Source organism: Streptomyces longisporoflavus (assembly GCF_014649775.1).
GTDB lineage: Bacteria > Actinomycetota > Actinomycetes > Streptomycetales > Streptomycetaceae > Streptomyces > Streptomyces longisporoflavus.
The window spans coordinates 115,344-173,014 of the sequence record NZ_BMTR01000012.1 but is presented as its reverse complement, the minus strand read 5'-3'; the positions used below and the strand labels follow the sequence as shown (position 1 = coordinate 173,014).

Below are 57,671 nucleotides of genomic sequence, written 5' to 3'. Positions count from 1 at the left end.
GCGCCCTTCCTCACGCCCGCTCCCTACCGCGGACGGCCTAACGCGCCGTATCTCATTCCGGTCACATTGCGGGCCATGGCCGAGGTGCGCGGCATCGACGAGGACGCCATGGCCGAGGCGATCTCGGTCAATACGGCGCGCGCCTTTGATTACTGACCGATAACGCCGGGGGCCCTGCGGTGCAGGGCCACGCCGCGACACTGCGTAATCGTGCTGCTTTGGAGAGTGACGGCCGCTCCGCTAGGTTCTGGTCGCCTCGCTCGATCCGGACCAGGCCGGACCAGAACAGTACGAGAACGCTGGAGCGCCGTCGTGAGTCATGCGCCGCAGTACGAGACGCCTTACGGGGTCGGCACGACCTGTGAGCCGGAACGGGTGCCGGAGCAGGTGCCGGTGTCGGAGGTGCCGGTGTCGGAGCGGGATACGCAGACGGCCTTTCGGCCCGACTTTCCCCGGCAGTCCGCCGGTCCTGCCCCCGAGGCGGGACGGGCCGGGGCGCGTCGGGCCGCCCGCCGCAAGAAGACGAAGCCGCGGTCGGGCGCGGGGTCGCGAGAGAGTGCTCAATCCGGATCCGAGCGGGGGTCCGGGCGGGGATCCGAGCGCCCGGACGGCCTGCGGCGGCTGTTGCCGCAGGCGCTGGTCGTCGCCTTCCTCGCGGGCGGCACCTCGGCGTTCGTCGCCGACGACAAGGCCGTACAGCTGACCGTCGACGGCGAGTCGCGCACCCTGCACACCTTCGCGGACGACGTGGGCGAGCTCCTTGAGGACGAGGGCGTGGACTTCGGCGCGCACGACATCGTGGCGCCCGGCGCGGGGGAGGCCCTCGTCAGCGGCGACGAGATCGCCGTCCGCTACGGGCGGCCGGTCAAGCTCACCCTCGACGGGGAGCGGCGCGAGGTGTGGACGACCGCGCGCACGGTGGACGGCGCGCTGCGGCAGCTCGGGGTGCGGGCCGAGGGCGCCTACCTGTCGGCCTCGCGGAGCAGGCGGATCGAGCGGACCGGCCTCGATCTGGACGTACGGACCGAGCGCACCGTGACGATCATGGCGGACGGGCGTGAGCGGAAGATCCGTACGAACGCGGCGACGGTGGCGGAGGCGGTCGCGGAGTCGGGGATCAGCCTGCACGGCCAGGACACCACCTCCGTACCGCCGCAGAGCTTCCCGCGGGACGGCCAGACGGTGACCGTCATGCGGATCTCCGGGCGCAAGGAGGTGCGGGACGAGCCGATTCCGTTCGCGGTGCGGCGGACCGAGGACGCGTCGCTGTTCGCCGGTACGGAGGTCGTGGAGCAGCAGGGCCAGCAGGGGACCCGGCGGGTCACGTACGCGCTGCGGACGGTCAACGGCGTCAGACAAAAACCGCGGCGGCTGCGTGCGGAGGTCGTGCGGGAGCCGCGGACGCAGATCGTGAAGGTGGGGACGAAGCAGCGGCCGAGTTCGGTCGCGGGCGCGGAGGGCCTGAACTGGGGCTCGCTGGCGCACTGCGAATCGGGCGGCCGCCCGAACGCGGTGGACGCGTCCGGGACGTACGGGGGCCTGTACCAGTTCGACACGCGCACATGGCAGGGCCTGGGCGGCTCGGGCCGCCCACAGGACGCATCGGCAGAAGAACAGACCTACCGGGCGAAGAAGCTGTACGTACAACGGGGGGCCAGCCCGTGGCCGCATTGCGGGGGCCGGTTGTGATTCACCCCCGGCCCGCATGCCCGGCAAGGAGGCAATACGGGGCAATCGGGCGGGTGGGCGGGAGAGCGTGTTCGTCCAGGGACGGACGCGGGGCAATCGGGCGGGTGGGTGGGGGAGCCTGTCCGGGCAGGGGCATCCGGGGCAACCGGCGTCACAGGCCCAGGGGCCCGTAATGTGGTGCCGTGAGCAACAGTGAGCCCGGTGCCCTGCTAGGCGCCGCCGACATCCGCGAACTGGCCGCTGCCCTGGGCGTACGCCCGACCAAGCAGCGCGGCCAGAACTTCGTCATCGACGCCAACACCGTCCGCCGCATCGTCCGCACCGCGGAAGTCGGCCCGGAGGACGTGGTCGTCGAGGTCGGTCCAGGGCTCGGCTCGCTGACCCTGGCCCTCCTGGACACCGCGGACAGCGTCATCGCCGTCGAGATCGACGACACCCTCGCGGCAGCGCTGCCGGCGACCATCGAGGCCCGGCTCCCCGCCAAGGCCGGCTCCTTCGCGCTGGTGCACAGCGACGCCATGCTCGTACGAGAGCTGCCCGGCCCCGCCCCGACCGCCCTGGTCGCCAACCTCCCGTACAACGTCGCCGTACCGGTCCTGCTGCACATGCTCGACACCTTCCCCACCATCGAGCGCACGCTCGTGATGGTGCAGGCCGAGGTAGCCGACCGCCTCGCCGCCGCTCCCGGCTCGAAGGTGTACGGCGTGCCGTCCGTGAAGGCGAACTGGTACGCCGACGTGAAGCGCGCCGGTTCCATCGGACGCAACGTCTTCTGGCCCGCCCCGAACGTCGACTCGGGCCTCGTCTCGCTCGTGCGCCGCGCCGAGCCGGTCAAGACCACCGCTTCGAAGAGGGAAGTCTTCGCCGTCGTCGACGCGGCCTTCGCCCAGCGCCGCAAGACCCTGCGCGCCGCGCTCGCCGGCTGGGCGGGCTCGGCGGCAGCCGCGGAGGCGGCGCTCGTCGCCGCCGGAGTCTCTCCGCAGGCGCGCGGCGAGGCGCTGACCGTGGAGGAGTTCGCGCGGATCGCCGAGCACAAGGGGGCCGGAGCGTGAGCCAGGACCGGAGTGTGACCGTACGGGTCCCCGCCAAGGTCAATGTCCAGCTCGCGGTGGGGGCCGCCCGCCCGGACGGCTTCCACGATCTGGCGAACGTGTTCCTCGCCGTGGGTCTTTACGACGAGGTCACCGTGACGCCCGCCGAGCAGCTCCGGGTGACCTGCTCGGGGCCCGATGCCGCGCAAGTCCCCCTCGACCGTACGAATCTGGCGGCGCGGGCCGCGGAACTCCTTGCCGCGCGCCACGGACGTACGGCCGATGTGCACATCCACATCGCCAAGGACATCCCCGTCGCGGGCGGCATGGCCGGCGGCAGCGCGGACGGCGCGGGCGCGCTCGTGGCGTGCGACGCGCTGTGGGGGACCGAGGCCTCGCGGGACGAACTCCTCGACATCTGCGCCGAGTTGGGCAGCGACGTGCCGTTCAGTCTGGTCGGCGGCGCGGCGCTCGGCACCGGGCGCGGCGAGAAGCTGGAGATCCTGGAGGTCGGCGGGGAATTCCACTGGGTGTTCGCGGTGGCCGACGGCGGCCTCTCCACGCCCGCCGTCTATCGCGAGTTCGACCGGCTGACCCCGGACGCCCCCGCTCCGGAGGCGTCCCCCGCGCTGCTCGACGCCCTGCGCGGGGGTGACGCCGAGGCCCTCGCCGGCGCTCTCGCCAATGATCTCCAGCCCGCCGCCCTCTCGCTCTTCCCGTCGCTCGCCGCGACCCTCGCCGCCGGCACGGACGCGGGCGCACTCGCCGCGCTCGTCTCCGGCTCCGGGCCCACGACGGCGTTCCTGGCCGCGGACGCGGAGTCCGCGCGACGGGTCGCCGAAGCGCTCTCGGCCTCCGGCACCTGCCGTACCGCCCGGGTGGCCGACTCCCCGGCGCCGGGCGCCACGATCCTCTAGAGGGGCACGTACTCAGGCGCCGATCTGAGTACGTGCGCGCTGACGCGGGACGTGCGGTGCGCGCGACCGTACGTGCATGGGATCAAGCGTTCGTGAACTGGCCGGGAGGACGCCCACCGGGCGCGACCGGTACATCGACCTGCTGCGGGTCGCCTCCCTCGGCACGGTCGTCGTGGGCCACTGGCTGATGGCGGCGGTGACCGTCGGGGACGACGGCCGCACCGAGGTCGGCAACCTCCTCGCCGTCGTGCCGGACCTGCAACCGCTCACCTGGGTGTTGCAGATCATGCCGGTGTTCTTCTTCGTCGGCGGCTTCTCGCACGCGCTGTCGTACCGCTCCCTGAGCCGCAAGGCACCCGGGACTTCCGTCTACTCGGCGTTCTTGCGGGCGCGGCTGCAACGGCTGCTGCGGCCGACGATGGTCTTCATCGGGGTGTGGGGCGTCGTCGCTCTGGCGGTCCAACTCGCGGGCGAGGGCGGTGCGTTGCTGGATGTGACGCTGCGTCTTGTCGCCCAGCCGCTGTGGTTCATCGGCATCTACCTGGCGATGGTGGCGTTCACACCGCCGCTCCTGAGGCTGCACGAGCGGTACGGCTGGGGCGCGTTCGGGGGTCTGGTGCTCGCCGCGGGGGCGGTGGACCTGGCGCGCTTCGCGTTCGGCGTCCCGTACGTGGAGTTCCTGAACTTCGCCTTCGTGTGGCTCGCCGTGCACCAGCTCGGGTTCCTGCGGGCGGACGGCAGGCTGCGGGTGCGGGTGCCCGCGGCCATGGCGGTGGCGGGTCTCACGGGAGCCGCGGCCCTGGTGGCCTTCGGCCCGTACCCCCTCTCCATGGTGGGCATGCCCGGCGAGCGCGTCTCGAACATGGCACCCCCGACCTTCGCCCTGCTCTGCCACGGCGTGTGGCTGGTGGGCGCGGTGGAGCTGCTGCGGGGACCCGCGACCCGGTGGCTCGCGCGGCCGCGGGTGTGGCGGGGCGTGGTGGCGGCGAACGGGGTCTCGATGACGGCGTTCCTGTGGCACCTGACGGCGATGCTCGGGGTGTACGGGGTGCTGATCGCGGCGGACGTGCGGCTGCCCGAGCCGGCCACCGCGCAGTGGTGGTCGCAGGTGCCGCTGCGGATGACGGCGGCCGCGGCGCTCACCGCTCTCCTTGTCGCGGCATTCCGCCGCTTCGAGAAGCCGGTCGCGGCAGGGGAGCTGACGAGAACGCCGGGCGCGGCCCCGGCAGCCGCCGTGGGCGTCACGCTCTGCCTCTTCGGGGTGCTCGGGCTGTCGATGGTCGGCTTCGGGGGCCTGCTCGAAGGGCGTACGGCGATGCTGGTCGCGGTGCGGGTGACGGCGCCGGTGGCGGTGGGCATGGCGCTGGCCGGGTGGCTGCTCGTGGAGCGGGCGCCTACAGCTCGTCGATGGCGGTGAGGTCGATGTCGATGTCGAACGGGACGTTGATCTTGAGGTGGTCGTGGTGGATTCCGGTCAGAGCGTACGTTCCGGATGCCTTGCCGAGTTCGTAGACCTGGACGACCGGGTCCCCGCCTGCCATCTCGACCAGCCAGAAGTGGGGGATGCCGGCGGCGGCGTACTTGTGGGGCTTGGTGTCGCGGTCGCGGGACTCCGAGTCAGGGGAGACGACTTCGACGGCCAGGAACACGTCGGCTACGGGGAAGAACGTCTGGGTGCGGCTCTTGATTGCTTCCTTGCGGACGACGGAGACATCCGGCTCGGGGCCGTTCCTGCGGTCGATGACCACCGTCATTTCCCGGCGCACTCTCAGTTCGGTGGGTGCCGTGCGGCGCAACCCGGTCATCAACAGGTCAATGACGATGCTGTGGAAGTCCCGTTGCGGGCTCACGAAGACCAAACTCCCGTCGATCAACTCGGTGTGCGGCGGGAGGCCGGGCAACGTGTGCAGGTCGTCCACGGTCCAGCCCTCCCGCGGCGGCACCGGCCACTGTGGCGTCGGCTCGGAGATCGGCTCGGCGGTCATGGTTCCTCCCATGGACGGGATTCTTCAGTCGGCGTCTCAACGGTAGCCGTCGGTTCGCGCGATCGTCATCACAAAGAGTGATCGCCCCCGCACTCCGGAGCGCGCGAAGGCCGCCCCCGGCGGGCGACTACGCTGGAGGTCGATCGATCCCCTTCCCTGGAGCGTTAATGGCCGTCAACCTGGTCAATGTCGAGGCAGTCAGCAAGGTGTACGGCACGCGTGCCCTGCTCGACGGTGTCTCCCTCGGCGTGTCCGAGGGGGACCGGATCGGCGTCGTGGGGCGCAACGGCGACGGCAAGACCACCCTCATCCGGATGCTCGCCAAGCTGGAGGAGGCCGACTCCGGGCGGGTCACGCACAACGGCGGTCTCGTGCTCGGCGTGCTGACCCAGCACGACTCCCTCGACCCCGCGGCCACCGTGCGGCACGAGGTCATCGGGGACCTCGCCGATCACGAGTGGGCGGGCAACGCCAAGATCCGCGACGTGCTCACCGGCCTCTTCGGCGGGCTCGACATGCCGGGCTTCCCGCAGGGGCTCGACACCGTCATCGGACCGCTCTCCGGTGGCGAGCGGCGCCGTATCGCGCTCGCGAAGCTGCTCATCGGCGAGCCCGACCTGATCGTGCTCGACGAGCCGACCAACCACCTCGACGTCGAGGGCATCGCCTGGCTCGCCGAGCACCTGCGCACCCGGCGCTCGGCGCTCGTCTGCGTCACGCACGACCGCTGGTTCCTCGACCAGGTCTGCACCCGCATGTGGGACGTACAGAGTGGTTCCGTCTTCGAGTACGAGGGCGGTTACTCCGACTACGTCTTCGCGCGTGCCGAGCGTGAGCGCATCGCGGCCACCGAGGAGACCAAGCGCAAGAACCTGATGCGCAAGGAACTCGCCTGGCTGCGGCGCGGCGCCCCCGCCCGCACCAGCAAGCCGCGGTACCGCATCGAGGCCGCCAACGAACTCATCGCCGACGTGCCGCCGCCCCGCGACACCAGTGAGCTGATGAAGTTCGCCACGACCCGGCTCGGCAAGACCGTCTTCGATCTCGAGGACGTGACCGTGCAGGCCGGGCCGAAGGTGCTCCTGAAGCATCTGACCTGGCAGCTCGGCCCCGGCGACCGCATCGGCCTGGTGGGTGTCAACGGCGCGGGCAAGACCTCTCTCCTGCGGGCCATGGCGCAGGCGCAGCGCACGGACGGCGACGTACAGCCCGAGGCGGGGCGCGTGGTGGTCGGCAAGACCGTCAAGCTCGCCTATCTGTCACAGGAAGTCGCCGAACTCTCCCCGACGCTGCGGGTGTTGCAGGCCGTGCAGCAGGTGCGCGAGCGCGTCGACCTCGGCAAGGGCCGGGAGATGACCGCGGGGCAGCTCTGCGAGACGTTCGGCTTCAACAAGGAGAAGCAGTGGACGCCCGTCGGCGACCTCTCCGGTGGTGAGCGGCGGCGGCTCCAGCTGCTTCGCCTTCTCATGGACGAGCCGAACGTCCTCTTCCTCGACGAGCCGACGAACGACCTCGACATCGAGACGCTGACCCAGCTCGAAGACGTCCTCGACGGCTGGCCGGGGTCGATGGTCGTGATCTCCCACGACCGGTTCTTCCTGGAGCGCACCACCGACAAGATCTTCGCGCTGCTCGGCGACGCCACGATGCGGATGCTGCCGCGCGGCATCGACGAGTATCTGGAGCGGCGCAAGCGGATGGCGGACGCGGGTGCCCCCGCGGCTCCTCTCGCCAAGTCGTCGGGGTCCCCGGGGTCCTCTGGATCCTCCGCACCGGCCGCCCCGCAGAAGACCGTCTCCTCCGCCGACGCCCGCGCCGCGAAGAAGGAACTCCAGAAGATCGAGCGGCAGCTGGACAAGATGTCCACGAAGGAAACATGGCTGCACGCCCAAATCGCCGATAACGCCACCGACTTCGAAAAGGTGGCCAAACTGGACGCCGAGTTGCGCGAACTCGTGAGCGAGCGCGACGAGTTGGAAATGCGCTGGCTGGAGCTTGCGGAGAGCGCGTAGAGGTCTCGTAACGGACGTATCACAGGCCGGTCCTCCCTTGGGAACAGGGGACGGACCGGTCAGTTGTGCTAGTGGGACAGGGTGATAGAAAGGTCCGCCTGAGCACCACTTGGCGTGCCGAAAAATCAGTGAAGGGGGAAGCGCTGATGTCTCAGCCGCCCAACCAGCCGCCGTCCGGCGGTTTCGGAGCTCCGCAGGATCCGCAGCAGGGAGCGCCGCAGCCACCCGCCCAGCCACCACAGCCGCCGCAGGCCCCGCAGACCCCGCCGTCCGGGGCTCCGCAGACGCCGCCGGCGCCGCAGCCCGGTTACGGCTACCCGCAGACTCCGCCCGCGCCCCAGCCGGGTTACGGCTACCCGCAGTCCGGACCGTACAACCAGCCCGGGCCCTACAACCAGCCCACGCAGCCCGGTCAGCCGGGCCCCTACGGCCAGCCCACGCAGCCGGGCCCTTACGCGGCCCAGCCCCAGTACGGCTACCCGCAGCAGCAGTTCCCCGGCGGCCCCGGAGCGCCGGGCACCCCGCCCGGCGGCGGCAGCAAGAACCCCTTCAAGGGCAAGCCCGGCCTGATCGTGGCGGCCGTGGCAGCCGCGGCGCTCGTCATCGGCGGTGTCGCCTGGGCGGTCGTCGGCGGTGACGACGACCCCGGCAAGAAGAAGCCCGTGGCCGGCAAGAGCGACGACCCTAAGGCCAGCGGCTCCGCCCCGGTCAATCCGGGCGACGGGAACGGCGACGGCGACAAGGGCGCGGAAGACCTCAACGCGGGCCGGCAGCCCGGCGAGTCGAAGGTGCTCTGGTACAAAGAGGCGCCCAAGGTGCCCGGTTCCGGCGCCGACGCCAAGGGCATGTGGGTCCACAAGGACATCGCGGTCAAGGCGGCCTTCAAGGAGATCACCGGCTACAAGGTCAAGACCGGCGACCAGGCCTGGCCGACGATCAAGTTCCCGCAGAAGATCTGCGGCACGACTCCGCAGATCTCGAAGGACAACGAGATCGTCGTCGCCTACAAGGACGGCCAGAAGGACGACGCCAAGTGCAACCAGATCCAGATCGTCGACCTCGATGACGGCAGCAAGGGCTGGGTCAAGCCGGTGAAGGAGGAGGGACTCTTCGACATGTCCCTCAGCACCGACCTGTCCCTCACCGGCGACACGCTGATGGTCGGCCGCTCCCAGTCCGGCACGGCGCTGCGCCTGAGCGACGGCAAGGAGCTCTTCGTCGCCGACAAGAAGGACCCGGGGACCTGCTTCCCCAGCGGCTTCGCCGGCGGCAAGAAGATGCTCGTCGCCTACTCGTGCGGGGCGAGCTCGCCCACGGAGCACGACGAGTTGCAGCAGCTCGACCCGAAGAGCGGCAAGGCCGTGTGGACGAAGAAGTTCCCCAAGGGCTGGAAGATCGGCCGGATCTACTCCGAGAGCCCGACGATCGTGTACCTCACCAATGAGGACAAGAAGCAGTGGAACATCACCACGCTGAAGCCCAACAGCAGCGCGACCCGCTCCGAGGTCGGCGTCGACGAGAAGTTCGCGCCCGAGTGTGACGGTTCGACGTTCCTCGGCGGCAGCCTCCAGGGCTGCCTGGGCGCCACGACCGACGACAAGAACCTCTACCTGCCGACCGATGCGACGTCAGGGCCCAACGAGGTCGTGGCGATCAACCTGAACACCGGCAAGGAAGCCTGGCGCACGAAGTCGCCGGCTGATGAATCGATGCTGCCGATCAAGGTCGAAGGCGACGCGGTCATCGGATACGTCAACCCCTCGTACGACTCCGGCGGCCAGGTCGTCTCCATCCCGCTCTCGGGTTCTCACAAGCCGAAGACGCTCCTGAAGAACCCCTCGGGGACCTCGGAGATCGAGAGCGGCTTCTACTCCAAGGCGATCGACTACGTGGACGGTCGCTTCTACATCTCGACCACGCGGCTCTCGGGCAGCGCAAAGGGCCAGGAGAAGCTGATGCTGGCCTACGGCAAGTGATCTTCTCCGGCGGGCAATCCGCCCTCTTTGTCGCTTAGTTCATCTCTCGTCCCCAAGGAATCGACGTCATGACCCAGCCGCCCCAGCCGCCCAACGAGCCCCCGCAGGGCGGGTTCGGCGCCCCTCAGGACCCGCCGCCGGGAGGGTTCGGCGCTCCCCAGGACCCGCCGCCGGGCGGTTTCGGCAAGGCTCCCGAGCCGAACAACCCGTCGTACGGCTACCCGCAGACCCCGCCGCCGGCCCAGCCGCCGACGCAGCCCGCGGGCCAGCCCCCGGTCGGTCCGCCGCCGCAGTCGCCGCCCCCGCCGCCGCCGGGCCAGCCGCAGGGCCAGCCGCAGGGCCAGCCCACCTACGGCTACCCGCAGGCGCCGCAGGCCCCCGGCACCCCGCCCCCCGGCCAGCCGCAGGGGTACGGCTACCCCGGCCAGCCGACGCAGCCGTACGGCCAGCAGACCCCGTACGGGCAGCAGCCGCCGTACGGCGCCTACCAGCAGCCGAGCACGATGCCGATGGCCCCGCAGGCCGGCGCTCCCGGATCGGGCGGCAAGAAGCTCAGCGGCCAGATGAAGATCATCATCGGTGCGGTCGTCGCGATCGCGCTGATCGTCGGCGGCGGTGTCTTCTACGCCTCGACCTCGGGCAAGGACGACACCGAGGCGAGCTCCGAGGGCTCGACCGGCGGCGGCAAGGGCGGCGAGGGGAAGAAGGGCGGCGGCGAGCAGGCCGCGGGCGGCCCCGGTACGGAGAAGGTCCCGGCCAACACGAGCGCCACCGTCTCCATGCAGATCCCGCAGCCCGAGGTGCCCAAGGACGACGTGTGGAGCGTCGCGGGCTCCTGGCTGACCGATGACGTGTACGCCAAGGCGGGCGTCAACGAGATCGTCGGCTACAACCCCACCGACGGCAAGGAGCTGTGGACGCTGCCCCTTGCGGGCCAGACCTGCGCCGGATCGCGCGAGGTCACCAAGGACGGCGTCGTCGCGGTCGCCTACGAAGAGGCCAAGCGGACCAAGAAGGGCGACCACCAGACCTGCTCGCAGATCTCCGCGGTCGACCTGAAGGAAGGCAAGAAGCTCTGGACGAAGTCCATCGAGGAGGGCAGCTCGAAGGCCCGGATCGAAGAGCTCACCATCAGCGGCAACACCGTCGCGGTCGGTTCCAGCGCGGGCGGCGCCGCCTTTGACATCGCCGACAAGGGCAAGCTCCTGTGGGAGCCCACCGTGGGCGACGAGTGCCAGGACGAGGGCTACGCCGGCGGCGAGCAGCTCGTCGCCGTCCAGAAGTGCGGTGACTACGGCGACGAGAAGCTCAAGATCCAGCTCCTCGACCCCGAGAGCGGCGACGCCAAGTGGACGTACCCGGTGACGCCGGGCGTCGACAACGCCAAGATCATCTCGACCCGCCCGGTCGTCTTCGGCCAGGACACCCAGGAGATCACCGCGAGCGGCGTCACGGACGCGTTCTCGCTCGACGACAAGGGCAACCTCCGCGCCAAGATCTCGCTGCCGGACGGGAAGTACGACCACGACTGCGAGGTCAACGTCGTCTACGCATGCAGCTCGCTGGCCGTCGGCAACGACAAGCTCTACGTCCCGACCCGTCAGCACAAGGGCGGCGGCGACGGCTACAGCCAGACGAACGAGATCATCTCGTTCTCGCTGGAGACCGGCAAGACCACGGGTGACCGCGCCGACGCGGGCGAGAACGGCGAGATGTTCCCGATCCGCATGGACGGCGGCAACATCCTGGCGTACAAGGACGCGGGATACGACAAGGGCGCCCAGGTCGTCTCGCTCAACGGCAAGACGATGAAGGAGACCAAGCTCCTGGAGACGCCCGCCGCCGAATCGGTCGGCAGCGCGATCAGCAGCATGGTGCCGAAATCGAACGAACTCCTCTACGGGAACGGCAAGCTGTATCTCGGCAAGAAGCTGATCAGCAAGCCGTACTCGAAGGACGAGAAGGAGTACACGGCTCTGGGATTTGTCGCCCAGTAAACCCCGTGACCTCCGCGTACGCGCCGGACGGCCCCGTTCCCCGAAGGGAGCGGGGCCGTTTCGTTCTCCCCGTACGACCTTTCGTACGCACGTTTTGACGCGCACGCGTCCATGGCCGGGATTTCGGCATTACCGGCCGCTTCTCACCGGTAGGGGGCGCGCGACGTCGAACAAGCGTGTAGCTTCCGGGGCATAAGTGGGTGCGGGGCCGGGGGGCCCTCGATCCGTGGGGGAACCGTGGGGAACACTGGGGGGTTGCTCGATGGGTGTGCGGCTGATGGTGGTCGACGACCACCGACTGCTCGCCGAGGCACTCGCCTCGGCCTTGAAACTGCGCGGGCACCGGGTGCTCGCCGCGGCCGCGCCCGCGGCCGGGGCGGCGGAGCTGGTCATCAGCCGGGCCCCCGAGGTCTGTCTGCTCGGCACGGCGACACCCGCGGAGCCCGGCATGTTCGATCCGGTCGTGAAGATCAAGCGGGAGCGCCCGCAGGTCGCCGTGGTGGTGCTCGGCCCGGTGCCGAGCCCGCGCGGCATCGCGGCGGCCTTCGCCTCCGGCGCCTCCGGCTACGTACGCCATGACGAGCGCATCGAGGGCGTCGAGCGCGCCATCATGAAGGCGAGAGCGGGCGAGGCGGCCGTCGCCCCGCAGCTGCTCCAGGGCGCGTTCAGCGAGCTGCTCAATCCGGCCGCGCAGCCCGACGACGAGGGGCAGCGGCTCCTCCAGATGCTGACGCCGCGCGAGGTCGAGGTCCTGGTGCGGGTCGCGGACGGCGAGGACACCCGGCTCATCGCCGCCGGAATGGGCATAGCGCCCAGCACGGCGCGCACACACGTGCAGCGCGTCCTGATGAAACTGGGCGTCGGCTCCCGCCTGGAAGCGGCGGCGCTCGCGGCACGGACGGGGCTCCTCGACCGCGCGGAGCGGCCCGTGGCGGCCTATGCGAACGACGTGGAGACGCCGACGGGGCCCGAGTCACCGCAGCAGTGAACACGGGCCCCGACGTGGGGTGTCGCGAGGGAGTTACTCGCCTTCCGGCGCCTCGGCGGGCGGCGGGGTGGGCCGCAGCCACAGCCAGCCGAGGAAGAAGAGGCCGAGCGCCAGCATGGCCAGGCCCGTCCACAGATTGATGTTGATGTCCTCGGCCTTGTTCAGGTCGGCGTCGGACGGGGAGATTCCGGCGATCGTGACGATGATTCCGTAGACGACGAACAGACCGCCGATGATCCGCCGGATGTCGAAGAGGCGGGCCGCCGTGGCGGACTTGCGTTCCAGCTCGGAGACTTCGTTGTGCAGTTCAGACATGTTCTTTCAGACCTCCGATCGGATTCAGAACGAGTAGGGGACGTAGCAGAGCGCGGCGAGCACGATGGCGCCCCAGCCGAGCAGCGCCGGCTTGCGGTACCAGGCGTCGTCGCCCTCGGCGGGCGGCTCCTCGAGACCCGGTGAGGCCGTCCCGTAGACCAGACCGGCCAGCTCGGCCTCCGGCTTGGGCGCGGTGAAAAGCGTGACCGCGACCATCACCACGGCACCGGCGACGAAGCCGACGATCGCCGAGACGAAGTTGGCGCCCTGGTCGGTCGGGATGTCGATGACGCCCTGCTTGTAGATGTAGAAGTAGTTGACCATCGCGGCGCCGGTGCCCGCGACCAGGCCCCACACGCCGGACTTCATCGAGGCCCGCTTCCAGAACATGCCGATGATGAAGACCACGAACATCGGGACGTTGAAGAAGGAGAACAGCGTCTGCAGGTACCCCATGATGTTCGAGAACGACGAGGCGATGAAGGCCGTCCCGATGGAGGCGAGGACACCGATCGCGGTGATCAGACGGCCGAACTTCAGGTAGTAGCCGTCCTCGCGGTCCTTGACCACGTACTTCGCCCAGATGTCGTACGTGAAGACGGTGTTGAAGGACGACACGTTCGCCGCCATGCCCGCCATGAACGCCGCGAGCAGACCGGTCACCGCGATGCCGAGCACGCCGTTGGGCAGCAGTTCCTGCATCAGGTACGGGATCGCGTCGTTGTAGGTGAGGTCCGAGCCCGCCGTGCCGATCTTCGGGACGAGGACGGCCGCGACCAGGCCGGGGATCATCACCAGGAAGACGATGAAGATCTTCGGGAAGGCGGCGATCAGCGGGGTGCGCTGGGCGGCGGAGAGGTTCTTCGCGGACAGGGCGCGCTGCACCTCGGCGAAGTTGGTCGTCCAGTAGCCGAAGGAGAGCACGAAGCCGAGGCCGAGGATGATCGTCAGCCAGTTCGCGCCCAGCGGGTTGGCGTCACCGATGCCGGTGCCGCCCCAGGCGGTCATGAAGTCACCGCCGTGCGACTTCTCCAGGGAGCCGGAGAGCCCGTCCCAGCCGCCGACCTTCTTCAGGCCGATGACGCAGATCGGGATGAGCGCGGCCAGGATCACGAAGAACTGGAGGACTTCGTTGTAGATCGCCGAGGAGAGCCCGCCGATGGTGATGTACGCCAGGACGAAGAAACCGGCGACCACGATCGCCACCCACTGCGGCCAGCCCAGGAGCGCCTCGACGACGATCGACAGGGCGTAGAGGTTCACGCCCGCGATGAGGATCGCGGCGAACGCGAAGAGCGCCGAGCTGAGCAGGTGCGCCGACTTGTCGAAGCGCTGGAGCAGGTACTCGGGGACCGAGCGGACCTTGCTGCGGTAGTAGAACGGCATCATCACGAGGCCGAGGAAGACCATCGCGGGGATGGCGCCGATCCAGTACCAGTGGACGACGGCGACACCGTACTGCGCGCCGGTCGCGGCCATGCCCAGGATCTCGGTGGCGCCGAGGTTGGCGGCGACGAACGCGAGACCGGTGACCCAGGCGGGCAGGGAGCGGCCCGAGAGGAAGAAGTCGAGGCTGGTCTTCACGGAGCGCCGGGCGGCGAAGCCGATGCCGAGCACGACGGCGAAGTAGATCGCGAGGATCGCGTAGTCGAGGCCGTTGGTGGGCAGCCGAAGTCCCTCGGCCAGGGTCTGTGTGGGGGACTGCATGGGGAACTCGCTTCGTTGCGCGAACTGATCAGACCGGAACCTACGCGTCCACCTTCAATAACTGAAGACTTCTTTTGGTGTTCTTTGTTGGATTGTGATCGGACGCATAGCCACACGCGCGGGCTGCGGCTCGCCTCGACGGGGGATTGACGACACTGTTGGCTTGTGATTTGTTATGTTCGGTTATGTTGGGTGTGGGTGTTGGTGAGGAGCCCCGGACGTGAAGAAGACCTCGACCCGTCTCGCGGACGGTCGTGAGCTCATCTACTACGACTCGCGCGACGACGCCGTGCGCGACGCCGTCGACCGAAGGCCCCTGGACCCCATCTCCACCACCTCGGAGATCCGCCGGGACCCCCTCCTGGGCGACGCGGTCGCCATCGCGTCGCACCGCCAGGGCCGCACCTACCACCCGCCCGCCGACGAGTGCCCCCTCTGCCCCTCGCAGGATGACCGGCTGAGCGAGGTCCCCGACTCCTCGTACGACGTGGTGGTCTTCGAGAACCGCTTCCCCTCGCTGGCCGGGGACGCCGGACGCTGCGAGGTCGTCTGCTTCACCTCCGACCACGACTCGTCCTTCGCCGACCTCACCGAGGAGCAGGCCGGCCTGGTCCTGGACGCGTGGACGGACCGCACCGCCGAGCTCTCGCACCTGCCCTCCGTCCAGCAGGTGTTCTGCTTCGAGAACCGCGGCGCCGAGATCGGCGTGACCCTGGGCCACCCGCACGGGCAGATCTACGCGTACCCCTTCGTCACCCCGCGTACGTCCCTGATGCTCGGGTCCCTCGCCGCGCACAAGGAGTCGACGGGCCGCAACCTCTTCGACGACGTCGTGGCCGAGGAGTCGGCGGGCGAACGCGTCGTCCTGGAGACCGAGCACTGGGTGGCGTTCGTCCCCCACGCCGCGCACTGGCCCTACGAGGTGCACCTCTACCCCAAGCGCCGCGTCGCGGACCTGCTCGGCCTTGACGAGGCGGCACGCACAGAATTCCCCAAGGTCTATCTGGAACTGTTGAGGCGCTTCGACCGGATCTTCGGTGAAGAGGGTCAGCTCACGCCGTACATCGCTGCCTGGCACCAGGCGCCTTTCGGTGCGCTCGACGAGCACGAAGGGGTCAATAGGGACGACTTCGCGCTCCACCTCGAGCTTTTCACCATTCGCCGCACTTCGGGCAAGCTGAAGTTCCTCGCGGGTTCCGAATCCGGCATGAGCGTGTTCATCAACGACGTGCCGCCGGAAGCCGCGGCCCAGCGACTGCGAGAGGTAGCGAGTTCATGAGCCGTAAGTACCTGGTCACCGGCGGGGCGGGCTATGTGGGAAGCGTGGTGGCCCAGCATCTGATCGAGGCCGGGCACGAGGTGACCGTCCTCGATAACCTCTCCACCGGCTTCCGCGAGGGCGTCCCGGCCGGCGCGAAGTTCATCGAGGGCGACATCCGCGATGCCGCCAAGTGGCTGGACTCCTCCTACGACGCCGTGTTGCACTTCGCCGCCTTCTCGCAGGTCGGCGAGTCCGTCGTGAAGCCCGAGAAGTACTGGGACAACAACGTCGGCGGCACGATGGCGCTGCTCGCCGCGATGCGCGAGGCGGACGTGCGCAAGCTTGTCTTCTCCTCCACGGCGGCGACGTACGGCGAGCCGGTCAGCAGCCCCATCACCGAGACGGACCCGACCGCACCGACGTCTCCGTACGGCGCGTCGAAGCTCGCCGTCGACCACATGATCACCGGGGAGGCCGCGGCCCACGGCCTGGGCGCGGTGTCCCTGCGCTACTTCAACGTGGCGGGGGCCTACGGCGAGCAGGGCGAGCGGCACGACCCCGAGTCGCACCTCATCCCGCTCGTCCTCCAGGTCGCGCAGGGCAAGCGCGAGGCGATCTCGATCTTCGGCGACGACTACCCGACCCCGGACGGCACCTGCGTCCGCGACTACATCCACGTCGCGGACCTGGCGCAGGCGCACCTCCTCGCCGTCGACGCCGCCACCCCCGGCGAGCACCTGATCTGCAACCTCGGCAACGGCAACGGCTTCTCCGTGCGCGAGGTCATCGAGACCGTCCGCCAGGTCACCGGGCACCCGATCCCCGAGGTCACGGCCCCGCGCCGCGGCGGCGACCCGGCGATCCTCGTCGCCTCCGCGGCCACCGCGCGGGAGCGGCTCGGCTGGAATCCGACCCGCGCGGACCTCGCGGGCATCGTCGCCGACGCGTGGGCGTTCGCCCAGCGATAATCCGCCCGGCGCCGGCAGGGCAGGGCTTGAAGGGGAAACTGATGGACGTAGCGGGCCAGTTCGCCGAGCTGTACGGGTACGAGCCGGACGGGGTCTGGTCGGCCCCCGGCCGGGTCAACCTCATCGGCGAGTACACGGACTTCAACGAGGGCTTCGTGATGCCGCTCGCCCTGCCGCACACCGCGGTGGCGGCGGTGGCGCGCCGCACGGACGGCGTCCTGCGCCTGCACTCGGCGGACATCGACGCCCCGGTCGCCGAACTGCGCGTCGACGACCTCACCCCCCTCTCGAAATACGGGCAGGGCGGCTGGGCCGCCTACCCGGCCGGGGTGGTGTGGGCGCTGCGGGACGCGGGCCACGAGGTCTCGGGCGGCGCGGACATCCACCTCGCGTCGACCGTGCCGACCGGGGCGGGCCTGTCCTCGTCGGCGGCCCTGGAGGTCGTCACCGCGCTCGCCCTGAACGACCTGTACGAACTCGGCCTCGACGCACCCCGGCTCGCGGTCATCGCCCAGCGCGCCGAGAACGCCTTCGTCGGCGTGCCGTGCGGCGTGATGGACCAGATGGCATCCGCGTGCGCCACCGAGGGCCACGCCCTGCACCTGGACTGCCGCGACCTCACGACACGGCAGGTCCCCTTCGACCTCGCCGCGCAGGGCCTGCAACTCCTCGTCGTCGACACCCGCGTCAAGCACGAACTGGGCGACGGGGCGTACGCCGAGCGGCGGGCAGGCTGCGAAGAGGGCGCGCGCATCCTCGGCGTCTCCCACCTGCGAGACGTGCCGTACGCCGAACTCCCCTCCTCCTTGCAGAAACTGACGGACGAAAAGATCCGCCGCTACGTCCGCCACGTCGTCTCCGACGACCACCGGGTGGAACAGGTCATCGGCCTGCTCGACGCGGGCGACGTCCGCGCGATCGGCCCCGTCCTGACCGAGGGCCACGCCTCGCTCCGCGACGATCTCCGCATCTCCTGCGAGGAGTTGGACCTGGTGGTGACCTCCGCGAACGCGGCAGGCGCGCTCGGCTCCCGCATGACGGGCGGCGGCTTCGGCGGCTCGGCGATCGTCCTGGTGGAGGAGGTCGACGCGGAGCCGGTGACGAAGTCCGTCCTGGAGGCCTTCACGGCGGCGGGCCACACAGCCCCACGAGTGTTCCCGGCGGTGCCTTCGGCGGGGGCGCGGCGGCTGGCGTGAGACCGGCTCCGGCCGGCTGCTGCCTCAGGCCAGCTTCTTCGTGAGCGTGAACTCCTTCGCGCCCTCGGGGTAGTCCGGGATGACCGACACCACCTCGTAGCCCTGGTTGCGGTAGAAACCCGGAGCCTGGAAATCCCATGTCTCCACGCGGGAGTTGAGGCAGTCCCGGTCGTCCCGGGCGATGCGTTCCGCCTCCGCGAGCAGCTGGGCGCCCAGGCCCGCGCCCTGGTGGGTCTCGCTGACCCAGAGGTGGTTCACGTGGAGCCAGCGGCCCCAGGTGTGACCGGCGAGACCGCCGACGAGACCCTCCGTGCGTTCCAACAGCCAGACGGCCAGCGGTGATTCACGATCCTGCGGCGTTCCGCGCAGCGAGCGGATCACCGGAGAGGCCGCGGTGTTGGACGCCTGGAGGCCGGCGAGGAGAAGAGCGAACCGCTCCTTGTCGACTCCTGTCTCAATACGAAACATACGGCTCACCCTAAACGCGCTGGCCAGTCAGTTCTGTAAATTACCTTCCGCTCCTGCCGTGCGGCCCTACTCTGAGTGGCAGTGCCGGTGGGGGCCGGCACTGATCAGGGGGCGAGACAGTCGGGTACGACGCCCGGCGATGGGGGTGGCAGTCACAGCTCGGCGGCGGCCGTGCGACTGCGGTGACTCCCGTTCCGAGTGTCGTACCCGCACCGTACGTACTCCGACGATGGGGCATCCCCTGCTCTCCGAGGAGAGCCTGGGGGAGGGGGTTTCAGTGGTTCGTATCCGAGTCCTGGTCGTCGACGACCATCGCATCTTCGCCGAGTCGCTCGCAGCGGCACTGGCGGCGGAGCCCGACGTCGACGTGTCCGCGGCGGGCAGCGGCCCGGCCGCACTGCGCTGCCTGGAGCGGGCGATAGCCGAGGGGCGCAGATACGACGTGCTGCTCGTCGACGCCGATCTGGGCGCGTCCGCGAGCGCCGTGCAGGGCGTCAGGCCCGCGCCTTCCGTGCAGGAGGGCAACGCCGACGGTCTGGTGGACGGCATCTCCCTGGTGGCCGGGGTCCGCTCGGGCCAGCCCATGGTCCGTACGGTCGTGCTCGCCGAGAAGGACGACCCGCGCAGGGCCGCCCTCGCGCTGCAGGCCGGCGCCTCGGGCTGGGTCGCCAAGGACTGCTCGCTGTCCCGGCTCCTCACGGTCATACGGGGTGTGCTGCGGGAGGAGACCCATCTGCCGCCCGCGCTGCTCACCGGCGTCCTGCGCGAACTCACCGCCGCGCGCAAGCACCGTACGGAATCCGAGCGCCTGGTGGAGTCCCTGACCCCGCGCGAGCGCGAGGTCCTTCGCTGCATGGTGGCGGGCCTGGGCAGGAAGGCCGTGGCCGAGCGTCTCTTCCTCTCCCCGCACACCGTCCGCACGCACATGCAGAACGTCCTCGGGAAGCTGGGCGTCCACTCCACGCTCGCGGCCGTCGCGCTGGCGCGCAGGGCCGGGGTCGGCCCCGTCGACCTAGCCGGGGATGTTGTCGAACGGGGCGGTCAACTGGCGTAGCAGCGCGGCGAGTTCGCCGCGCTGTGCGCGCGAGAGCTCCGCGAGGATCGCCCGCTCCTGCTTGAGGAGACCGGCGAGGGCCTGGTCGGCGCGGTCCTGCCCTTCGCCGGTCAGCCGCACGAGCACGCCCCGCCGGTCGCTCGGATCGGGCAGCCGCTCGACGAGGCCCTTCTTCGCGAGGCGGTCGATGCGGTTGGTCATCGTGCCGGACGTCACCAGGGTCTGGGTGAGGAGCTGTCCGGGCGAGAGCTGGTAGGGCGAGCCCGCGCGCCGCAGCGACGTCAGTACGTCGAACTCCCACGGCTCCAGATTGTGCTCCGAGAACGCGAGCCGACGGGCCCTGTCGAGATGCCGCGCGAGCCTGCTGACGCGGCTGAGCACCTCGAGTGGTTCCACGTCGAGGTCAGGGCGCTCCCGGCGCCATGCTGCGACCAGACGGTCGACCTCGTCCTCCATGACGATCAGTGTAGGGGGTCTGTCGACGTGAAGTCTCTTGACGTCAAGATACTTCGGGGTCGAGGATGGCGGTACGGCGATCGTACGGAGCTTTACGAAGTCGTACGGCGCGGAGTTCGCGATTCGTCCAGGAGGTCCCGCTCCATGCCCGCAGCCCCCGCTCCCACCTGGGATCCAGGCCAGTACCTGCGCCACTCCGGCCACCGGGCCCGCCCTTTCGTCGACCTGCTGGCCCGCGTCCCCAGGCTCCCCGCCGCCGGGGGACGCCCACCGCGCATCGCGGACCTGGGCTGCGGCCCCGGCAACGTCACCCGCCTCCTCGCCGAGCGCTGGCCCGCGGCGCACATCACCGGCTTCGACAACTCCGAGCAGATGCTGGAGCAGGCCGAGCGCCTCGCGGGACCCACGCCCGGCGGCGGACGCCTGGACTTCGCCGCGGCGGACGCCTCGGAATGGGCGCCGCCCGAGGAGACGTACGACCTGATCCTGTCCAACGCCACGCTCCAGTGGGTGCCGGGTCACGCGGACTCCTTCCCCGCCTGGGTGGCGGCGCTGGTCCCCGGCGGGACCTTCGCCTTCCAGGTGCCCGGCAACTTCGACGCCCCGAGCCATGTCCTCATGCGGGAACTGAGCGAGTCCGAGCGGTGGCGGGACCGGCTCGGCGGGCGGCTGCGGCACGCGGACGCGGTGCTCTCGCCCACGGCCTATCTGGAGCGGCTGGTTTCGGTGGGGTCGGGGACGGGGGTGGGGTGCGGGGTCGAGGTGGAGGTGGACGCGTGGGAGACGACGTACCTGCACCTCCTGGAGGGGGAGGACCCCGTTCTCGACTGGGTCAAGGGCACGGGGCTGCGGCCCGTGCTGACCGCCCTCGCGGATGACGCGGGGGCGCGGGAGGCGTTTCTCGCGGAGTACGGGGGGCTGCTTCGCGAGGCGTACCCCGCGAGCGCCGCCGGCACGGTCTTCCCCTTCCGCCGGGTGTTCGCCGTGGCACGCCGGACGGGCTGACCCATGCCTCTGACGTCCGTCGACCATGTCCAGCTGGCGGCTCCGCCGGGAGCGAGGCGCTGCTCCGGGCCTTCTACAGCGGGGTGCTCGGCATGACCGAGGTCCCCAAGCCGCCGGAGCTTGCCTCGCGGGGCGGGTGCTGGTTCGTCGCGGGGGCGGGCGCGGTGGAGCTGCATCTCGGCGTCGAGGCGGAGTTCCGCCCCGCGAGGAAGGCGCATCCGGGGCTGCGGGTGGACGACATCTCCGCGTACGCGGAACAACTGACCTCGCGGGGCGTCCCCGTCACCTGGGACCACGCCCTGCCGGGGCGCCGGCGCTTCTACGCGGAGGATCCGGTGGGCAACCGGCTGGAGTTTTTGGAGGCCGTTGGGCGGGGTGGGCCCGGGCGGGGCGGGTCCGGGCGGGGCCTTTAGCGGGGCCTGGGGCGGGGCACTGTGCGGGGGCCGTGGCCAGGCCGCCCCTTGGCGGGGCCGGAGCGGGGTCCTGTGCGGAGCCCGGAGCAGCCCCCTGGGCGGGGGCCGGGGCGGGAGTCGTAGCCGTCGTTGGGCGGGGCCGGCCGGTGCAGCCGCGGTTGTTGTCGCTGAGGTCGTCGTGGGTGCGCCCTGGCCGCCGCTTCGCGGCGGAGTCTCCCACCCACCCACCCGATTACCCGGAGTGCCGGGTGGGCGGGCGGGGGAAAACCCGCCGCGAAGCGGCGGACCTGCAAGCAGCGGCACCGCAAAGCACTCCGCCCAGGGTCAGCCCCGCAGGCAGCGGCACCAAAGCACTCCGCCCAGGCCAGGGGCCAGCCCCCGGCACTTCGCCCAAGGCCAGAGCCCACGTCAACTCTTGCGGTGGCCTATCAGGCGCGGCTTCGGTTCGAGGCCGTCCAGGCCGTGCCACGCCAGATTCACCAGATGCGCCGCCACCTCCGCCTTCTTCGGCTTGCGCGCGTCCAGCCACCACTGGCCCGTCAGCGCGACCATGCCGACCAGCGCCTGCGCGTACAGCGGGGCCAGTTTCTGGTCGAAGCCCCGCGTCTTGAACTCCTGACCCAGGATGTCCTCCACCTGCGTCGCGATGTCGGAGATCAACGAAGCGAACGTGCCCGTCGACTGCGCCACCGGCGAATCGCGGACCAGGATGCGGAAGCCGTCCGTATACGTCTCGATGTAGTCGAGGAGCGCGAACGCCGCCTGTTCGAGGAGTTCGCGCGGATGGCCCGCCGTAAGGGCCCCCGTCACACCGTCGAGCAGCGCCCGCATCTCGCGGTCCACCACCACCGCGTACAACCCCTCCTTGCCGCCGAAGTGCTCGTACACCACGGGCTTGGAGACGCCGGCCTTGGCCGCGATCTCCTCCACCGACGTGCCTTCGAAGCCCTTGGCGGCGAAAAGCGTGCGGCCGATGTCAAGGAGCTGCTCCCGGCGCTCGGCACCCGTCATCCGCGTCCGGCGCGCACGCCGGGGCTGCTTCTCTTTGCTGCCGGAAGGACTGGGATTACTGGAGTCGGTCGCCACGTCGTCAATCATGCCGAACCGACGGTCTTCGGCTTCCGGCGGGAGTCGATACGACGGCGGGAGTCGATACGAGACTCCGACGGCCAGCGCACGTCCGTCGCCCAGCCCAGCTGCTCGCACCAGCGGATGATCCGCGCCGACGAGTCGACCTGGCCCCGCAGCACACCGTGCCGCGCCGACGTCGGATCGGCGTGGTGGAGGTTGTGCCAGGACTCGCCGCAGGACAGGACCGCCAGCCACCACACGTTGCCCGAACGGTCACGCGACTTGAAGGGGCGCTTGCCCACCGCGTGGCAGATCGAGTTGATCGACCACGTGACGTGGTGCAGCAGGGCCACCCGGACCAGGGAACCCCAGAAGAACGCCGTGAAGGCGCCCCACCACGACATCGTCACCAGACCGCCCACCAGCGGAGGAATCGCGAGCGACACGATCGTCCAGAGCAGGAACTGGCGGGAGATCGCGCGCAGCGCCGGGTCCTTGATCAGATCCGGCGCGTACTTCTCCTGCGACGTCTGCTCCTCGTCGAACATCCAGCCGATGTGCGCCCACCACAGGCCCTTCATCAGCGCCGGAACCGTCTCGCCGAAGCGCCACGGCGAATGCGGGTCGCCCTCCGCGTCCGAGAACTTGTGATGCTTGCGGTGATCCGCCACCCAGCGGACCAGCGGCCCCTCCACGGCCATCGACCCCGCCACGGCGAGCGCGATCCGCAGCGGACGCTTCGCCTTGAAGGAACCGTGCGTGAAATAGCGGTGGAAGCCGATCGTGATGCCGTGACAGCCCAGGTAGTACATGAACACGAGCAGGCCGAGGTCAAGCCAGCTCACCCCCCACTCCCAGGCCAGCGGCACCGCCGCGACCAGAGCGAGGAACGGCACGGTGATGAACGCGAGCAGCGCGATCTGCTCCACCGACCGCTTCTGCTCACCGCCCAGCGTCGCGGAAGGGGCGGCGGACGAGGCGGCGGTGTCGGTGGTCGGTCGCGAAGCGTCTTCGATCACATCGGTGTCGGAATACGCATCGGAAGATGTCGGCATGGGCACGTCCCCTGTGGGGTCGAGGGTTGAGGGTCACGACGCGAGTGCGGCGGGCACATGGTCACGGGTCCCGCGTTGGCTACGGTCCCGTAACCTACGGCGTCGTAAGTATGGCAGCGCGGAACCCGGCGGCAAGAGGCTGCGAGTCCGTGCCGCGATGTGACACCTATCCTTGGAATCGGTCGGACAGCGCGGTCCGCTCTCTTTTTCCCCCGGAACGCGGATTCATATCCGGCCGGGGACCCCCTCCCAGACCTGACGTGCTTCAACACTGCAAGGAGCCGCACCTGTGAGCAGTGCCGACGACCAGACCACCACAGCCAGCACCGAGCTGCGCGCCGACATCCGCCGCCTCGGCGACCTGCTGGGCGAGACCCTCGTACGTCAGGAGGGCCCCGAGCTCCTCGAACTGGTCGAGAAGGTCCGCCGCCTGACGCGCGAGGACGGCGAGGCCGCCGCACGCCTCCTCGGTGGCACCGAACTGGAGACCGCGGCCAAGCTGGTCCGCGCCTTCTCCACGTACTTCCACCTGGCCAACGTGACCGAGCAGGTCCACCGCGGGCGCGAGCTGCGCGCCCGGCGTGCCGCCGAGGGCGGCCTCCTCACCCGTACCGCCGACCGGCTCAAGGACGCGGACCCCGAGCACCTGCGCCAGACCGTGGAGCACCTGAACGTGCGCCCCGTCTTCACCGCGCACCCCACCGAGGCCGCCCGCCGCTCCGTCCTCAACAAGCTGCGCCGCATCGCCGAGCTCCTGGAGACCCCGGTCATCGAGTCCGACCGGCGCCGCCACGACACCCGCCTGGCCGAGAGCATCGACCTCGTGTGGCAGACCGACGAGCTGCGCGTCGTCCGTCCGGAACCCGCGGACGAGGCCCGCAACGCCATCTACTACCTGGACGAGCTGCACGCCGGCGCCGTCGGCGACGTACTGGAGGACCTCACCGCCGAGCTGGAGCGGGTCGGCGTCCAGCTCCCCGAGGGCACCCGGCCGCTCACCTTCGGCACCTGGATCGGCGGTGACCGCGACGGCAACCCGAACGTGACGCCCGCCGTCACCTGGGACGTCCTGATCCTCCAGCACGAGCACGGCATCAACGACGCCCTGGCCCTCATCGACGAGCTGCGCGGCTTCCTCTCCAACTCCATCCGCTACACCGGAGCCACCGAGGAGCTCAAGGCCTCCCTCCAGCTCGACCTGGAGCGGCTGCCCGAGATCAGCCCCCGCTACAAGCGGCTGAACTCCGAGGAGCCCTACCGCCTCAAGGCCACCTGCATCCGGCAGAAGCTGGAGAACACCAAGGAGCGCCTGGCCCGCGGCACCGCCCACGAGGACGGCCGCGACTACCTCGGCACCGGCGAACTCCTGCACGACCTCACCCTCGTCCAGACCTCGCTGCGCGAGCACAAGGGCGCCCTGTTCGCCGACGGCCGGATGAACCGCACCATCCGTACGCTCGCCGCGTTCGGCCTCCAGCTCGCCACCATGGACGTACGGGAACACGCCGACGCCCACCACCACGCGCTCGGCCAGCTCTTCGACCGCCTGGGCGAGGAGTCCTGGCGCTACGTGGACATGCCGCGCGAGTACCGGCAGAAGCTCCTCGCCAAGGAGCTGCGTTCGCGCAGGCCGCTCGGGCCGCAGCCGGCGCCGCTCGACGCCGCGGGCGAGAAGACCCTCGGGGTTTTCCTCACCGTCAAGAAGGCCCTTGAGGTCTTCGGACCCGAGGTCATCGAGTCCTACATCATCTCCATGTGCCAGGGCGCCGACGACGTCTTCGCCGCGGCCGTCCTCGCCCGCGAGGCCGGACTCATCGACCTGCACGCCGGCTGGGCGAAGATCGGCATCGTGCCGCTCCTGGAGACCACCGACGAGCTGCGCGCCGCCGACGTCATCCTCGACGAGATGCTCGCCGACCCCTCGTACCGCCGCCTCGTGGCGCTGCGCGGCGACGTCCAGGAGGTCATGCTCGGCTACTCCGACTCCTCCAAGTTCGGCGGCATCACCACCTCGCAGTGGGAGATCCACCGCGCCCAGCGCAGGCTCCGTGACGTCGCGCACCGGTACGGGGTGCGCCTGCGCCTCTTCCACGGCCGCGGCGGCACCGTCGGCCGCGGCGGCGGCCCCTCGCACGACGCGATCCTCGCGCAGCCGTGGGGAACCCTTGAGGGCGAGATCAAGGTGACCGAGCAGGGCGAGGTCATCTCCGACAAGTACCTCGTGCCGTCGCTGGCCCGCGAGAACCTGGAACTGACCGTCGCGGCGACGCTGCAGGCCTCCGCCCTGCACACGGCGCCGCGCCAGTCCGACGAGGCCCTCGCCCGCTGGGACGCCGCCATGGACGTGGTGAGCGAAGCCGCTCACACCGCCTACCGCAAGCTCGTCGAGGACCCGGACCTGCCCTCGTACTTCCTCGCGTCGACGCCGGTGGACCAGCTCGCCGAGCTCCACCTGGGCTCGCGCCCCTCGCGCCGCCCCGGCTCGGGCGTCTCGCTCGACGGCCTGCGCGCCATCCCGTGGGTGTTCGGCTGGACCCAGTCACGGCAGATCGTGCCGGGCTGGTTCGGCGTCGGCTCGGGCCTCAAGGCGCTGCGCGAGGCCGGTCTGGACACCGTCCTCGGCGAGATGCAGGAGCACTGGCACTTCTTCCGCAACTTCCTGTCGAACGTCGAGATGACCCTCGCCAAGACGGACCTGCGGATCGCCCGCCACTACGTGGACACGCTCGTCCCCGACGAGCTCAAGCACGTGTTCGACGTCATCGAGGCGGAGCACGCCCTTACGGTGCAGGAAGTCCTGCGGATCACCGGCGGCACCGAGCTGCTCGGCAACAACCCCGAACTGCAGCAGACCTTCGGCATCCGCGACGCGTACCTGGACCCGATCTCGTACCTCCAGGTCGCCCTCCTCAAGCGCCAGCGTGACGCGGCGGCGGCGGGCGAGGAGCCGGACCCGCTCCTCGGCCGCGCGCTGCTCCTCACCGTCAACGGTGTGGCGGCGGGGCTGCGCAACACCGGCTGATTTTTTCTGGCGGGGGCGCCTTGCTCTGGCGGGGCGCCTTCGCCGGGGGGCTGTGCCGCCGCTTCGCGCGCGGCGGGGCGTCTGCGGGGGTGCTCCTGGTTCCTGTCCCGCCGCTTCGCGGCGGATGTCTCCCACCCGCCCACCCGATGACTCGGGGTAATGGGTGGGTGGGCGGGAAAGATCCGCCGCGAAGCGGCGGGCCTGTTTGCGCCTGTTCGGGGCGTCAAGCGCGGCGCGGCCCCCGGCCAGACAGGGCCCCCGGCCAGACAGGGCCCCCGGTCAGAACGCCAGCGTGGCGAAGGACGCCGTCAGGAGGGCGCCGCCCGCCAGGGCCAGGGTCCACGCCGTGCGGGGAAGACGCAGCCCGCCGGCCACCACCACCGCCGACAGGAGCAACGCACCGCCCAGCGGCAGCCACGCGTGCAGGAAACCGGGCCCGCCCGTACGCACCACCTCGGAAGTACCGGGCTTCACCGCCACCGGCACCCGCACCCCCTTCTCCTCCGCGATCGAGCGGTCGATCACGACCCGGTCGCGCGGCTCGAAGCCCTCGGTGGAAGGGACGTACGAACCGACGCACGTGTCGGACGAGCACCGCGTCACCCGCATCGTGCCCCGCTCACGGTCGTCGGAGAGCATGACGTGCTGCGCCGTGCCCCAGGACGCCCAGACGCCCGCGGCGATCAGCAGCGCCGCGACCGCGCCCATCGCTGTCCGGCGTACGAGAAGCAGCGCGTTCATGGCGGCGATCCTTGGCCATGGGGATGCGCTCAGTCAACAGCCTCGTTCAACGCCGAAGGAACTCACGAGTTGTACGAGCTCTGCGCCCGCTCCAACCCCTCGATCACCAAAGCCTCCGCCGCATCCGCCGCCCGGTCCACGAAGTAGCCGAGCTCCTTGCGCTCCGCCGACGCGAAATCCTTCAGGACGAAGTCCGCCACCTGCATCCGCCCCGGCGGACGCCCGATCCCGAACCGCACCCGGTGGTAGTCCGGCCCCATCGCCTTCGTCATCGACTTCAGACCGTTGTGGCCGTTGTCGCCGCCGCCCAGCTTCAGCCGCAGCGCGCCGTAGTCGATGTCCAGCTCGTCGTGCACGGCCACGATGTTCGCCGTCGGCACCTTGTAGAAATCGCGCAGCGCCGTCACCGGGCCGCCCGACACGTTCATGTACGACATCGGCTTCGCCAGGACCACCCGGCGGCTCGACGGACCCGCCGGACCGATCCGGCCCTCCAGGACCTGCGCCTGCGCACGCCCGCTCCGCTTGAACGAGCCGCCGATCCGCTCCGCGAGGAGATCGGCCACCATGAAGCCCACGTTGTGCCGGTTCATGGCGTACCCGGGGCCCGGATTGCCCAGACCCACGATCAGCCAGGGCGCACTGGGGTCCGTCGTCATCTGCATGTCTCCTTCATAGCCCGACCGCCGCCCCGTGCGGGAGCGCGGAGCGGCGGTCGGCAGAGTCGAGCCCGGCGGGCCCGGAGTCGAGCCCGGTGAAGCCCGGACGGTAGCGGTCGAGGCTCAGGCCTCGGCGCCCTCGCCCTCACCCTCGGTGTCCGCGGCGGCCTCCTCGGCCTGCGCGGCCAGGACCTGCAGGACGACGGTGTCCTCGTCGACGGCAAGGGTCGTGCCCGTGGGCAGCGTGATGTCCTTGGCGAGGACGGTCGCACCGGCCTCGAGACCGGCGATGGAGACGGTGACCGACTCCGGGATGTGCGTGGCCTCGGCCTCGACGGGCAGCGCGTTCAGGACGTGCTCGAGCAGGTTGCCGCCGGGGGCGAGCTCGCCCTCGGTGTGGACGTAGACATCGACGTTGACCTTCTCGCCCTTGCGGACGAGGAGCAGGTCGACGTGCTCCAGGATGCCGATGCGCACGGCGTCACGCTGGACGGCCTTGGGGATGACCAGCTGGCTCTTGCCGTCGATGTCCAGGTTGATCAGGACGTTCGGGGTCTTGAGCGCCATCAGGGTGCCGTGGTGCGGCAGCGTGATGTGGATCGGGTCGGCACCGTGGCCGTAGACGACGGCGGGAAGCTTGTCGGCGCGACGCAGACGGCGGGCAGCACCCTTGCCGAACTCGCTGCGGACCTCGGCGGTGATCTTCACCTCGGACATGTGCACTCCTCGTATGAGCGGTGACGGAACAGAGTCGGTCACCCGGCCACGACTTACTGGCCTGCTACGAAGAGCGCGTCGATAACGGACCGCCGTACCGCAATGAGTACGGCCTCCCTCGCCGAGCAACTCCGTGAGTCTACCCGGCGGGGGAGGCCGCCTCAAAGTCGATCAATCTACGACGATTACGCCTGCTCGTCGAAGAGGCTCGTCACCGAACCGTCCTCGAAGACCTCACGCACCGCGTTCGCGATGGTCGGCGCGATCGAGAGCACCGTGATCTTGTCGAGCTCCAGGTCGCCCGGGTCGGGCAGCGTGTCCGTGAACACGAACTCGCTCACCTTGGAGTTCTTCAGACGGTCCGCGGCCGGACCGGAGAGCACGCCGTGCGTCGCCGTCACGATGACGTCCTCCGCACCGTGCGCGAACAGCGCGTCGGCGGCGGCGCAGATCGTGCCACCGGTGTCGATCATGTCGTCGACCAGGACGCAGACGCGGCCCTCGACCTCACCCACGACCTCGTGGACGGTGACCTGATTGGCGACGTCCTTGTCACGGCGCTTGTGCACGATGGCAAGCGGGGCGCCCAGACGGTCGCACCAGCGGTCGGCGACACGCACGCGGCCGGCGTCCGGGGAGACCACGGTGAGCTTCGAGCGGTCGACCTTCGCGCCCACGTAGTCCGCGAGGATCGGCAGGGCGAAGAGGTGGTCGACCGGGCCGTCGAAGAAGCCCTGGATCTGGTCCGTGTGCAGGTCGACCGTGAGGATGCGGTCCGCACCCGCGGTCTTCATCAGGTCCGCCACCAGACGGGCCGAGATCGGCTCACGGCCGCGGTGCTTCTTGTCCTGGCGCGCGTAGCCGTAGAACGGCACGATCACGGTGATGGAGCGGGCCGACGCACGCTTCAGCGCGTCGATCATGATCAACTGCTCCATGATCCACTTATTGATCGGAGCCGTGTGGCTCTGGATCAAGAAGCAGTCCGCCCCACGAGCCGACTCCTGATACCGCACATAGATCTCGCCGTTGGCGAAATCGAAAGCCTTCGTCGGCACGATGCCGACACCCAGCTTGTGTGCGACCTCCTCGGCCAACTCGGGGTGGGCGCGGCCGGAGAAGAGCATCAACTTCTTCTCGCCGGTCGTCTTGATCCCGGTCACAGCACTAGTCTCCTCAGACGAGTTCTTCCCGCTGCCGTCCCCGCACGCCCCGGAAAATTGCAGTCCGCAGCGCCGAGCCGGCCGAAATGGTGTGCATCTATCACGGTACGCCGTGTACGACGCACCTGTTTCCGGTCAGCTTCCGCCGGCCGACTTCCCGGGCTCCCCGGACGACGCCTCCGCCGCCCTCGCGGCCGCGCTGCCGGGACGCTTGCGCGCCACCCAACCCTCGATATTCCTTTGCTGGCCACGGGCCACAGCCAGCGAACCGGCCGGAACATCCTTCGTGATGACCGAACCCGCCGCCGTGTAAGCGCCGTCCCCGACCGTGACAGGAGCCACAAACATGTTGTCCGAACCCGTCTTGCAGTGCGACCCCACCGTCGTGTGGTGCTTGGCCTCACCGTCGTAATTCACGAAGACACTCGCGGCACCGATGTTGGTGAAATCACCGATCGTCGCGTCACCCACGTACGAAAGATGCGGAACCTTCGTGCCCTCGCCGATCTTCGAGTTCTTCATCTCCACGAACGTGCCGGCCTTCGCCTTCAGACCGAGCCGGGTACCCGGCCGCAGATAGGCGAACGGACCCACGCTCGCCTGCTCCCCGACCTCCGAGTCATACGCGACCGTGTTGTCCACCCGCGCACCAGCGCCGACCCTCGTGTTCGTCAGCCGGGTGTTCGGCCCCACCTCGGCGCCCTCACCGAGATGCGTGGCGCCGTGCAGCTGCGTGCCGGGGTGCACCAGCGCGTCCTGCTCGTACGTCACCGTCGCGTCGATCCACGTCGACGCCGGATCCACGACCGTGACACCGGCCAGCATCGCCTCGGTGAGGAGGCGGTCGTTCAAGGTGCGGCGGGCCTCGGCCAGTTGGACGCGGTTGTTGATCCCCGCGATCTCCTCGTGATCACCGGTGACTGCCGCCCCGACGCGATGCCCCGCTTCTCGCAGGATCCCCAGAACATCGGTCAGGTACTCCTCGCCCTGACTGTTGTCCGTACGCACCTTGCCGAGCGCCTGCGCCAGCAGCTGCCCGTCGAACGCGAAAACCCCGGAGTTGATCTCACGGATCGCGCGCTGCGTCTCCGTGGCGTCCTTGTGCTCCACGATCGCCGTCACCGCGCCGCTCTCGCCGTCCCGCACGATCCGTCCGTAGCCGGTCGCGTCCGGGACCTCGGCGGTCAGCACGGTGACGGCGTTGCCGTCACCCGTGTGCGTCTCGGCCAGCTTGCGCAGGGTCGCGCCCGTCAGCAGCGGGGTGTCGCCGCAGACGACGATGACGGTGCCGTCCACGGCGCCGCCGAGCTCCTCCAGGCCGATACGGACCGCGTGCCCGGTGCCTTTCTGCTCGCTCTGGTACGCCGTGCGCACGTTCGGGGCGATGGTCCCGAGGTGCGCGACGACCTTCTCGCGGGCGAAGCCGACGACGGTGACGAGCCGCTCGGGGCTGAGCGCGTACGCGGCTTCGAGCACGTGCCCGATGAGAGAACGCCCGCAGATCTCATGCAGGACCTTGGGGGTGGCCGACTTCATGCGGGTGCCCTCACCCGCTGCAAGGACGACGACGGCTGCCGGGCTGTTGGCGCTCACGGGGGTGCCCTTCGGCTTCGGATGTGCGGGGATTGGACATCCGCAGGATACCGGGGCGTTGTGGGGCGGAAATGAGGGCGGGTCCTGACCTTGCGGTCAGGACCCGATCTGCGTTGCTCCCGGGGAAGGAATCGAACCCTCATTCAATGGACCAAAACCATTTGTCCTGCCATTAGACGACCCGGGATAGTCTGCGCCCTATGTCCGATTTAGCCTATCGGATTGCTGCGCGGACAACACTATGCCGTACCACCAGCCTTCAATGCGACGGTAGAGGTCGGCTCCTTGCTGAACTCGCACCAGAAGGCATCCTCGGTAGTCCTCGCCCACGTTCTTGCGATTGGTCTTGGGATTGTGCTTCTTGAGCGTGGTCTTGCCGAACGCCGAGGGAGCTGCCCCGACGAGATCGGCCCAGAACCGCTCGGCGTCGGGCACGTCGGCCGATTCGTGGATCGCCACATGGAACCGCAGGCGTTCGGAGTCGACGCCCAGAAGTCGGAGCCATGCCAGGTAGACCTTGATCATGTGCGGATCGCTGTTGATGAAGTCGACCCTCTCTTGCGGGCGATGGGACTTGGCTTTGGCGCCTTCCGCCCAGTAGAGGCCGACGCCCACCAGAAACAGCTCGCGGTCGGAAAGGGCGCCGATCTCGCCGGTCGCCGTCTCCTTGATCCGCTGACGCTCCTCCTCGCGTCGCTGCATGGTGCCCGCCCAGCCGCGCCTGGCGATTGCTGAAGCCTCTTCGCGGGTGCGCCGTCGCTCCGGCTTCGGCAGATCCCGAACCCAGATCGAGATCGAACCCTTCGAGCACCCCAGCTCCACCTGGATCTGGTCATAGGTCATGCCCTGGAGCCGCAGCTCTCGTGCCCGATCCCGGAGGTCGTCCTTCGCGTTCGGGCGCTTTGTCCACTCCGGGGGCGGCTCGCCCTCCAGGAGGCGGTTGAGGATGTCGTTGTTGTCGACGTGCAGCCGGTCGCGGATCTGGCGGCGGCTCAGTCCCTCCCGCCGCAGCGCGACCGCCTGTTCCCGCAGTTCCTCAAAGTCGGCGTATTTGCTCGTGATTTCTGTCATGCGGTGAGCCTTGTCCGGAATGCGGGCGTCCGGCTGGAGAGCGAGAGCGGTTCAACAGTTCGTGGGAATTCCGGCCGTTTCGGTTCGCCTCGAACAGCGCGTGCGTTCGATCACTGAGCCGGAAACTCGCCGGAAAAGGAGGGCTTCGCGCCCGTAGGCTGGGAGGTATGACCACGACGGGGGAGAGCCACAGCGCGGCCGTGACAGGGCCGTGGTGGTGGGAGCGGCGGCGTAGTGCCGTGCTGGACGTGGGGCTTGCGCTCGCCTCGGCGGCGGAGTGCGCGGCCGAGGGAATCACGTTCGCGGGGGACACGGGGATTCCCACGGGGGTGGGGGTCGCGTTCGGGGCGCTTGCGGGTTCGTCGCTCGTACTGCGGCGGCGTTGGCCCATCGCCGTCGTGCTGATCTCGATCGCGATCACACCGGCTCAGATGGGGATGTTCCTCACCGTCGTCGGGCTCTACACGCTCGCCGCCTCCGAGCTGCCCCGGCGGATCATCGGTTCGCTCGCCGGGATGTCTCTGCTCGGGACGCTCATCGTCACGCTGGTGCGGACGCGGCAGGACATGGAGAGCGGGGATCTGGGGTTCGCCGAGGGGTTCATACCGTTCATCGCGATCACCACCTCGATCGGCCTCACCGCGCCGCCGATCCTGCTCGGGCTGTACGTGGGGGCCCGGCGGCGGCTCATGGAGAGTCTGCGGGAGCGCGCCGACAGCCTGGAGCGCGAGTTGCAGCTCCTTGCCGAGCGGGCCGAGGAGCGGGCCGAGTGGGCGCGTAACGAGGAGCGGACCCGGATCGCGCGGGAGATGCACGATGTCGTCGCTCATCGGGTGAGCCTGATGGTCGTGCACGCGGCCGCCTTGCAGGCCGTGGCCCGGAAAGATCCGGAGAAGGCCGTCAAGAACGCCGCTCTGGTCGGGGACATGGGGCGGCAGGCGCTGACGGAGCTGCGCGAGATGCTCGGTGTGCTGCGTACCGGGGAGCCGACGCCCGCGGCGGGCGGCCGGCACGGGTCGGTCTCCGATGTGATGCCGCTTGCCGCCGTGGGGTTCGCCGCCGCGGCTGCCGCCTCGCGTGCGGTGGACGAGGACGGGCCGTCCCTCGCGGAGCTCGACGAGCTGGTGGGGCAGTCCCGTGCGGCGGGGATGGCGGTGGCGCTGTCCGTGGAGGGCGAGTCCCGTGCGTACGCGGCGGACGTGGAGCAGACCGCGTACCGCGTGGTCCAGGAGGCGCTGACGAACGTGCACAAGCACGCCGCGGGCGCCAAGACGTATGTCCGCCTGGCTCATCGCGGTGCGGAGATCGCGATGCAGGTGGAGAACGAACCGCCGCCCGAGGCGGGACCCGGGGACGCCCGGTTGCCCAGTGGGGGCAACGGCCTGGTGGGCATGAAGGAGCGGGTCACCGCGCTGGGCGGGGTGTTCGTGTCGGGCCCGACGGACGCGGGCGGTTTCCGGGTGTCGGCGGTGCTGCCGGCGGCGGCTGTTGTGGCTGGGGCGTGAGCGGGGTTTTTGGGGGCGTGCCCCAGTCGGGCGCTCAGCCTGTCCTGAGGCGTTCCGGCTGGGTGCCTGATGCCAGGGTGGCGAGGGCCTCGTCGATGTGGGAGCCGAGGTACCAGTCGCCGCTGTGGTCGAGGCTGTAGACGCGGCCTTCCGCGTCGATGGCGAGGAGCGCCTGGGTCTCCGTCTCCTCTCCTATGGGGCAGACCTCGGTGTCGAGGGCGCGGCCCAGGTCCCCGAGGGTGCGGGCCAGGTGGAGGCCGTACAGGGGGTCCAGGTGCACGGTGGCGGGCGCTATGTGCCGGCCGGGGCCCTGCGGCGTGATGTGCAGTCCGCCGAACTCGGCCCACGCCTCGACGGCGGCGGGGAAGACGGCGTGCTGGTGTCCGGCCGGTGAGGTGTGGCGGCGCAGGACGTCGGCCCAGATCTCGGCCTGCTTTATGTCCCAGCGTCCGGGGGTCCAGCCGGCGGCGCGCAGGGCGGCGTCGACGGGGACGGGGAAGCGTGGCGACGCGGCCGTCTGGGGCGCGGGGTGCTCGGTGTGCTGCTGCTGTTCCGTGTGCATGGGCCCTCGTTGTGGTTCGCGGCTCGGTGTGGTCCGCCGCTCGGTGTGGGGTCAGGATTCCGGTGTCGTGGGTTCCACGATCCGTACGCCGAAGTGCGCTGCGAGGGCGGTGCAGGAGCGGCAGGGGCGGGCGAAGCCGCCGTGCAGGGGGTCGCCGTCCTCGCGGATGCGGCGGGTGGTGAGCTTGGCGTGCTTGAGGGCCTTGCGGGCTTCGCCGTTGGTCATCGGTTTTCGTGCCGCGCGTTTCGAGCGGCTGCCGTCGGCCGCCGTGAGGTGGCGTGAGATGAGGATGGCTTCGGCGCACCGCCCGGTGAAGCGTTCGCGCTGGCCGCTCGTGAGGGTGTCGAGGAAGTCCTGTACGAGCGGATGCAGGGCCGGCGGCTCTTCGCCGCGGCCCGCTGTACAGGTGAGGGTCGCGCCGCGGACGGAGAGCGCGGCGGCGACGGTGGGAAGTATCCCGTCGCGGCGCTGGCGCAGTACGGGCGCGTGCGCCGAGGCGTCGCTCCAGCCGACGCGCGGGTCGCCCGCGCCGGCCGGGTGCCCGGCGCTCGCCGAGGGCCCCGAGGGCCCCGAGGGTGCCGTCGTGGCCGCCGGGCAGCCGGTCGTACCTGTCTGTGCCGTGTGCATGGTGGTGCTTCCCTCCCCGCAACTCGCGGCTGTGACCGCGTGTGCCACGCCCCCGCGTTGCGGTGACAGCCTGCCAAATGGGGCGGGTGGTGCGGAAGCTGGGGCACCGCGACACGCCTGGCTTTCGTCGTACGGTGACGGTCCGGTGGCTGCTGGTCATGGAACCGGAGGCCCGGTGACCGGTGTCGTCCTTGCGCATAGGCTGTTGACGTCCGCGGTCAGCGGAACGCAGGACGAAGTACGCACAACCACGCACATCGAATTGACGCACAGCGAAACAGCGAATCCACGCACAGCGAATCCACGCACAGTGATCCGCAGAACCATTAACAGTGCCGCAGGGGGCAACCGCCATGACGACAGGTCGGCTGGGGCAGCAAGCCGCGCCGCCGAACGCGGCCTACGCCGGGCAGGTCGTGCACTTCCCGGATCCGGTCCGGGCCACGCGCCATCCCAGGGGTGTGCGCGTCGATGAGCACGGCTATCCCGACTTCTCGGCCTACGCGCGTGCGGCCGCCGAGATCGCCGAGCCTCCGGAGGGTTTCGGGGTCGACGAGCTGCGCCTGACGGACTACGTCTCCGCGAACGCGGCGATGGCCGCGGCGGACCACGACCTGTGGGACACGATCCCGCCGGTGGCGACCCCGCACGGCTGGACCTGGCACCACGTGCCCGGCAGTCGCCGTCTTGAGCTGGTCCCGGTGGAGGTGAAGGCGCTCCTGCGGCATCACGGCGGGCTCGCGACGACGCCGGTGGACCAGAACAAGAGGGGTACGCGCCCGCTCCAGGAGACGCGGCCCGCGCATCTGGCGCTGCCGAAGTCGGCGGTCGCGGTGAGCGAGCAGGACGTCCTCGGTGCCGAGGAGGAGCTGGGCTACCGGCTGCCCGGCGCCTACCGCTCGTTCCTGAAGGCGGCGGGCGGCTGCGCTCCGGTGGGCACGGCGCTCGACGCGGAGCTGGGTCTCCTGATCGACCAGCCGTTCTTCACGGTGCGGGACGAGGCCGCGGTCAACGACCTGGTGTACGTGAACAAATGCCTGCGGGACCATCTCACCAAGGACTACCTGGGAGTCGGTTTCGTGCAGGGCGGCATCCTCGCGGTGAAGGTCAAGGGTGACCGGATCGGGTCGGTGTGGTTCTGCGCGTACGACGACGCGCGGGACGTCTCGGAGACGGCCGCCTGGGCGCCCGCGGAGCGGGTGGAGCGGCTGCTGCTGCCGTGCGGTGACGACTTCGACGCGTTCTTGTCCCGTCTCGCGGGCAATCCGCCGGAGTTGGAGACCGTGGCGAACCTGATGGTGGACGGCGGCTTCGCGCGCGCCGTCCCGGTGGGGGAGTGACTTGTCGATGGTGACCTTCGCGCAGGCGCAGGAGCGCGCCGAGGAGTGGATCAACGCCGACGTGCCCGGCTACCAGCACCGTGAGGTGCGGGTACGGGAGTTCGAGCTCGGTTTCGTCGTGTGGGCGGAGGACCGGGAGAACGGTCCGGTGTCCGACGGCGGCCGTCAGCGCCTTGTGATCGCACGGGACAGCGGTGAGGCCACGCTCTGGCCGGGCCTGCCGGTCGGTGAGGTGATCCGCCGGTACGAGGAGGAGTACGGCCTCCCGGACGCGGCGCCGGAGGACGCGGCGCCGCCCCCGCCGGAGCGAGTGGACCTGAATCAGACGTCGTTCCTGTTGAGCCCTCCGGAGTGGCTCCAGGAGGCGGCGGACAAGCTGGGCATTCCGGATCGCAGGGCGGGGTCGTCGAGTGCGGCGGGGCCGGCGAGCGGGGCGGGGCCGGCGAGTGCTGCGGCTTCGGATGCGCCGTCTGCGCCTGCCGCGCCCGCCGCGTCTGCGGTGCCGGGTGCGGTCGACGGGGGTGCGGGGTCTGGCGGTTCGGCGTCGGGTGCGCCGTCTGCGCCTGCCGCGCCTGCCGCGCCATCCGGGCCATCCGCGCCATCCGCGCCCGCCGCGTCTGCGGTGCCGGGTGCGTCCGACGGGGTTGCGGGGTACGGCGGTTCGGCGTCGGGTGCGCATGCCGCGAGCCCCTCGCCCTCCGTACCTTCTGCCCCTGCGGCACCCGCCCCCGCCGCTCCCGAAGCGCCCGGTGGCGGTACGCCGTGGCCTGCGGCCGGGGGGTCGAGCGCGCCCGCCGCGGCCACGCCGTGGGCCGGTACGGACACCAACGCCGATACCGGCGACGACCGTTCGGTGCAGGCGCCCGCGACGGTGTTCGCGCCGCCGCTGGTCGGCGGCGACGATGACGACACTCCGCCGCCCGGGGTGGCGCCGGAGGCCAAGACCGCGCTGATGCACGGCGGCAGCGGGCTTCCGTCGACGACGGTCGCGCCCGCGATCGACGGCCCGAACCAGCCGCCGCCGGGCGCCGGTGCTCCCGATGCGTCCGCGTACGGCTATCCGCAGGGGCCCGGCGCGCAGCCCCCGGCCGCTCCGACGGCTCCGGGGCCGAACCTTCCCCCGCCGCCCGCGGGTGCCGCGGTGAACATGCCGCCGCCGCCCGGCGTGAGCGCTCCGGACCCGGCCGCGTACGGCTACCCGCAGGGTCCCGGCGCGGTGCCCCCCGGCGCGGGGGACATCGCCGACGCCGCGACCAGCAAGGCGCAGGCTCCGCCGCGCGGTGCCCGCGGCGGCGGTGCGGGTACGCCGCCGCCTCCCGGTGCGCCGGGGGTTCCCGGCGCCGGTGCCGCGGGGAGTACGCCGCCGCCGTCCGGTCCCGGCGCTCCGGGCAACCCGGCGGGCGGTTACGTACCGACGCAGCTCGTCTCGGCGCTCGGCCCCGACGGACCTCAGCCGCCCGCGGCTCCGGACGCGCCGCGGCCTCCCGGTGCGCCGAACCCGCCCGGCAGCACCCCGCCCCCCGGCGGCGGTGTCCACCACGCGGCGACGATGCTGGCCGACCCGAGCCTGGGCGGCCCCGGCGGGATCAAGCCGCCGGGCGCTCCGGGCGCGCCTCAGCCTCCCGGCCCGCCCGGCGCTCCGCAGCCTCCCGGTCCGCCCGGTGCTCCGGGTACGCCTCCCGGTGGCGTGCACCATGCCGCGACGATGCTGGCCGACCCGAGTCTGGGCGGCCCCGGCGGGATCAAGCCGCCGGGTGCTCCGGGTGCCCCGCAGCCTCCCGGCCCGCCCGGCGCTCCGGGTGCCCCGCAGCCGCCCGGTGCTCCCGGTGCTCCCGGTGCTCCCGGCGGCGGCGTGCATCACGCCGCGACCATGCTGGCCGGTCCCGCGGTCGGCGGGCCCGGCGCGCCCATGCCGCCGCAGGCTCCCGGCGCCCCCGGTGCTCCCGGCATGCCGCCGCCCGCGCCGGGCGGTCCCGTGCCCGGTCAGCCGTACGGCTATCCGCAGCCGCCCACCGGTCAGCCGACCGTCGGCCCCGGCTACCAGGCCGTACTTCGCTATCGCGCGCAGGACGGCTCCGAGCAGCAGCTCATCCGCCGCTCGGCGCCCGGTACGCCGCACCCGGAGTGGCAGATCCTGCACGAGCTGCGCGGCATGAACGTGCCGCCGCAGCAGGTGCTCGAACTCCACACGGAGCTGGAGTCCTGCGAGCTGCCCGGCGCGTACTGCGCCCGCATGATCCGTGAGACCTGGCCGCAGGCGCGCATCACGAGCATCGCCCCGTACGGCAGGGATCACGCGTCCCGGCAGGGCGGCATGCAGCAGCTCATCGCGCACCAGGCCGAGCTGCACCAGGTCGCGGACGGCCCGGCGCGCCCCGCGCCGGTGCGTGCGCCGCTGCCGCAGGTGCAGCCCGCGCCGCCGATTCCGCCGGAGGGCGTGGCGCAGGAGCTGGTGGGCGCGTTCGGGCCCGGCATCTTCCGCTTCGACCAGCGGGCGGTCTCCCGGCAGGGCGTGCCCGACCTCGTGGCGCACACGCTCGTGGTGGCAGGTCTGCCCGTCGACTTCGGTCCGTTCTTCTGGGCGCAGGCCCAGCCGGGGCGCCCGGTGCCGACGCTCGCCGAGACGGCGCAGGAGCGCGGGGTGCAGCCGGCGTCGGACGCGGGTTCGTATCTCGTGATGGGCAGTGACTTCGGCCGGGCGATCTGCGTCCAGTACGGCACGGCGAACATCGTCGCCGTGCCGGTGGAGGCGGGTCCCGGCGGTGCTCCGGTGCCGCCGCAGTTCGTGAATACGGGGCTGCCGGAGTTCGCGCGCTGCCTGGCGCTGCTCGGCCGCATGTGGCGGCTGCGCTTCGGGCTCAACCAGGAGCAGGCGGGCCGCTGGACGGTCGATTTCCAGAGCCAGCTGGCGGCACTCGACCCGGCGGCGCTCGCGTCGCCGGAGAGCTGGTGGTCGGTGCTGCTCGAGCAGATGTGGGACGGCCTGTTGTAGCCCCGTGCCGTGCGGAACGAGGCGCTCGACCCCGTGCGGGGTCGGGCGCCTCTCGCGTTTTCTGGGCCGCCGCACCCCCCGGATTCCGACTTCTGGTGGCAAATGGAGCATCCTTGAGCGGATGAGATGCGCGGAGTGTCGCGTTATGAGCGCTTCAGCTTGATCCATCAAGATGTGCGCCAATCGCGTAGTACGCGCGTGGTGCGTCGGAGGAGGGATTCAACGATGAGCAGCGGTGCAACGGCGTCGGAGCACGGTTTCGTCACCGTGCGCGGGCGCGGCTACCACCCCGATCAGGTGGACGCGTACGCCTTCGAACTGTCCGAGGACCGCGACGGCGCGTGGGAGCGTGCCGCCCGGCTCACCGTCCTCCTCAAGGAGATGGAGGCGGAGGCGGAACGGCTGCGGGACGTCGTCTCACGGCTCGCCCCGCAGACGTACGAGACGCTGGGCGAGCGCGCGCAGCAGATCCTGGCCCTCGGCGAGGCGGAGGCCGCCGCCGTGCGGGAGGAGGCCGAGGCCGACGTGCAGCGTATGGCGGAGGCCGCGGACGCGGAGTCGCAGAAGCTCCGTGAGGCCGCTCGTGCGTACGCCGAGGAGATCCTCGAGGAGGCCGACGAGCGGGCCCGGCAGCGGCTGCTCGCCTGCCGTGCCGCGGCGGACGAGTCGCGGATCGGGGCCCGCCGTGACGTGAAGGAGTGGCGCGGCGAGGCTCTTGCGGCGCTGCGTGAGATGCGGGAGCGCAGCGCCGCGCTCCTGGAGGATCAGGAGAAGGAGCAGGCCGAGCGCTGGGAGGCGGCCGAGCGGGAGATCGCGGCGCGGGTCGCGGAGGCGGAGGCGCGGGAGGCTTCGCTGGTGGCCGAGGCCGAGGCGGGCCTCGCCGAAGCGAAGCGGGTCCTTGCCGAGGCGGAGGAGTCCGCCCGGCACGGGCAGGAGGACGCGGAGGCGCGGGGCGCGGAGCTGGTCGCCGCGGCGGTGGCGCGGGAGGAGGGCATTGCCCGGGACACCGAGCGGATGCTGCGGGAGCACGGAGAGGAGTGGGATGTGGTGCGGGCCCATATGGACCATGTGCGGAGCAGTCTCGCGGCGTTGACCGGGCGGGCGGCGGCTGAGGGTGCGCCTTAGCCTGCGGCTGGCTGAGCTGGGTTTCGGGCCGCCGCTTCGCGGCGATTTTTTCCCGCCCACCCACCCATTACTCCGCGTCCAGATCTTTCCGTAGGAACGCCGCTCTACCTCCTCGTCACCCCCGCCAGAATCCGGCCCTCCACCGCCTCGTACCGCCTGCGTTGTTTCTCCGACTCCCTCGGGCCCGAGGACACCGTGCCCAGCCAGCCCAGGAGGAAGCCGAGGGGGATGGAGGCGATGCCTGTGGTGGTGAAGGGGAACCAGTTGAAGTCGTGGTTCGGGAAGGCCGAGGTGGGGGCGCCCGAGACCAGGTTCGTGCCCGTCATGAGGATGACGGAGCCGACGGTGCCGCCGATCAGGGTCCACAGGAGGCCCCTGCGGGTGTAGCGGCGCCAGAAGAGGCTGTAGACCAGGGCCGGGGCGAGTGCCGATGCGCCCAGGCAGAAGGAGAGGGTGACCAGCGGTTGCAGGTTGTGGTGCTGTACCAGGACCGCCAGGACGATCGCCACGCCTCCCACGGCCAGCGCCGAGACGCGGGCCAGTGTCATCTCGCGGCGCGGCGTCAGCTCCTTGCGCAGGCTCAGGTGGGCGAAGACGTCGTGGGCCAGGGAGTTGGCGCAGGCGAGGATCATGCCGGCGACCGAGGCGAGCAGGGTCAGGAAGATCGCCGTGGTGACCGTCGTGAAGACCAGGGTTTCCGTTGTCGACGGTGTGGACCCGAATACCGCCTTCGAGCCGATCAGGTACGCCGTGTTGCCCTGCGGGTCCGCCCCGGCGATCGCCGCCCGACCGACCATCGCCGTCGCGCCGAAGCCGACGATCGCGATGATGAGGACGAAGAGTGCCACCGAGGACACCGCCCACGACATGGAACGGCGTATCTCACGCGCGTCGCGCGCCGTGTACATCCGCATCGTGACGTGCGGCAGGCACGCGCCGCCGAGTACGACGGTCAGTTCTGAACTGATCATGTCCAGGCCGGGGTTGGGGCTCCCGGCGAACTGGAGTCCGGACCGGAGGAACGCCGGGCCGGCGCCGCTGCCCTTCTGGGCGGCGGCCAGGAGCGCGCCGACGTCCCAGTCGAAGCGGTGCAGGACGAGCGCGGCGATGACCGCTCCGGAGCCGAGCAGCATCACGATCTTCAGGATCTGGATGAGGGCCGTGCCCTTCATGCCGCCGATCGCCGCGTAGCTGATCATGAGCGCGCCGAGTGCGACGAGGCAGCCCGTCTTCACGCCTTCGCCGGAGAAGCCGAGGATGAAGGAGAGGAGGTCACCCGCGCCCGCGAGCTGCACCAGCATGAGCGGGATCAGCGCGGCCAGCGTCGCCGCACACGCGGTGATCCGTACGGCACGGCCCGGCATCCGGCGTGCCAGTACGTCGCCCATGGTGAACCGGCCCGCGTTGCGCAGGGGTTCGGCGAGCAGGAACATCAGGAGCATCAGGGACAGGGCGGTGCTCAGGGCGAGGACCACTCCGTCGTACCCGAGGAGCGCGATGATGCCGCCGGTGCCGAGTACGGTCGCCGCCGAGATGTAGTCGCCCGCGATGGCCAGGCCGTTGCGCATCGGCGACAGAGCACCGTAACCCGCGTAGAACTCGCCGAGATTGTCGCGGTCTGGGCCCGTCATGACGCACAGGAGCAGCGTGAGCGTGACGACGGCGGTGAACGCCACCAGGGACATGGCCTGCGCCGAGTCTGCGGCCAGCGTGACGCCGGGAAGCGGCGGAGTGGAGTCGGGGATCATCGGTTGGCCTCCAACTCCGCCAGTTTGCGAAGCCGTTCGGCCAGCGGGTCGACCCTGCGGCGGGCCGTGAACTCGTACAGCGCTATGGCGATGAGGGTGACGGGGACCTGGCACAGGCCAAGGAGCAGGCCGGTGGTCAGGCCGCCGGAGACCGGGTCCGTCATGAGGGCCGGGGCGAAGGCGGAGAGGACCAGGAAGAGCGTGAAGTAGCCGAGCGCGGTGAGGGTGGCGACGCGGCGCTGCCAGCGGTAGGCGCTGCGCAGATGGCGCAGGTCGCTGTGGCGGCCGAGTGCGGGGTGGCGGGGGAGCCTGGGGCGCGGCGGGGGAGGGGTTGGTGCGACGGGCTGCCAGGGATAGGTGGGGTAGGAGGGGGAGGAGTCGTGCGGGGGGAGGTGGGGGTGGTAGGCGTGGTGGGGGTGGTGCGGTTCGCGGGAGTGGCGTGGTTCCCGGGGGCGGCCGGGTTGTTGCGAGCGGTCGGGGTGTTGGGGCTGGTGAGGGTAGGTCATCCCGGTTCTCCTTGCGCGGCGTCGGTCCGGTGCGGGACCGCAGGGAGCGAGCGGTGAGAATCGAGCACGTTACTTGTAAGTAGTAGAGCCGCGTAGGGTTTTGCGCATACTGGGTGGTCGGTTTATTCGGCCGGCCTGTTCAGGGGGTTCTCGCGCCCGGCCCGTTCGGTGTTCTTGCTGCTCTCCGGGGCCTTCGCCGCCTCGTTCTCCGGGTTCTGCGCACCGATTACCGGAAAGCGCCGCGGGGCCAGGAACGCCAGTACGAGGAGTGCGAGCACCGCCGCGCAACCCGCCCCCACGTACACCGTGTCGACCGCCGAGTCGACCGCGCGGCGCAGGCGTTCGGGGTCGGCGACCGAGGCCGGGTTCTCCAGTGCGCGGGCCACCGAGTCGAGCGAGCCCGCGCCGCCGAGCCGCGAGGTGAGGACCCCGTTGGCGACCGCGCCGAAGAGGGCGGCGCCCAGGGTCTGGCCTATCTGGCGGCAGAAGAGGACGGACGCGGTGGCCGTGCCGCGTTCGGACCAGCCGACGGTGGACTGCACCCCGACGATCAGCGGGAGTTGGAAGAGGCCGAGTGCCGCGCCGAGAAGCAGCATGATCAGCGCCGGCTGCCAGGCCTGCCCCGGATAGGGCAGGAAGGGGAACGCGAAGAGGAAGAGCGCCGCCGCGCCGATGCCGATGAGCGCCGTGTCGCGGAAGCCGAGCCTGCGGTAGACGTGCTGGCTCAGGGCGGCGGAGACCGGCCAGCTCAGCGTCATCACGGAGAGCACGAATCCGGCGGCGATCGGCGCGAGCCCCAGCACGGACTGGGCGTACGTCGGCAGGAAGACCGTCGGGGCGACCATCAGCAGGCCGAGCGCGCCGAGTGCGAGGTTGACCGCCGCGATGGTGCGCCGGCGCCAGACCCAGCCGGGGATGATCGGCTCCGCCGCGCGCCGCTCGATGACCACGACGGCCGCCGCGAGGAGCAGCCCGCCCCCGAACAGCGCCAGCGACCGCGCCGAAAGCCAGCCCCAGGCGACGCCGCCCTGCACGAGCGCAGTGAGCAGGATGCCGCCGCAGGCGAAGACGGTGAGCGCGCCCGCCCAGTCGACGGGCCCCCGCGTGACCGACTCGCGTTCCGGCTCGTGCAGGTGGCGCACGATCAGCCACAGGGCCACCGCGCCGATGGGCAGGTTGATCAGGAAGATCCAGCGCCAGTCGGCGTACGCGGCGATCAGCCCGCCGAGCGCCGGGCCCGCGACGGACGAGGTCGCCCACACGGTGGACAACTTGGCCTGGATCTTGGGGCGTTCCTTGAGCGGGTAGAGGTCGGCGGCCAGGGTCTGCACCGTCCCCTGGAGCGCGCCGCCGCCCAGGCCCTGGACGACGCGGAAGGCGATGAGGGCCCACATGTTCCAGGCCACGGCGCACAGGGCCGAGCCGATCAGGAAGAGGACGCTGCCCGCGATGAGGACGGGCTTGCGGCCGAAGGTGTCGGAGAGCTTGCCGTAGATGGGCAGGGTGACGGTGACGGCGAGCAGATAGCCGGAGAACAGCCAGGAGAAGACGGAGAAGCCGCCGAGGTCGCCGACGATCTGCGGGATGGCGGTCGAGACGATCGTGGAGTCCAGGGCGGCGAGCGCCATGGCGAGCATGAGGGCGGCGACGACGGGGCCGCGGCGCCGTCCGTCGGGCGAGCCCGAAGGTGTGCCGGGCGAGCCCGAAGGCACGTCGTGCGAGCCCGAAGGTATGCCGTCCGCGTTCACCGAGATTCCTTCCCCCTGCATCTAGTTGCTCCCGGTCACCTTCTCACCCGGTGGTCCCCGGGGGCAGGGGTGGCGGACATCCCGGCAGGTGGGCCGGTGTGCGCTCGGCAGGAGGGCGGAGCGACCCCGAGAACGGCTCCACCGGGAGGTGGAGATCCCCTAAGGGATCCTCCGTACTACGGACCGGGGACCGTTCGTACCGCCGGAGGACGAGAAGGCCCCCGCCGCTTCTTAGATTGGCTTTACGCCGACGGGGCGGGCCGGAAAGACGGGGCGGGCCGGTGGAAATGGGGCCCGGGTCCGACCAGCCACACCTTCGGGGGTGGGGTTTTCCCCAGCAGAAGACTGCGCCGGGCACCAGGGTGCTCGAGCCGTCGGACGACCAGACTCTTTATGCGCGGCGAACACGCCCGACCTACTGCGTAACCGACTTAGGAGACTTACCGTGACATCGGCTGTAACCATTCCCAGGCACGGGGGCACTGGAGGGCGTACGGCCGTGGCGGCACGGGCGCGCCAGGTCGTGAAGGCGTACGGATCGGGGGAGACCCGGGTCGTCGCGCTCGACGAGATCGACGTGGACATCGCCCGCGGGCAGTTCACCGCGATCATGGGCCCCTCCGGCTCCGGCAAGTCGACCCTGATGCACTGCCTCGCGGGTCTCGACACCGTCTCCTCCGGGCAGATCTACCTCGACGAGACCGAGATCACCGGCCTGAAGGACAAGAAGCTCACGCAGCTGCGCCGGGACCGGATCGGCTTCATCTTCCAGGCGTTCAACCTGCTCCCGACCCTGAACGCCATCGAGAACATCACGCTCCCGATGGACATCGCGGGCCGCAAGCCCGACCGCGGCTGGCTCGACCAGGTCGTGGAGACCGTCGGTCTCGCGGGCCGGCTCAAGCACCGCCCGACCGAGCTCTCCGGCGGCCAGCAGCAGCGCGTCGCCGTGGCCCGCGCCCTGGCCGCACGACCCGAGATCATCTTCGGTGACGAGCCGACCGGAAACCTCGACTCCCGTGCCGGGGCCGAGGTGTTGGGCTTCCTGCGCAAGTCGGTGACCGAGCTGGGCCAGACCATCGTGATGGTCACGCACGACCCGGTGGCCGCCTCGTACGCGGACCGCGTCCTCTATCTCGCGGACGGCCGCATCGTCGACGAGATGTACTCGCCGACCGCCGAGTCCGTCCTCGACCGCATGAAGGACTTCGACGCGCGGGGGCGTACGTCATGACCGTCCTCAAGACCTCGATGCGCAACTTCTTCGCGCACAAGGGCCGCATGGCGCTCTCCGCCGTGGCCGTGATCCTGTCGGTGGCGTTCGTCTGCGGCACACTCGTCTTCTCCGACACGATGAACACGACGTTCGACAAGCTCTTCGCGGCCACGTCCGCGGATGTCACCGTCACCTCCAAGTCCGCGACCGACCCCGGCGACAGGCCCGACACGGGCAAGCCCGAGTCGATGCCCGCGTCGGTCGTGGAGCGGGCGCAGAAGGCGCGGGGCGCCGAGTCCGCCGAGGGCGCGGTCAGCAGCGAGAGCGTCACCGTCGTCGACGCGGAGAAGAAGAACGTCGGCCCGTCCAACGGCGGCCCGACCATCGCCGGCAACTGGACGCACAACGACCTGCGTTCGATGGACATCACCTCCGGGCACGCCCCGCGCGGCCCCACCGACGTGATGATCGACGCCGACACCGCCGACAAGCACCACCTCGAGATCGGCGACGAACTGCGCACCATCGCCGTCACCGGCGACCACACCGCCAAGATCTCCGGCATCGCCACCTTCAAGGTCACCAACCCCGGTGCCGCGATCGTCTACTTCGACACCCCGACCGCGCAGCGCGAACTCCTGGGCGCCACCGGCCGGTTCACGCACGTCAACGTCACCGCGGAGAAGGGCGTCAGCGACGCGGCGCTCAAGCGCGACGTCGCCGGGGCCATGGGCGCGGACGCCTCCGCGTACCAGGTCAAGACGCAGCAGGAGACCTCCGACGACAACCGCGAGAGCGTCAGCGGCTTCCTGGACGTCATGAAGTACGCGATGCTCGGCTTCGCCGGAATCGCCTTCCTGGTCGGCATCTTCCTCATCATCAACACCTTCTCGATGCTGGTCGCCCAGCGCACCCGCGAGATCGGCCTGATGCGCGCCATCGGCTCCAGCCGCAAGCAGGTCAACCGCTCCGTGCTCGTCGAGGCGCTCCTTCTCGGCGTCATCGGCTCGGTCCTCGGAGTCGGCGCGGGCGTCGGACTCGCCGTCGGCCTGATGCAGCTGATGTCCGGCGTGGGCATGGAACTCTCCACGCAGGACCTCACCGTCAAGTGGACGACGCCCGTGGTGGGCATGGTCCTCGGCATCGTCGTCACCGTCCTCGCCGCCTACCTCCCCGCGCGGCGCGCCGCCAAGGTCTCTCCGATGGCCGCCCTGCGCGACGCCGGGACACCGGCCGACGGCAAGGCGAGCGCCCTGCGCGCGGTCATCGGCCTCGTCCTCACCGGCGCGGGCGCCTTCGGCCTCTACACCGCGTCGCAGGCGGACAAGGCGAGCGACGGATCGCTCCTCCTCGGCGGCGGCGTGGTCCTCACCCTCATCGGCTTCGTCGTCATCGGCCCGGTCCTCGCGTCCGGCGTGGTCCGCGTCATCAGTGCCGTACTCCTTCGGTGGTTCGGCCCCGTGGGCCGGATGGCCGAGCGCAACGCCCTGCGCAACCCGCGCCGCACCGGCGCCACCGGCGCGGCCCTGATGATCGGCCTCGCCCTGGTCGCCTGCCTCTCCGTGGTCGGCTCCTCGATGGTGGCCTCCGCGACGGACGAACTCGACAAGTCGGTCGGCGCGGACTTCATCATCCAGTCCGACAACGGCCAGGCGATCACCCCGAAGGCCGCCAAGTCCCTGGAGCAGGCCGACCACATCGCGCACATCACCCAGTACAAGGACATCAAGGCGGACCTGACGGCGCCGAACGGCAAGACCGCGAAGGAGGTGGGCCTGAGCGCCGCCGACGCCACGTACGCCGAGGACCTGCGCACCGAGACCGTCGCGGGCACGCTCGCCGACGCCTACAAGCCGGACTCCATGTCGGTCGGCGAGGACTTCGCCAAGGACCACGGCCTTTCCGTCGGCGACAAGGTGAAGCTGGCCTTCGACCACGGCAGGACGGGCGAGCTGACGGTCCGCGCCATCACGTCGAGCGAGACCGCGATCGACTCGGGCGCGATGTACGTGAACATCACGACCGCGGCGAAGTACGTGCCCGCCGACCGGATGCCGCCGAACGTGATCATGTTCGCCAAGGCGGCGAAGGGGCAGCAGGACGCGGCGTACAAGTCGCTGAAGACGGCCATGGCCGACTACCCGCAGTACAAGGTCATGGACCAGACCGACTTCAAGCAGACACTGAAGGACCAGGTCGGCCAGATGCTGAACATGGTCTACGGCCTGCTCGGCCTCGCGATCATCGTCGCCATCCTGGGCGTCGTGAACACCCTCGCCCTCTCGGTGGTCGAGCGCACCCGGGAGATCGGCCTGATGCGGGCCATCGGCCTCTCGCGCCGCCAGCTGCGCCGCATGATCCGCATGGAGTCGGTGGTCATCGCCCTCTTCGGCGCGCTGCTCGGCCTCGGGCTAGGGATGGGCTGGGGGGCGACGGCCCAGAAGCTGCTCGCCCTGGAGGGCCTGAAGGTCCTGGAGATCCCCTGGGCGACGATCATCACCGTCTTCATCGGCTCGGCGTTCGTGGGCCTCTTCGCGGCCCTCGTCCCCGCCTTCCGGGCGGGCCGGATGAACGTCCTGAACGCCATCGCCACGGAATAGCTCCCGCTACGGGGGTGCGGGAAACGGCCCGGCTCCGGTGGGACTCCACCGGAGCCGGGCCATTGCGCGGTCGTCGGGGCGCGCCGGCCGTGCAGTCGCTCGATCGGGTAACGAGAGCGTCGGCGACGTACTCTTAAGACCCCGACCCGTCTGGCGTGATCTCCGGCGTGACCCCTCCGGCGTGCTCGGTCGGACCAGCCCGCCGAGCGCCACCGCCCGGGGCGGGGCGCCGGGGGACGGCCAGCGGCTCTACGCCGGGAGTCGTACGCTGGAGGACCCCCGGCCCGTCACTCGTGTCGGGCAGTTCGCGTTGCCCACCTCGGACGGGAAGCCCCTTCATGAGCCTGCAAGGTCTCCTCGACGCCGTCGTCAAGGACGCGGCCCTCGCCGAAGCGGTCAAGACCGCCACCGACGGCAACCGCATGCACGTGGACCTGGTCGGCCCGCCCGCGGCCCGCCCCTTCGCCGTCGCGGCCCTCGCCCGCGAGACGAACCGCACCGTCCTGGCCGTCACGGCGACCGGCCGCGAGGCCGAGGACCTGGCCGCCGCCCTGCGCACGATCATCGAGCCGGACGGAGTCGTCGAGTACCCCTCCTGGGAGACGCTCCCGCACGAGCGCCTCTCGCCCCGCTCCGACACCGTCGGCCGCCGCCTCGCCGTCCTGCGCCGCCTCGCGCACCCGCGCCCCGACGACCCCGAGACCGGCCCGGTCTCCGTCATCGTCGCCCCCGTACGCTCCGTCCTCCAGCCGCAGGTCAAGGGCCTCGGCGACCTGGAGCCCGTCGCCCTGCGCAGCGGCGAGAGCACGGACCTGAACGACATCGTGGAGGCCCTCGCGGCAGCCGCGTACTCCCGCGTGGAGCTGGTCGAGAAGCGCGGCGAGTTCGCCGTGCGCGGCGGCATCCTCGACGTCTTCCCGCCGACCGAGGAACACCCCCTGCGCGTCGAGTTCTGGGGCGACGACGTCGAGGAGATCCGCTACTTCAAGGTCGCCGACCAGCGCTCCCTCGAAGTCGCCGAGCACGGCCTGTGGGCCCCGCCCTGCCGCGAGCTGCTCCTCACGGACGACGTACGCCAGAGAGCCGCGGCCCTCGCCGAACAACACCCCGAGCTGGGCGAACTGCTCGGCAAGATCGCCGAGGGCATCGCCGTCGAGGGCATGGAATCCCTTGCTCCGGTCCTGGTCGACGACATGGAGCTGCTGCTCGACGTCCTGCCGCAGGGCAGCATGGCCGTGGTCTGCGAACCCGAGCGTGTGCGCACCCGCGCCGCCGACCTGGTGGCCACCAGCCAGGAGTTCCTCCAGGCCAGCTGGGCGGCGACCGCCGGTGGCGGAGAGGCGCCCATCGACGTGGGCGCGGCCTCCCTGTGGGGTATCGCGGACGTCCGCGACCACGCGAGCGACCTCGGCATGATGTGGTGGTCCGTCTCGCCGTTCGCCGCCGACGACGAGCCGGGCGATGACACCCTCAAGCTCGGCATGCACGCCACCGAGACCTACCGCGGCGACACCGCCAAGGCACTCGCCGACACCAAGGGCTGGCTCGCCGACGGCTGGCGCACCGTCTATGTGACGGAGGGCCACGGCCCCGCGGCCCGCACCGTCGAGGTCCTGGGCGGCGAGGGCATCGCGGCCCGCCTGGACGCGGAGCTCGCCGAACTCACGCCGTCCCTCGTGCACGTCACCTGCGGCTCGATCGACTTCGGCTTCGTGGACCCGGCCCTCAAGCTCGCGGTCCTCACCGAGACCGACCTCTCCGGCCAGAAGGCGGCCGGCAAGGACGGCCAGCGGATGCCCGCGCGCCGCAGGAAGACGATCGACCCGCTGACCCTGGAAACCGGCGACTACATCGTCCACGAGCAGCACGGCGTCGGCCGCTACATCGAGATGGTGCAGCGCACCGTCCAGGGCGCGACCCGCGAGTACCTCGTCGTGGAGTACGCCCCCGCCAAGCGCGGCCAGCCGGGCGACCGGCTCTACATCCCCACCGACCAGCTGGAGCAGATCACCAAGTACGTCGGCGGCGAGGCCCCCACCCTGCACCGCCTGGGCGGCGCCGACTGGACGAAGACGAAGGCGCGCGCGAAGAAGGCCGTCAAGGAGATCGCCGCCGACCTCATCAAGCTCTACAGCGCCCGCATGGCGGCCCCCGGCCACGCCTTCGCCGCCGACACGCCCTGGCAGCGCGAACTGGAGGACGCCTTCCCGTACGTGGAGACGCCCGACCAGCTCACGACCATCGCCGAGGTCAAGGACGACATGGAGAAGACGGTCCCGATGGACCGCCTGATCTGCGGCGACGTCGGCTACGGCAAGACCGAGATCGCGGTCCGCGCCGCCTTCAAGGCCGTCCAGGACGGCAAGCAGGTCGCGGTGCTCGTCCCGACCACGCTCCTGGTGCAGCAGCACTTCGGCACGTTCTCCGAGCGGTACTCGCAGTTCCCGGTGAAGGTACGGGCGCTCAGCCGCTTCCAGACGGAGACGGAGTCCAAGGCGACCCTGGAGGGCCTGCGCGACGGCTCGGTCGACATCGTCATCGGCACCCACCGCCTCTTCTCCTCCGAGACGAAGTTCAAGGACCTCGGCCTGGTCATCGTCGACGAGGAGCAGCGCTTCGGCGTCGAGCACAAGGAGCAGCTGAAGAAGCTCCGCGCCAACGTCGACGTCCTGACCATGTCGGCCACCCCCATCCCCCGTACGCTCGAAATGGCCGTGACCGGCATCCGCGAGATGTCGACGATCACCACGCCCCCCGAGGAGCGCCACCCGGTCCTGACCTTCGTCGGCCCGTACGAGGAGAAGCAGATCGGCGCGGCCGTCCGCCGCGAACTCCTTCGCGAGGGCCAGGTCTTCTACATCCACAACCGCGTCGAGTCCATCGACCGCGCGGCGGCCCGCCTGCGCGACATCGTCCCCGAGGCCCGTATCGCCACCGCCCACGGCCAGATGTCCGAACAGGCCCTGGAACAAGTGGTGGTGGACTTCTGGGAGAAGAAGTTCGACGTGCTCGTCTCCACCACGATCGTCGAGTCCGGCATCGACATCTCCAACGCCAACACCCTGATCGTCGAGCGGGGCGACAACTTCGGTCTCTCGCAGCTCCACCAGCTGCGCGGACGCGTCGGCCGAGGCCGCGACCGCGGTTACGCCTACTTCCTCTACCCGCCGGAGAAGCCGCTGACCGAGACCGCCCACGAGCGCCTCGCCACGATCGCCCAGCACACGGAGATGGGCGCGGGCATGTACGTGGCGATGAAGGACCTGGAGATCCGCGGCGCGGGCAACCTCCTGGGCGGCGAGCAGTCCGGACACATCGCGGGCGTCGGCTTCGACCTCTACGTACGCATGGTGGGCGAGGCGGTGGCCGACTACCGCGCGTCCCTGGAGGGCGGGGTGGAGGAGGAGCCGCCGCTCGAGGTCAAGATCGAGCTGCCGGTCGACGCGCATGTCCCGCACGACTACGCCCCCGGCGAGCGGCTGCGTCTGGCGGCCTACCGTTCGATCGCCTCCGCGAGCAGCGAGGAGGACATCAAGGCGGTACGGGAGGAACTCACCGACCGCTACGGCAAGCTGCCGGAGCCCGTGGAGAACCTGCTCCTGGTGGCGGGCATGCGGATGCTGGCGCGTGCGTGCTCGGTCGGCGAGATCGTGCTCCAGGGCAACAACATCCGCTTCGCCCCGGTGGAGCTGCGGGAGTCGCAGGAGCTGCGCCTCAAGCGTCTCTACCCCGGCACGGTCATCAAGGCGGGCGCCCACCAGCTCCTGGTGCCGCGCCCCAAGACGGCCAAGGTCGGCGGGAAGCCGCTGGTCGGGCGGGAACTGCTCGGCTGGGTCGGGGAGTTCCTGACGTCGATCCTGGGTTCGTAGAGGGGGCCGCGCGCGTCAGGTCACGGGGTGCAGGCGTCGGCGATCGAGCGGCTGTTCTCGTAGAGGTGGTGCCGGGTGACCCGGCCGTCCTCGACGGTCAGCCGCAGCGCGAACGGCCCTTCGAAGCCCTTGCCGGTCTCGCGCACGGTGCCCCGGAGCTGCCCGAAGATCACGGCGTCCGCCCCGTCGACCAGGATGGTGTCGACGGTGGCTCCGGCCTTCTCCGGCACCGTGTGCGCGGCGAGCTCGGCGGACTGGGCGGCGCACTCGGCCGCCGTGGACCGCGGCCGGATCCAGGGCACGCCCGGGTTCTCGGCGAGCATCCAGTCGACGTCGTCGGCGAAGAGGGCGGCCAGACCCTCGCTGTCACCGGACAGCCGGTAGCCCAGGAAGGCCTGGACGGCGGCGCGGGTGGCGTCCTCGGTGGCGGGCTTGTCGGTCATCCGGTTGTCGGTCATCCGGTCTCCCTGGTCGGCGTTCCTGCGGATGCCTCCGATACTTCCGCGGCGCCGGGGATGGGGCGATTACGCCGGAGGTAATACCGGCGGCGATTACGGTGGCGGGGAGAGATCGAAGCACGTGGTCAGGGGAGGGGATCTGCCGTGGGGCATGGAGCCGTTGTGGGGCTCGTCCGATTTCCGGTGAAGTCGATGCTGGGGGAGGAGCGCGAGCGCCTCGTCGTCGACGGGCGGGGCGTGGCCGGTGACCGGCTGTGGGCCCTGCGGCACGAGGACGGGAAGCTGGGGAGCGGGAAGAACAGCCGCAGGTTCCGGCACACGCCGGGGATGCTGGAGTACTCCGCGGTGTACGAGGACGGGGGCCCCGTCGTCACCACCCCGGACGGCGAGACGCTGCGGCCGGGTGACCCGCGGGTGCCCGAACTCTTCGGCGCGGGCGTCGCGTTGGCGCGCGAGGACGGGGTGAGTCATCAGGACGCGGGCGCCGTCTCCCTCGTCGGCACCGCGTCACTGCGCGCGTTCGGCGAGCTGCTCGGCGACTCCGAGCCCGTCGACGTACGCCGGCTGCGCAAGAACATCGTGCTCGGCACCGACGAACCGTGGATCGAGGAGGACTGGGTCGGGCGGGAGATCGCCTTCGACGGCGGTCTGCGGCTGCGCGTCACCAAGCGCATCGAGCGCTGCGTCATGACCACACAGGCCCAGCGCGGACTCCCGGCCGACAACCGCGTCCTGAAGACACTCACCGCCACGCGCGGCATGTGCATCGGCGTGTACGCGGACGTCGTGACGCCCGGCACGCTCGCGCTGGGGGAGCGGGTGAGCGTCGAATGAGCCGTCGGACCGCCGGAGCCCGCACCGCGCTGCTGCTCGCACTCGTCGTCACCACCGGCGCCGCCGGAACCCTCACCGGCTGCTCGCCCGAGGAGAAGACCGGCGGCTCGTCCGGCCCCGGCGCCGGCGCCGGAGCGGGGCCCGCGCTCGCCGCCGTAGACACCCTCACCGTCAAGGGCCGCGCCCCCAAGACCGGCTACGACCGGAACCGGTTCGGCAGCCCCTGGGCCGACACGGACTCCAACGGCTGCGGCACCCGCGACGACATACTCAAGCGGGATCTGGACGACGTGAAGTACCGCGACGGCGACGACTGCGACGTGGCGTCGGGGAAGCTCTCGCCCGACCCCTACACCGGCAGAGAAGTGACGTTCGTGCGCGGCCGCAGCCAAGTCGACATCGACCACCTCGTCGCCCTTTCTGACGCCTGGCAGAAGGGCGCGGGCAAGTGGGAGCCGAGCAAGCGCATCGCCTTCGCCAACGACCCGCTCAACCTCCTCGCGGTCGACGCGGGCCCCAACCGCGGCAAGGGCGACGGCGACACGGCCACCTGGCTGCCGCCGGACAAGGGCTACCGCTGCGCCTACGTGGCCCGGCAGGTGGCGGTGAAGAAGAAGTACGAGGTGTGGGTGACGGGCGCCGAACGGGACGCCATGAAACGGGTCCTCTCGCAGTGCCCCGGCGAGAAGCTGCCGACGGGCGGCGGCCCGACAGCGGCACCGGGCCGTTTCCACGCGCGCTGACCCGCTCGCGGACGGCGGACGGCTGACCCACCCGGGACGTTCGAATAATGGCTTAACAGCGGGGTCCGTGCCCGCTAACGTCCGGAGCATGGACCTGAAGATCACGACCCTGTCCGAGCGGCCCGAACTCGCGGGGCCGCTCTGGGAGATGGCCGACACCTGGCCGGAGTTCATCGGGAACGACCCCATCGCGTGGTCGATGATCGGGCGGATCGTCAAGGAGCTTCCCGACTACGTCCTGGTCGCCACGGACGAGCGCGGCGAGGTCGCGGCCAAGGCGTTCAGCGTGCCGTTCGCGCTCGGCGCCGAGGGGCGCGGCGAGCTGCCGGACGGCGGCTGGGACCAGGTCATGCTGTGGGCGTTCTCCGATCTGCGGCACGGCAGGAAGCCCGACACGGTGAGCGCGATCGAGATCAGCGTGGCCAGGGACTATCTCGGCCGCGGTGTCTCCGGCCGGATGCTCGCCGCGATGCGCGACAACGCACGCGCGCGCGGCTTCGCGGAGGTCGTCGCTCCGGTGCGCCCGAACGCCAAGCACCTCGAACCGGCCGCGCTGATCGACACGTACGCACGGCGCAAGCGGGACGACGGCCTGCCCGCCGACCCGTGGCTGCGGGTGCACGTGCGGGCGGGCGGCACCATCGCGAACGTGGCGCACGCGTCGATGACGGTGTCCGGATCGACCGCGCAGTGGCGGGCCTGGACGGGCCTTCCGTTCGACACGGCGGGCCCGGTCGAGGTGCCGGGCGCCCTGGTGCCGGTGCACTGCGAGCCGGAGCGCGGCTACGCCGTCTACGTCGAGCCGAATGTGTGGGTACGGCACGTGCTGTGACGACGGCCGGCGGCGCGGCCAACGCGGCCGTGTCCCCGGGTGTCCCCGGCCGGGTGACGGAGGACATGCTTCCGCCGGAGTGATACGACCGGGTTCCGCGAGGGGCCGCGATCGGGACGTGACCAGTACGACAACGGTTCGGTACAACCCTGGACCGGTTCTCCTTGTCGGCCTATACGCTCGAATCCGCATCCGTTCGTATCCAGACTTCCGGCCGTGCGTCCCCCGAGGGAACGTACGGCCGTATCAGGCACCAGGAGCAGCCATGCACGGCCAGGGCTACGCGCCGCAGCAACCGCCGCCCGCCTCCGGCGGCACCCACGTGACGCTGCGCGTGCTGTTCGTGGTCCTCGCCGTCGTGACCTGCGGATTCGCCGCCTGGGCGCCGATGCTGCGGCTCGCCCTCGTGACGCGCAAGTCGTACGACTGGTTCCTCTTCGCGCTCGTGTCCGCGCTCGACGTGACGGCTCTGGTGCTCGTCGCCGTCGACCCGGGCGAGGAGGACTTCCAGGGCCCCGGCAACGCGGGCATGGTCATCCTCCTCACGACGATGCTGGCCGCGGTCATCTACTACCTCTTCGCGGACATACGGCACTTCAGCCCTCACCGGCAGCCGCAGTACGCCGCCTACGCCGCGACACGTCCCTCGTACGGCTATCCCCAGCAGCACGGCCCCGCACCCGTCCACCTCCAGCCCACGCAACCGCACCAGCAGCCGCCGGTCCAGGGGCCGCCCGTCCAGCAGCCCCACGTCCAGCAGACGCCGCCCCCGCCCACGCGCCCCGCACCGGCCCGCATCCACCAAGTACAGGCCGAGCTGGACGAACTCAGCGACTACCTGCGCAAGCAGGAAGGCGGCAACTGAACGTGTCACCGGGGACGTCACTGGGGACGGGCGGCCGTGTGGTCGCCGGGCGCTACGAACTCTCCGCGCTCATCGGCCAGGGCGGCATGGGCCAGGTCTGGACGGCGTACGACCAACGCCTCGACCGCCGCGTCGCGGTCAAACTCCTGCGCCCGGACCGGGTCGCCGGCGCCGACGCCGACGAACTGCGCCGCCGCTTCGTGCGCGAGTGCCGCGTCACCGCACAGGTCGACCACCCCGGCCTCGTCACCGTCCACGACGCGGGCACGGAGGGCGAGGACCTCTACCTCGTCATGCAGTACGTCGACGGGGCGGACCTCGGCGACCACCTCGCCGAACACGACCCCTACCCCTGGCAGTGGGCCGTCGCGATCGCCGCCCAGCTGTGTGCCGTGCTCTCCGCCGTGCACGCCGTGCCGATCGTGCACCGCGACCTCAAGCCGCGGAACGTGATGGTCAAGCAGGACGGCACGGTCTCCATCCTCGACCTGGGCATCGCCTCGGTCATGGACACCGACACCACCCGCCTCACCCACACCGGCTCCCCCATCGGCAGCCCCGCGTACATGGCGCCCGAGCAGGCGATGGGCGGCGCGGTCGGCCCGTACACCGACCTCTACGCCCTGGGCGTCCTCCTCCACGAACTCCTCAGCGGCGACGTGCCGTTCGCCGGATCCACCGCGCTCGGCGTCCTGCACCGCCACCTCTACGAACCGCCCGTCCCCGTCCGCCGCCTGCGCGCCGAGGTCCCCGAAGCCCTCGAAGCCCTGGTGCTCCGGCTCCTGGCCAAGGACCCCCAGCACCGGCACGCCAGCGCCCAGGAGGTCTACGAAGAACTGGCGCCACTGCTCCCGGCCCGCGGCATCCCGACCGGCGGACCGCTCGACCCGACCCGCCCCTTCCTGCGCCCGCACGCACCCTGGCCCGACCGCGCGACGACACCGGCGCCCACCCCCGACATCCAGCCCGACCGGCCCGACCACCGGCGGACCCCCGGCAGCCACACCGACGTGATGCACGCGGTCGACGAGGTCAAGCGACTCCTCGGCGAGGGCCGCATCACCCAGGCCGTCGACATCCTCGGCTCGATCCTGCCCGCGGCGGCCGCCAAGCACGGCGAGCACTCCCCGGTGGTCCGCTCCCTGCGCAAGCAGTACGCGGCCACCCTCATGGACGACGGCCAGTACCGCCGCGCCCTGCCCGAACTGCGCCGCCTCGCCGACGAGCGCGCCGCCGAGTCCGGCCAGGCCGACCCGCACTCGCTCCAGTTCCGCTACGAGGCGGCGCAGTGCCTGGAACAACTGGGCGAACCGGCGTCGGCCCTCGCGGAGTACCGCGCGCTCCTCCCCTATTACGAGAACCGCTACGCCTCCGACGACCGCGAACGCCCCCTCGACATCCGCCGCCGCATCGGCCACCTGCTCCTCGCCCTCGGCGACCGAGCCGCGGCCCACGACACGCTGGCACGGCTCCTGATGGACGCCGAGCGGATGCACGGCGTGGGCCACCCCTTCCCGGCGGAGATCCGGCGTACGTTGCAGTGGTTGGGACAAGTGCGCGGTTAGCGGGGG

At 70.7% G+C, this 57,671-nt stretch carries 46 protein-coding genes, 1 tRNA gene and 1 pseudogene (1 of these 48 only partly in view); 28 read left to right on the top strand and 20 right to left on the bottom strand.

Annotated elements, in window-relative coordinates; genetic code table 11:
• The 5 genes from IE226_RS24755 to IE226_RS24735 form a co-directional block, all read left to right on the top strand.
• Positions 1–156, top strand: partial view of a TatD family hydrolase gene (locus IE226_RS24755; protein WP_190083549.1) — the 3' end only. 735 nt of this gene lie to the left of the window's left edge; the window shows 156 of its 891 coding nt (coding positions 736–891); the start codon falls outside the window, past its left edge; its stop codon occupies positions 154–156.
• A gap of 156 nt (positions 157–312) precedes the next feature.
• Complete coding sequence (locus IE226_RS24750; protein ID WP_308429527.1) at positions 313–1,689, top strand: resuscitation-promoting factor; 1,377 nt, start codon at positions 313–315, stop codon at positions 1,687–1,689.
• A 182-nt stretch (positions 1,690–1,871) separates the two neighbouring features.
• On the top strand, positions 1,872–2,741 hold the full coding sequence (gene rsmA, locus IE226_RS24745; protein WP_190083548.1) for a 16S rRNA (adenine(1518)-N(6)/adenine(1519)-N(6))-dimethyltransferase RsmA: 870 nt from the start codon (positions 1,872–1,874) through the stop codon (positions 2,739–2,741).
• Positions 2,738–3,637 carry a 4-(cytidine 5'-diphospho)-2-C-methyl-D-erythritol kinase gene (locus tag IE226_RS24740; RefSeq protein WP_190083547.1) on the top strand — a complete coding sequence of 300 codons (900 nt, stop codon included), beginning with the start codon at positions 2,738–2,740 and terminating at the stop codon, positions 3,635–3,637. The genes rsmA and IE226_RS24740 overlap by 4 nt, the downstream gene beginning before the upstream one ends.
• Positions 3,638–3,713: 76 nt before the next feature.
• A complete protein-coding gene (locus tag IE226_RS24735; protein ID WP_190083546.1) occupies positions 3,714–5,054 on the top strand; it encodes an acyltransferase family protein in 1,341 nt (446 codons plus the stop codon).
• Here IE226_RS24735 and IE226_RS24730 read toward each other — a convergent pair.
• Complete coding sequence (locus IE226_RS24730) at positions 5,032–5,622, bottom strand: Uma2 family endonuclease (RefSeq protein WP_190083652.1); 591 nt, start codon at positions 5,620–5,622, stop codon at positions 5,032–5,034. The genes IE226_RS24735 and IE226_RS24730 overlap by 23 nt on opposite strands.
• A 167-nt stretch (positions 5,623–5,789) precedes the next feature.
• Here IE226_RS24730 and IE226_RS24725 point away from each other — a divergent pair, with 167 nt between their 5' ends.
• The 4 genes from IE226_RS24725 to IE226_RS24710 all read left to right on the top strand — a co-directional run bounded on the left by IE226_RS24725 (position 5,790) and on the right by IE226_RS24710 (position 12,595).
• Positions 5,790–7,634, top strand: coding sequence for an ABC-F family ATP-binding cassette domain-containing protein (locus IE226_RS24725; RefSeq protein ID WP_190083545.1), 1,845 nt, complete (start codon positions 5,790–5,792; stop codon positions 7,632–7,634).
• A gap of 146 nt (positions 7,635–7,780) precedes the next feature.
• On the top strand, positions 7,781–9,610 hold the full coding sequence (locus tag IE226_RS24720) for an outer membrane protein assembly factor BamB family protein (RefSeq protein WP_190083544.1): 1,830 nt from the start codon (positions 7,781–7,783) through the stop codon (positions 9,608–9,610).
• Between the two features lie 68 nt (positions 9,611–9,678).
• Positions 9,679–11,607: an outer membrane protein assembly factor BamB family protein gene (locus IE226_RS24715; protein ID WP_190083543.1), complete on the top strand. Its 1,929-nt coding sequence runs from the start codon at positions 9,679–9,681 to the stop codon at positions 11,605–11,607.
• A gap of 262 nt (positions 11,608–11,869) precedes the next feature.
• Positions 11,870–12,595 carry a helix-turn-helix transcriptional regulator gene (locus IE226_RS24710; RefSeq protein WP_190083542.1) on the top strand — a complete coding sequence of 242 codons (726 nt, stop codon included), beginning with the start codon at positions 11,870–11,872 and terminating at the stop codon, positions 12,593–12,595.
• A 33-nt stretch (positions 12,596–12,628) separates the two neighbouring features.
• Here the strand turns inward: IE226_RS24710 and IE226_RS24705 are convergent, their stop codons facing one another.
• Positions 12,629–12,910, bottom strand: a complete 282-nt coding sequence (locus IE226_RS24705) for a hypothetical protein (protein ID WP_190083541.1) — start codon at positions 12,908–12,910, stop codon at positions 12,629–12,631.
• Between the two features lie 24 nt (positions 12,911–12,934).
• Complete coding sequence (locus IE226_RS24700; protein WP_190083540.1) at positions 12,935–14,617, bottom strand: sodium:solute symporter family protein; 1,683 nt, start codon at positions 14,615–14,617, stop codon at positions 12,935–12,937.
• A gap of 220 nt (positions 14,618–14,837) precedes the next feature.
• Here IE226_RS24700 and galT point away from each other — a divergent pair, with 220 nt between their 5' ends.
• The 3 genes from galT to galK are packed head-to-tail and all read left to right on the top strand — an operon-like array spanning position 14,838 to position 18,042.
• Positions 14,838–15,896: a galactose-1-phosphate uridylyltransferase gene (gene galT / locus IE226_RS24695; RefSeq protein ID WP_190083539.1), complete on the top strand. Its 1,059-nt coding sequence runs from the start codon at positions 14,838–14,840 to the stop codon at positions 15,894–15,896.
• A complete protein-coding gene (gene galE / locus IE226_RS24690; protein ID WP_190083538.1) occupies positions 15,893–16,846 on the top strand; it encodes a UDP-glucose 4-epimerase GalE in 954 nt (317 codons plus the stop codon). Before galT ends, galE begins: the two co-directional genes overlap by 4 nt.
• A 41-nt stretch (positions 16,847–16,887) precedes the next feature.
• The gene (gene galK / locus IE226_RS24685; RefSeq protein ID WP_190083537.1) at positions 16,888–18,042 is read left to right on the top strand and encodes a galactokinase; all 1,155 of its coding nucleotides are present in this window, start codon (positions 16,888–16,890) and stop codon (positions 18,040–18,042) included.
• 24 nt (positions 18,043–18,066) lie between these two features.
• Here the strand turns inward: galK and IE226_RS24680 are convergent, their stop codons facing one another.
• The gene (locus IE226_RS24680) at positions 18,067–18,510 is read right to left on the bottom strand and encodes a GNAT family N-acetyltransferase (protein ID WP_190083536.1); all 444 of its coding nucleotides are present in this window, start codon (positions 18,508–18,510) and stop codon (positions 18,067–18,069) included.
• A 277-nt stretch (positions 18,511–18,787) separates the two neighbouring features.
• On the opposite strand from IE226_RS24680, the gene IE226_RS24675 reads away from it, so the two are divergent.
• On the top strand, positions 18,788–19,564 hold the full coding sequence (locus tag IE226_RS24675; RefSeq protein WP_160505515.1) for a LuxR C-terminal-related transcriptional regulator: 777 nt from the start codon (positions 18,788–18,790) through the stop codon (positions 19,562–19,564).
• Here IE226_RS24675 and tamR read toward each other — a convergent pair.
• Entirely contained in the window at positions 19,523–20,020 is a 498-nt protein-coding gene (gene tamR / locus IE226_RS24670; RefSeq protein ID WP_190083535.1) for a MarR family transcriptional regulator TamR, read from the bottom strand. The two genes, IE226_RS24675 and tamR, sit on opposite strands and share 42 nt — an antisense overlap.
• 144 nt (positions 20,021–20,164) lie before the next feature.
• Here tamR and IE226_RS24665 point away from each other — a divergent pair, with 144 nt between their 5' ends.
• Together IE226_RS24665 and IE226_RS24660 are read left to right on the top strand one after the other, a co-directional pair.
• On the top strand, positions 20,165–21,025 hold the full coding sequence (locus IE226_RS24665) for a trans-aconitate 2-methyltransferase (RefSeq protein ID WP_190083534.1): 861 nt from the start codon (positions 20,165–20,167) through the stop codon (positions 21,023–21,025).
• A gap of 3 nt (positions 21,026–21,028) precedes the next feature.
• Positions 21,029–21,438: pseudogene (locus tag IE226_RS24660) on the top strand (VOC family protein).
• Between the two features lie 408 nt (positions 21,439–21,846).
• On the opposite strand, the gene IE226_RS24655 reads toward IE226_RS24660, so the two are convergent.
• Together IE226_RS24655 and IE226_RS24650 are read right to left on the bottom strand one after the other, a co-directional pair.
• Positions 21,847–22,536, bottom strand: coding sequence for a TetR/AcrR family transcriptional regulator (locus IE226_RS24655; protein WP_190083533.1), 690 nt, complete (start codon positions 22,534–22,536; stop codon positions 21,847–21,849).
• A complete protein-coding gene (locus tag IE226_RS24650; protein WP_190083532.1) occupies positions 22,533–23,564 on the bottom strand; it encodes an acyl-CoA desaturase in 1,032 nt (343 codons plus the stop codon). Before IE226_RS24650 ends, IE226_RS24655 begins: the two co-directional genes overlap by 4 nt.
• 289 nt (positions 23,565–23,853) lie before the next feature.
• On the opposite strand from IE226_RS24650, the gene ppc reads away from it, so the two are divergent.
• A complete protein-coding gene (ppc, locus tag IE226_RS24645; protein WP_190083531.1) occupies positions 23,854–26,586 on the top strand; it encodes a phosphoenolpyruvate carboxylase in 2,733 nt (910 codons plus the stop codon).
• Positions 26,587–26,865: 279 nt separating this feature from the next.
• Here the strand turns inward: ppc and IE226_RS24640 are convergent, their stop codons facing one another.
• The 7 genes from IE226_RS24640 to IE226_RS24610 form a co-directional block, all read right to left on the bottom strand.
• Positions 26,866–27,327 carry a hypothetical protein gene (locus IE226_RS24640; protein WP_190083530.1) on the bottom strand — a complete coding sequence of 154 codons (462 nt, stop codon included), beginning with the start codon at positions 27,325–27,327 and terminating at the stop codon, positions 26,866–26,868.
• A gap of 62 nt (positions 27,328–27,389) precedes the next feature.
• Positions 27,390–27,992 carry an aminoacyl-tRNA hydrolase gene (gene pth / locus IE226_RS24635; protein ID WP_190083529.1) on the bottom strand — a complete coding sequence of 201 codons (603 nt, stop codon included), beginning with the start codon at positions 27,990–27,992 and terminating at the stop codon, positions 27,390–27,392.
• A gap of 117 nt (positions 27,993–28,109) precedes the next feature.
• Positions 28,110–28,703 carry a 50S ribosomal protein L25/general stress protein Ctc gene (locus IE226_RS24630; protein ID WP_190083528.1) on the bottom strand — a complete coding sequence of 198 codons (594 nt, stop codon included), beginning with the start codon at positions 28,701–28,703 and terminating at the stop codon, positions 28,110–28,112.
• Between the two features lie 185 nt (positions 28,704–28,888).
• Positions 28,889–29,866 (bottom strand): ribose-phosphate diphosphokinase, encoded by a 978-nt coding sequence (locus IE226_RS24625; protein ID WP_190083527.1) that lies wholly within the window; start codon positions 29,864–29,866, stop codon positions 28,889–28,891.
• Positions 29,867–30,001: 135 nt separating this feature from the next.
• Positions 30,002–31,459 carry a bifunctional UDP-N-acetylglucosamine diphosphorylase/glucosamine-1-phosphate N-acetyltransferase GlmU gene (gene glmU / locus IE226_RS24620; RefSeq protein ID WP_190083526.1) on the bottom strand — a complete coding sequence of 486 codons (1,458 nt, stop codon included), beginning with the start codon at positions 31,457–31,459 and terminating at the stop codon, positions 30,002–30,004.
• Between the two features lie 116 nt (positions 31,460–31,575).
• Positions 31,576–31,646 (bottom strand) — tRNA-Gln (locus IE226_RS24615).
• Between the two features lie 11 nt (positions 31,647–31,657).
• The gene (locus IE226_RS24610; protein ID WP_190083525.1) at positions 31,658–32,530 is read right to left on the bottom strand and encodes a hypothetical protein; all 873 of its coding nucleotides are present in this window, start codon (positions 32,528–32,530) and stop codon (positions 31,658–31,660) included.
• 167 nt (positions 32,531–32,697) lie between these two features.
• Between IE226_RS24610 and IE226_RS24605 the strand changes: the two genes are divergently transcribed.
• Positions 32,698–34,035, top strand: a complete 1,338-nt coding sequence (locus IE226_RS24605) for a sensor histidine kinase (protein ID WP_190083524.1) — start codon at positions 32,698–32,700, stop codon at positions 34,033–34,035.
• A gap of 34 nt (positions 34,036–34,069) precedes the next feature.
• Here the strand turns inward: IE226_RS24605 and IE226_RS24600 are convergent, their stop codons facing one another.
• On the bottom strand, positions 34,070–34,597 hold the full coding sequence (locus IE226_RS24600; RefSeq protein WP_190083523.1) for an SUKH-3 domain-containing protein: 528 nt from the start codon (positions 34,595–34,597) through the stop codon (positions 34,070–34,072).
• Positions 34,598–34,648: 51 nt separating this feature from the next.
• Positions 34,649–35,224: a YwqJ-related putative deaminase gene (locus IE226_RS24595; RefSeq protein WP_190083522.1), complete on the bottom strand. Its 576-nt coding sequence runs from the start codon at positions 35,222–35,224 to the stop codon at positions 34,649–34,651.
• 353 nt (positions 35,225–35,577) lie between these two features.
• Here IE226_RS24595 and IE226_RS24590 point away from each other — a divergent pair, with 353 nt between their 5' ends.
• The 3 genes from IE226_RS24590 to IE226_RS24580 all read left to right on the top strand — a co-directional run bounded on the left by IE226_RS24590 (position 35,578) and on the right by IE226_RS24580 (position 40,681).
• Positions 35,578–36,564, top strand: a complete 987-nt coding sequence (locus IE226_RS24590; protein ID WP_190083521.1) for an SMI1/KNR4 family protein — start codon at positions 35,578–35,580, stop codon at positions 36,562–36,564.
• Between the two features lie 7 nt (positions 36,565–36,571).
• Entirely contained in the window at positions 36,572–39,556 is a 2,985-nt protein-coding gene (locus IE226_RS24585) for an SUKH-4 family immunity protein (protein ID WP_190083520.1), read from the top strand.
• Positions 39,557–39,781: 225 nt separating this feature from the next.
• Positions 39,782–40,681 carry a coiled-coil domain-containing protein gene (locus IE226_RS24580; RefSeq protein ID WP_190083519.1) on the top strand — a complete coding sequence of 300 codons (900 nt, stop codon included), beginning with the start codon at positions 39,782–39,784 and terminating at the stop codon, positions 40,679–40,681.
• A gap of 104 nt (positions 40,682–40,785) precedes the next feature.
• On the opposite strand, the gene IE226_RS24575 is transcribed toward IE226_RS24580, so the two are convergent.
• From IE226_RS24575 to IE226_RS24565, 3 genes are all read right to left on the bottom strand, one after another.
• A complete protein-coding gene (locus IE226_RS24575) occupies positions 40,786–42,429 on the bottom strand; it encodes a sodium/solute symporter (protein WP_190083518.1) in 1,644 nt (547 codons plus the stop codon).
• Positions 42,426–42,935, bottom strand: coding sequence for a DUF485 domain-containing protein (locus IE226_RS24570; RefSeq protein ID WP_190083517.1), 510 nt, complete (start codon positions 42,933–42,935; stop codon positions 42,426–42,428). Before IE226_RS24570 ends, IE226_RS24575 begins: the two co-directional genes overlap by 4 nt.
• Positions 42,936–43,057: 122 nt before the next feature.
• On the bottom strand, positions 43,058–44,704 hold the full coding sequence (locus tag IE226_RS24565; RefSeq protein WP_190083516.1) for an MFS transporter: 1,647 nt from the start codon (positions 44,702–44,704) through the stop codon (positions 43,058–43,060).
• A gap of 424 nt (positions 44,705–45,128) precedes the next feature.
• Here IE226_RS24565 and IE226_RS24560 point away from each other — a divergent pair, with 424 nt between their 5' ends.
• The 3 genes from IE226_RS24560 to mfd all read left to right on the top strand — a co-directional run bounded on the left by IE226_RS24560 (position 45,129) and on the right by mfd (position 52,368).
• Complete coding sequence (locus IE226_RS24560; RefSeq protein WP_190083515.1) at positions 45,129–45,917, top strand: ABC transporter ATP-binding protein; 789 nt, start codon at positions 45,129–45,131, stop codon at positions 45,915–45,917.
• On the top strand, positions 45,914–48,499 hold the full coding sequence (locus tag IE226_RS24555; RefSeq protein WP_190083514.1) for an ABC transporter permease: 2,586 nt from the start codon (positions 45,914–45,916) through the stop codon (positions 48,497–48,499). The genes IE226_RS24560 and IE226_RS24555 overlap by 4 nt, the downstream gene beginning before the upstream one ends.
• Before the next feature lie 338 nt (positions 48,500–48,837).
• Entirely contained in the window at positions 48,838–52,368 is a 3,531-nt protein-coding gene (mfd, locus tag IE226_RS24550) for a transcription-repair coupling factor (RefSeq protein ID WP_190083513.1), read from the top strand.
• Between the two features lie 20 nt (positions 52,369–52,388).
• Here mfd and IE226_RS24545 read toward each other — a convergent pair whose 3' ends face one another.
• Positions 52,389–52,826 (bottom strand): nuclear transport factor 2 family protein, encoded by a 438-nt coding sequence (locus tag IE226_RS24545; RefSeq protein ID WP_229871516.1) that lies wholly within the window; start codon positions 52,824–52,826, stop codon positions 52,389–52,391.
• A 162-nt stretch (positions 52,827–52,988) separates the two neighbouring features.
• Here IE226_RS24545 and IE226_RS24540 point away from each other — a divergent pair, with 162 nt between their 5' ends.
• From IE226_RS24540 to IE226_RS24520, 5 genes are all read left to right on the top strand, one after another.
• Entirely contained in the window at positions 52,989–53,660 is a 672-nt protein-coding gene (locus IE226_RS24540; protein WP_229871515.1) for an MOSC domain-containing protein, read from the top strand.
• Complete coding sequence (locus IE226_RS24535; protein ID WP_190083512.1) at positions 53,657–54,403, top strand: HNH endonuclease family protein; 747 nt, start codon at positions 53,657–53,659, stop codon at positions 54,401–54,403. The genes IE226_RS24540 and IE226_RS24535 overlap by 4 nt, the downstream gene beginning before the upstream one ends.
• A gap of 88 nt (positions 54,404–54,491) precedes the next feature.
• Positions 54,492–55,235: an N-acetyltransferase gene (locus IE226_RS24530; RefSeq protein WP_190083511.1), complete on the top strand. Its 744-nt coding sequence runs from the start codon at positions 54,492–54,494 to the stop codon at positions 55,233–55,235.
• A gap of 265 nt (positions 55,236–55,500) precedes the next feature.
• Positions 55,501–56,100 (top strand): hypothetical protein, encoded by a 600-nt coding sequence (locus IE226_RS24525; RefSeq protein ID WP_190083510.1) that lies wholly within the window; start codon positions 55,501–55,503, stop codon positions 56,098–56,100.
• Between the two features lie 38 nt (positions 56,101–56,138).
• Positions 56,139–57,665, top strand: a complete 1,527-nt coding sequence (locus IE226_RS24520; protein WP_190083649.1) for a serine/threonine-protein kinase — start codon at positions 56,139–56,141, stop codon at positions 57,663–57,665.
• Positions 57,666–57,671 lie beyond the last annotated feature (6 nt).

Coding starts and splice junctions, on each gene's coding strand:
- IE226_RS24735 (WP_190083546.1), top strand. CDS start 3,714: ATGGGATCAAGCGTTCGTGAACTGGCCGGGAGGACGCCCACCGGGCGC.
- IE226_RS24730 (WP_190083652.1), bottom strand. CDS start 5,622: ATGACCGCCGAGCCGATCTCCGAGCCGACGCCACAGTGGCCGGTGCCG.
- IE226_RS24725 (WP_190083545.1), top strand. CDS start 5,790: ATGGCCGTCAACCTGGTCAATGTCGAGGCAGTCAGCAAGGTGTACGGC.
- IE226_RS24720 (WP_190083544.1), top strand. CDS start 7,781: ATGTCTCAGCCGCCCAACCAGCCGCCGTCCGGCGGTTTCGGAGCTCCG.
- IE226_RS24715 (WP_190083543.1), top strand. CDS start 9,679: ATGACCCAGCCGCCCCAGCCGCCCAACGAGCCCCCGCAGGGCGGGTTC.
- IE226_RS24710 (WP_190083542.1), top strand. CDS start 11,870: ATGGGTGTGCGGCTGATGGTGGTCGACGACCACCGACTGCTCGCCGAG.
- IE226_RS24705 (WP_190083541.1), bottom strand. CDS start 12,910: ATGTCTGAACTGCACAACGAAGTCTCCGAGCTGGAACGCAAGTCCGCC.
- IE226_RS24700 (WP_190083540.1), bottom strand. CDS start 14,617: ATGCAGTCCCCCACACAGACCCTGGCCGAGGGACTTCGGCTGCCCACC.
- galE (WP_190083538.1), top strand. CDS start 15,893: ATGAGCCGTAAGTACCTGGTCACCGGCGGGGCGGGCTATGTGGGAAGC.
- galK (WP_190083537.1), top strand. CDS start 16,888: ATGGACGTAGCGGGCCAGTTCGCCGAGCTGTACGGGTACGAGCCGGAC.
- IE226_RS24680 (WP_190083536.1), bottom strand. CDS start 18,510: ATGTTTCGTATTGAGACAGGAGTCGACAAGGAGCGGTTCGCTCTTCTC.
- tamR (WP_190083535.1), bottom strand. CDS start 20,020: ATGGAGGACGAGGTCGACCGTCTGGTCGCAGCATGGCGCCGGGAGCGC.
- IE226_RS24665 (WP_190083534.1), top strand. CDS start 20,165: ATGCCCGCAGCCCCCGCTCCCACCTGGGATCCAGGCCAGTACCTGCGC.
- IE226_RS24655 (WP_190083533.1), bottom strand. CDS start 22,536: ATGATTGACGACGTGGCGACCGACTCCAGTAATCCCAGTCCTTCCGGC.
- IE226_RS24650 (WP_190083532.1), bottom strand. CDS start 23,564: ATGCCGACATCTTCCGATGCGTATTCCGACACCGATGTGATCGAAGAC.
- IE226_RS24640 (WP_190083530.1), bottom strand. CDS start 27,327: ATGAACGCGCTGCTTCTCGTACGCCGGACAGCGATGGGCGCGGTCGCG.
- pth (WP_190083529.1), bottom strand. CDS start 27,992: ATGCAGATGACGACGGACCCCAGTGCGCCCTGGCTGATCGTGGGTCTG.
- IE226_RS24630 (WP_190083528.1), bottom strand. CDS start 28,703: ATGTCCGAGGTGAAGATCACCGCCGAGGTCCGCAGCGAGTTCGGCAAG.
- IE226_RS24610 (WP_190083525.1), bottom strand. CDS start 32,530: ATGACAGAAATCACGAGCAAATACGCCGACTTTGAGGAACTGCGGGAA.
- IE226_RS24605 (WP_190083524.1), top strand. CDS start 32,698: ATGACCACGACGGGGGAGAGCCACAGCGCGGCCGTGACAGGGCCGTGG.
- IE226_RS24600 (WP_190083523.1), bottom strand. CDS start 34,597: ATGCACACGGAACAGCAGCAGCACACCGAGCACCCCGCGCCCCAGACG.
- IE226_RS24595 (WP_190083522.1), bottom strand. CDS start 35,224: ATGCACACGGCACAGACAGGTACGACCGGCTGCCCGGCGGCCACGACG.
- IE226_RS24590 (WP_190083521.1), top strand. CDS start 35,578: ATGACGACAGGTCGGCTGGGGCAGCAAGCCGCGCCGCCGAACGCGGCC.
- IE226_RS24585 (WP_190083520.1), top strand. CDS start 36,572: ATGGTGACCTTCGCGCAGGCGCAGGAGCGCGCCGAGGAGTGGATCAAC.
- IE226_RS24580 (WP_190083519.1), top strand. CDS start 39,782: ATGAGCAGCGGTGCAACGGCGTCGGAGCACGGTTTCGTCACCGTGCGC.
- IE226_RS24575 (WP_190083518.1), bottom strand. CDS start 42,429: ATGATCCCCGACTCCACTCCGCCGCTTCCCGGCGTCACGCTGGCCGCA.
- IE226_RS24570 (WP_190083517.1), bottom strand. CDS start 42,935: ATGACCTACCCTCACCAGCCCCAACACCCCGACCGCTCGCAACAACCC.
- IE226_RS24565 (WP_190083516.1), bottom strand. CDS start 44,704: ATGCAGGGGGAAGGAATCTCGGTGAACGCGGACGGCATACCTTCGGGC.
- IE226_RS24555 (WP_190083514.1), top strand. CDS start 45,914: ATGACCGTCCTCAAGACCTCGATGCGCAACTTCTTCGCGCACAAGGGC.
- mfd (WP_190083513.1), top strand. CDS start 48,838: ATGAGCCTGCAAGGTCTCCTCGACGCCGTCGTCAAGGACGCGGCCCTC.
- IE226_RS24545 (WP_229871516.1), bottom strand. CDS start 52,826: ATGACCGACAACCGGATGACCGACAAGCCCGCCACCGAGGACGCCACC.
- IE226_RS24535 (WP_190083512.1), top strand. CDS start 53,657: ATGAGCCGTCGGACCGCCGGAGCCCGCACCGCGCTGCTGCTCGCACTC.
- IE226_RS24530 (WP_190083511.1), top strand. CDS start 54,492: ATGGACCTGAAGATCACGACCCTGTCCGAGCGGCCCGAACTCGCGGGG.
- IE226_RS24525 (WP_190083510.1), top strand. CDS start 55,501: ATGCACGGCCAGGGCTACGCGCCGCAGCAACCGCCGCCCGCCTCCGGC.